Origin of the sequence: Mesorhizobium sp. M0998 (genome assembly GCF_040318885.1) — a bacterium.
GTDB lineage: Bacteria > Pseudomonadota > Alphaproteobacteria > Rhizobiales > Rhizobiaceae > Mesorhizobium.
The window spans coordinates 1-57671 of the sequence record NZ_JAMYND010000015.1 but is presented as its reverse complement, the minus strand read 5'-3'; the positions used below and the strand labels follow the sequence as shown (position 1 = coordinate 57671).

The window sequence follows — 57671 nt, the reverse complement described above, 5'->3', positions numbered from 1 at the left end:
GCGCGGTTTCTACCGCGGCAAGCACGTCCGTTGCGCTGACGCCTTTGCGGCTGCCGATGCCCGCGACCATCATGGCTTGACCCAACTCCATTGAGTGACCGGCATAGCCGGCCGCCAGGCCTGCATCGAACCAACCGGCGAAGCACGGGATACAGCGATGCGGGCGAGCTGGCCGCCGTGCGCGGCGTGACGGGAAAGCAGCAGCGCCTCCATCTCCAGGGTCACCGCATTGGCGACGAGGCGGCCGCCGGCAGGCAAGGCATCGATGGCTCCTTCCAGCACGCCGGCATCGCTGCCGCCGCCGCCGATGAAGATCGCCGCGGGCGTCTCCAGCCCGGCAAGAGCTTGCGGTGCCGAACCTTCGACGACGGTGAGACTGGGAACGCCGCAAGCCGCGGCGTTGCGTCGGATGCGCGCGGCGCGGGTCGGATCGGCCTCAACGGCAATGGCGCGCATGGAGGGATGCGCCAGCATCCATTCGATGCCAATGGAGCCCGATCCGGCGCCGATGTCCCACAGCAGTTCGCCGCGTCTTGGCGCGAGAGCGGACAGGGTGATGGCGCGCACTTCGCGTTTGGTGATCTGGCCGTTATGCTCGAACAAATGATCGGCAAGTCCCGGTGTCAGCGGCAGGATGCGTGCTTGCGAAGTCGATTCAACTTCGATCGCGAGCACGTTGAGCGGGTTGATCTTTTCGAGGTCGAAAGTGCCGGCGCTCGCCGAGCGCAGGCTTTCGTTCGGCCCACCCAGCGCCTCCAGCACCATCAACCGCGAAGCGCCGAAGCCAAGTTCGGTCATGAGACGGGCAATCGCTCCCGGTGCATCGCTGTCCGAGGTCAGCGCGAGAATGCGGGTGCAAGGATGCAGCGACGGCCGGATCAGGTCGAGCGAGCGGCCATGCAGCGAAATGGTCTCGACGTCCTGCAGCGCCCAGCCCAGGCGTGAGGCGGCCAGCGAAAAGGCCGAGGGCGCGGGGATCACCCGCATACCCTCTGCCGCGACCTTGCGGGCGAGGGTGACGCCGACACCGTGGTAGAGGGGATCGCCGGAGGCCAGCACGCAGACGCGTCTGCCGGAGAGCGCCAGCACGTCGCGCATCTCGGCATCGAAAGGTGTCGGCCAGGCGCGCGCTTCACCTTTGGCGAGCGACGCGACGAGGGCAAGGTGGCGCTTGCCGCCGAAGACGAATTCGGCCTCCGCGATCAACCGCTTGGCCTCGTCGCCGAGACCCGCTACACCGTCCTCGCCGATGCCGATGATCGTGAGCCACTTTGAGGTGAGCTTGGCGCCGCGCGGAGCTTCAGCAGGCATGACGACCCACCGCATTCTGATCCTCGGCGGAACCACGGAAGCCCGGCAAATGGCCGGAAAGCTGGCCGCGCGCGCGGATATTTCGGTCATGCTGTCGCTGGCCGGCCGCACCGAAAACCCGGCCGCGCAGGGGGTGCCGGTGCGGGTCGGCGGCTTCGGCGGTGCCGGCGGGCTGGCGGCGTATCTCCGCCAGAACAAGATCGACCTGCTGATCGACGCCACGCATCCCTATGCGGCGCGAATCTCTGCCAATGCGGCGGAAGCAGCGCGCATGACCGGCGTGCCTATCGTTGCGCTCAGGCGTCCCGGATGGGAGGCGGTCGAAGGTGATCGCTGGATGTTGGTCGACACCGTTGCCAGCGCGGTGACGGCTCTGGGATCGGTGCCGCGCCGCGTGTTCCTGGCGCTCGGGCGACAGGAGGTCGCTGCCTTCAAGGCCGCTCCCCAGCATCATTATCTCATCCGCAGTGTCGACCCGGTCGAGCCCAGGCTCGCTGTGCCCGATGCGACCTATCTCTTGGCGCGCGGGCCGTTTCGGGAAGTCGACGAACATGCACTGCTTCTGCAACACCACATCGAAGTCGTTGTTTCCAAAAACAGCGGCGGCGAGGCGACCTACGGCAAGATCGCGGCGGCGCGAGCGCTGGGAATCGAGGTGGTGATGATCCGCAGGCCGGCGCTGCCGGACGTCACGTCGGCTGAGACCGTCGAATCTCTTGCCGCGATGGTCGATCATTTTCTGGTCGGTCATGTTCTTGGGCCCGCTGCCGAACGCGGCGTGTAGACCAGCGCGGCCTTGTCACCCCGCTTGATGATTCTGGTTTCCGGCGAGCCGATGATGATGCAGGTCGACATGTCGGCCTTCGCGGCATCGGCGTCGGCCAGCAGAAAAACCTCGATGCGCTCGTCGGGACGGCCGGCGGCACGGCCGAAGATCACCGGCGTGGTGCCGGGCAGGATCGCAGCAAGGCATTCGAAGGCGCGGCCTAGCTGCCATGGGCGCGCCTTGCTGATCGGGTTGTAGAGCGCGATTACGAAGCCGGCGCCGGCTGCCGCCAGCAGGCGTAGCTCGATCAGGTCCCACGGCTTCAGATTGTCGGACAGGGAGATGGCGCAGAAATCATGGCCGAGCGGCGCGCCGATGCGGGCGGCGACGGCGAGCATGGCGGTGATACCGGGCACGATGGCGATGTCGACCGCGCGCCATTCGGGTGGGCCCGCCTCTATCGCCTCGCAGACGGCCGCGGCCATGGCGAAGACGCCGGGATCGCCGCCCGACACGACGGCGACATCGTGGCCTTCCACAGCCTTCAGCAGCGCGTCCCTGGAGCGCGCGAGTTCCTCGCGATTGTCGGAAGCGACGCGAATCTGGTCGGGGCGCAGATCGAGCCGGTCGAGATAGGGTTTATAGCCGTAGAAGAATTTTGCCTCGGCAACGGCGCGGCTTGCCTCCGGCGTCACCTGGTCGGCGTTGCCGGGCCCGAGGCCGATGACAGTGAGGCGGCCGCTCATGCTTCGGCTTTCAATGCGCTTGGTCGGCCCGACCAGCCGGCCACCAGCACGATGGCGAAATAAGGCGCCTGGTCGTCCTTTTTATCGGCCAGCCGCATCGAGACGCCGCCCGGCATGGTGCCGCGCTCGACATAGATGGCCCGCGCCAGCTTGTCGGTGGCCTCCAGCGCGCGCCTGATCTTGGGCAGGTTGCGGCCGACCTTCATGATCACCGCAGCGTCGGTATCGGCGAGGCGACGCGTCAGCTCGAATTCGCTCATGGTGCCCGGCAGCACCGTCAGCACGTCGTCGCCCTGGACGATCGGCAGGCCGGTCGCCGACCAGCAGCCGGACATGGCGGTGACGCCGGGAATGACTTCGCTCGGAAAGCGGTGCGCCAGCCGGACATGAAGATGCATGTAGGAGCCGTAGAAAAGCGGATCGCCCTCCGAGAGCACCGCGACCATCCTGCCGGCGCTGAGGTGCTCGGCGACCTTTTCGGCCGACTCTTCGTAGAAATCCGATATCTGCGAGCGGTAATCGCTGTGATCCTTGTCGATCTCGGTCGTCACCGGATAGAACAGCGGCAGTTCAATCAAATCGGGGCGAAAATGCGCGCCGACGATGGCCCGCGCGTTGCTGTTGTTGCCGCGCTTGGCGAAATGCGCAACGACTTCGGCCTCGGCCAACGCGCGCACTGCCTTCAGCGTCAAAAGTTCCGGGTCGCCAGGACCGGTGCCAACGCCGACCAGCCGACCTCTTGCGATCGCATTCATAGGCCCGGCCTCGCCAAAGCGTTGAGCGCGGCGGCGGTCATGGCGCTGCCGCCCAGCCGGCCGCGCGCGATGGCGTAAGGCACGCCATAGGAATTTTCGGCCAGCGCATCCTTCGATTCGGCGGCGCCGACAAACCCGACCGGCATGCCGATGATCGCCGCCGGCTTCGGGGCGCCGTCGCGCAGCTTTTCCAGCAGATAGAAAAGGGCTGTCGGCGCATTGCCGATGGCGACGACCGAACGGGCCATGCGCTCGCCCCACAGGTCGATCGCCGCGGCCGAGCGGGTATTGCCGATCTTTTTCGCGATGTCGGCTGTCCGTGGATCGCGCAGCGTACAGATCACCTCGTTGCCGGCCGGAAGCCGGGCGCGCGTGACGCCATGCGAGACCATCTGCGCGTCGCAGAAGATCGGCGCGCCGGCCCCCAACGCCGTGCGCGCGGCGGCGACGAAATCGCTCGAGAAAACGAAGTGTCGCGCAGCCTCGACCTGGCCGCAGGCGTGGATCATGCGGATGGCGATTTCGGCCTCGGCTTCGGAAAAGCGCGACAGGTCGGCTTCGGCGCGGATAATGGCGAAGGAGCGCTCGTAGATCGCCGTGCCGTCACGGATGTAGTCGTAGGCGTTCTGGGCGGGCATGCTCATTCCTGTCGATAGATTTCGGTGATGCCGGCCGCGCCGAGCCTCGCCAGGCAGGCGGCAGCGGTTTCGCCGGGATGTCGTGCGCTGCGGATCACCGCTGCAACGCGGCCGATGCCGTGCGCGGCGTCGTAGCCCGGCCTGTATCCGGCGGGCAATGCCTTTGCCGTCCCGTCCACGACAAGTCCGGCTCCGTTTTCGCCACCGACCAGGGTCAGCGCCGCCGGACCAGGATGGGCGCAACCCTTGGCGCAGCCGGAGATGTGCAGCGTTAAGGAGTAATCGAGGATGTCGCGGTTTTCTGTAGCGATGATCTCGGCGATGTCGCGGGTGGCGATCCGGCCCGAGGCACAGGCGGGAGCACCCGGGCAGGCGGCGATCCTGGTGCGCGGATCGGCTGCGTCGGTGACAAAGCCGAGGGCTGCGGCGGTTTTCTGGAGGGAAAGACATGCGGCTGGGGAGAGGCCAAGCCAAAGCAGCGCGCGACCCGGCGCCAGGCGGATTTCGGTAGTGCCGAGGGTGAGGGCGTGTTCGGTGAGATCGATAAGCTTTTGCGCTGGTATGCTGCCGAACGGCAGGCCGATGCCGAGGGAGGTACTGCCGGCTGCCAGATCGAAAATTCCGATGGGCCGGCGATCCTTCGCGCCCCCCTCTGTCCTGCCGGACATCTCCCCCTCTAGGGGGGAGATGGCGCCTTCGTCTCCGCTTTCGCCAATCGCCGAAGGTGCTGGGGGGAAGCCGCCGGCGAAGCTGCCGATCTCCCCCCTAGAGGGGGAGATGTCCGGCAGGACAGAGGGGGGCGCGACGGATCGCCAACTTGCGAGAGATCTCAGCTGCCTCGCCGTCAAATCCCGTGCATGAGCATCGCGGCCCTTTTCGGCAACCATCCTGAGAATGGCGACGGCGATGTCACAAGCCGCATCTTCCTCGGATATCGCCAGCGGCGTAGCACCCTGCACGTCTCCGGCGAGCGATACCCACCACTTAATTCCGTCGGCGGCCCGCACCGCGACCAGCCTGACATCGGCCGTAACCGCATCCATTGTCAGCTGCCCGCCGCCGTCAACAATCACCGAAACCTTCGGGCCAAGGCGTTGCGTAACACCGGCGTCCTCAATTGCCGCCCGAATCAGCTCCGCCATCGGGCGCGGGTCGGCTATCTCCTCCTGGTCGAGCCCGGCCAGCGGGCCGGTCTCGACCGGCACGCCGGTGCGCACAGCGATGCCGAGCGCATCGACCTCCATCGCCAGCAGCCGCGCGCTTGCCGGCGTCAGGCCGCGGATCTGCAGGCTGCCGCGGGCGGTCACTTCCATGATGCCGTTGCCATGGCGCAAGGCGGATTCGCAGGCTCCGATCAACGACTTCGGCAACAGTCCTCCAGCGACCGGATTGAGCCGCACCAGCAGCCCGTCACCGGTTTGCATCGGCGCCGACAAAGCGGGGCAGGCGCCACGGAGCGAGAAAGCGTTCATGCCGCCACTCCCAGCGCTTGCGCTTCGGCAATCAGTGCGGCGAGATCGCCATCGATCGAATTGCGCAGCGGATGCCAGAGCCCGCGCCGCCGTGCCGACAGCAAACGCTCGGCGATCACCTTCGCCGCCGCCGGGTTCTCGCGCAGGATGAAGGCGCGCACCACGGGGTCGCCAAGATAGGCGTCGTGCACCGCCTCGATCAGCGTGCCCGATATGGCATGGGTAGTCTCGGCAAAGCCGACCAGCCGGTCGACCGTCTCGGCGAATTCCGAGGCGCCGCGCGGCCCGTGCCGCAGCTGGCCGGCGATGAAGCGCGGGTTGACCGCGCGGGCGCGAACTACCCGGGATACGGCCTCACTGATCGAGCGCGGCTTCGGCTTTTGCGGGTCCGTGGTGTCGAGCACGATCACGTCGGCGTTCTTGCCGAGCGCGGCAAGCGCTGCCGAAAAGCCGCCGATGAAGGCGACGTCGGCCGAGCCTTCGAGGATGTCGCGGCCGGGGTCGTCGCCGGTATGAACCAGAAGGTCGGCCTCGGCGAGGCGATCCTCGAACGCGCCGGGCGCCGAAATGCCTTTGCCCTCGGAGCCGCCATAGGCGTGCGAGGTGGCGGCGAGATAGGTGCGGCCGATCTCTTCGCGCGCGGCCCAGTCGCCGCTCGACAACAAGTCCTCGACGCCCGCGCCGTAAGTGCCCGGCGAGGTGCCGAAAATGCGCGGGCTGATCTTGCCGTCGATGCGGGCCCTGGCGGCGAGCGGGTTTTCCGAATCGTCCTCGTCGCGGGTCGCCACCGCGTTGGCCGCGGCGTCGATCAGCGCGATCTGGGTCGGGAACATGTCGCGGAACAGGCCCGATATGCGCCAGGTGACATCAATGCGCGGACGGCCGAGTGTTGCCGGCGGCAGCACATCTATGCCGGTGATGCGGCCGGTGGCGGAATCCCATTGCGGCCGGCAGCCCATCAGCGCCAGGCCTTGCGCGATCTCCTCACCGCCGGTGCGCAGCGAGGCCGAGCCCCAGAGGTCGATGACCAGCGAGCGCGGCCAGTCGCCATGCGATTGCATGTAGCTGCGGACGACTTCCTCCGCTGCCACCTTGCCCAGATCATAGGCGGTCGGCGTCGGCATGGTGCGCGGGTCGGCGGTAAACAAATTGCGGCCGGTGGGCAGCACATCGCTCCGGCCACGCGCCGGCGCACCGGCCGGACCGGCAGCGACGTGGCGGCCGTCGAGGGCGGCAAGCAGCGCGGTTTTTTCAGCTGCCGCGCTTTGCCGCCGCAACGGATCAGCCTCGCCTTCCGGCGAGCGGCCGTAAATGTGCAGGCCGTCCTTGATGGCGAAATCCTTGAGATCGCAGAGCCAGGCGTCGATGCGGCGCAGCGCTTCGTCGGGGACGTCGGTTTGGGCAACCCCGGCTTCCGAGGCGAGGCCGGTCTTTTCCGCCGTCTCGACGATCAGCTTCGCCAGGCGGTCGCGGCGGCGGCGGTCGAGCCCGTCGGCCTGGGCATATTCGTCAACCAGTCGTTCAAGCCGGTGCTGGTTTTCGTCCAGCCCGGCGCCGGTCAGCGGCGGCGGCAGATGGCCGAGCGTGACGGCGGCAATGCGCCGCTTGGCCTGCGCTGCCTCTCCCGGGTTGGAGACGATGAAGGGATAGATGACGGGCAGGGGACCGGTGACTATCTCGGGAAAGCAGTTTTCGCTGAGCGCCACGGTCTTGCCGGGCAGCCACTCCAGCGTGCCGTGGGCGCCGACATGGACAATTGCATGGATGCCGAGCGACTTGCGCAGCCAGAGCCCAAAGGCGACCAGCGCATGGCGCGGCGGCAGCGTCGGGTCGTGATAGTCGGCGCGGCGGTCGGCTGAGCGCCCGCGGTCAGGGGCGAGTGCCACGGTGACGTTGCCGAAGGTGGCTGTGCGGAAGGCGAATTGTTTTTCGCTGACCAGCAGCGAAGGTTGGCGTTCTGTCGCGCCCCCCTCTGTCCTGCCGGACATCTCCCCCTCAAGGGGGGAGATTGCGCTGTTGTCTCTACTTTCGCCAATTACCGAGGGCCTTAAGGGAGAGCCGGTGGCGGAACTGCTAATCTCCCCCCTTGAGGGGGAGATATCCGGCAGGACAGAGGGGGGTGCCTCGCACAAACCTGTCTCATCTTCTGGATTTCCCCATGCGGCTTCCACCGCAGCGATGGCCGACGGCGGCAATTCCGTCGAGAAGGTCAAATACTCCTTCAATGCCAGCCCATGGCCGCCCTTTTCCAGCGTCTCCAGCAACTCGCGCGGTGTTTGCGGAATGCTTTCAACGGCGTAGCCCTGTTCGCTGAGGTCGTGCAGCATTGCCAGGACGCTGGACGGCACGTCGAGACCAACCGCGTAGCCGGTGCGACCGGGGGCGCTCGGATAGTCGGGGATCAGGATGGCGAGCTTGCGCTCCGCACGCGGCGACCGCTGCAGGCGCACGAAGGCCTCGACACGGTTCGCCACTTGCGCCACGCGGTCGGGCTCAGGCCGGTTGGCGAAGGCGCGGAAGGCCAGCGCCGGGTCGGTTTCGCTTTCGCCCTTGAATGAAATGGCGCCGGCCAGGATGCGGCCGTCGAGCTCGGGCAGGACGACATGCATGGCAAGGTCGGCGGGCGCCAGGCCGCGCTGATTGGTTTGCCAGATGTCGCGGCGGGTGGTTGCGACGATGACCTGGAACACGGGCACGCCGGCGCGGTCGAACAGGGTTTCAACGCCGGGCTCGGCACCCGAGGCGAAAGCTGTGGCGGTGATGATGGCGGCAGGCTTCAGGGTTGCGAGCGCGGTTGCGACAAAGGCGAGCGACGCCGGGTCCTTGAGGCTGGAGACGAACATAGGCACGGGAGCCATGCCGCGGTGGCGCAGGGCTTCGAAAAGCGCGTCGATGGGCGCGACATCGGCCGCGAGCAGCATCGAACGGTAGAAGAGAATTGGCACGACGTCCCCCTCCCCCTCGAGGGGACCCGCAGGGCCGGGTGGGGTCGTCACGGCAGTGCTCGACGTTTTGTGCAGGCGCGCTTCGGAGAGGACCCCACCCCCGGCCTGCGGCCGGGCCCTCCCCTCGAGGGGGAGGGGGACACCGCGTTCTACGACCCCCAGTCCCGGCTCGTAAAATCCCGCCTTTGGCACGCTAACAGGTTCGGCTACCGCCGCACCCGATCCAGCGAGACTTGCCAGCCTCTGCACCAGCGCCGTCATATTTGCCGGCCCGCCCTCGCGGAAGTAGCCAAGCAGGGCGTCCAACTCCTCGCGCGGCAGCGTCGAGCCTTCGATCAGTCGCAAATCCTCGTCGTGGCTCTCGCCCGGTAGGAGCGCCAGCTTGATACCGCGATTTCGCGCGATAGCGGCGAGCTGGTCGCAGCCATAGCGCCACCAGTCATAGCCGCCGAGGATGCGGACCAGAATGACCTTGGCGTGGCGGGCGACACTGTCGATCCACAGGTCGACGGACATCGGATGGCGCAGGTCGCGCAAGGCGGCGAGCCGCATCGACGGCAGGCGGTGCGCATCTGCCTTCCACGCCGCCGCCAGCCCGGCCAGGTCGCTGTCGGTGAAGGACAGCGCCACGACATCCGCAGGCGTTTGCCTGAGATCGACAGGCTCGGCGAGATCGTCGAGCGAGGCGGATGTGGTGGTGAGGATGTGCATCGCGGCTCGTACCTGGGGTCAGCCGGCGAGGATACGCTCGATGGCCGGGCGGTTCAGCCCTTTCAGGCCGATGACGACGAGGCGCGAGCGGCGGTCGTCTTCAGCGGTCCAGGCGCGGTCGTAATAGTGGTTGACGCGCGGACCGACGGCCTGCAGCAGGAGCCGCATCGGCTTGCCGCCGACTTCGACGAAACCCTTGACGCGCAACACGTTTTCTTCCTCCGCCGCCGTGGCGACGCGTTGTGCGAGCTCGTTCGGGTTGGACACAGATGCGATGTCGATGACGAACGAGTCAAAATCGTCATGTTCGTGGTCGAGCTCGTCGTCGTGGTGGGTCTTGCGGTTCTCGATGTCGTCCTCGACGGCGAGGCCGAGGCCGAGCAGCACCGAAGGGTCGACCTTGCCTTGCGAAGTCGGTACGATCTTCACCGCCCGCGCAACGTGCTTGCCGATGACGGCATTGGCACGGGCCGAGCCGGCTGCGTCCATCAGGTCGCTCTTCGACAGGATGATCAGGTCGGCGCAGGCGAGCTGGTCTTCGAACACTTCCTCGACCGGATCGTCATGGTCGAGCGTCTCGTCCTGCGCCCGCTGCGCCTGCAGGGCGTCCATGTCGTTGGCTACGCGGCCATCAGCCAGCGCCGGTCCGTCGACCACGGCAATGACGCCGTCCACCGTCACGCGGCTTTTCACCGACGGCCACTGGAAGGCCTGGACCAGCGGCTTGGGCAAAGCGAGGCCGGATGTCTCGATCAGGATGTGGTCGACCCTCGGCGTCAGCGACAGGATCTGGTCCAGCGCCGGGACGAAATCATCGGCGACGGTGCAGCAGATGCAACCATTGGCCAGCTCGACGATGTTTTCCTCGGGGCAGGTGTCGATGCCGCAGCCCTTCAGGATCTCGCCGTCGATGCCGATGTCGCCGAACTCGTTGACGATGATGGCCAGGCGCTTGCCTTTGGCGTTTTCGAGCAAATGGCGGATCAACGTCGTCTTGCCGGCGCCGAGAAAGCCGGTGACCACGGTGCAGGGAACGCGCGAAAGGGAGGCAGCGGTCATGTCAGGTCCTTCAACAGGTCAAGGGGAGGGATGCGGGCAACCAGGCCGCGCTTCAGGCAATCGGGACGGCCGCGCCATGGAATGAGCCCATCCGTCGAGGTGGCGAACAGCTTTGCCCCGGTGACGAGATCGGCGCCGCTGGTCGTGGTCAGATCACCGAAGACGTAACTCCAGCAGCCGTCGCGCAGCATGGCCGCGCTGAGCCGGCGCTTGCAATTGCCGAGGCATTCGACGGCGCGGATTTTGATGTTTTCGCTGGAAGCAGCGCGGCGCGTGTCCTCTGCGAGCAGTTCGCCGGCGCGCGGATGAGCGTCCGAACCGGTCTCGTCACGGCAGGACGAGCAGACGATGACGGTAACGCCGGCCGGGGAATCACCATGGCCGGACAATAAATCCGCTGTCTCAGCCGGAAAACTGCTGTCGCGTTCCAAATCAGGCTCCTTGCCCGGAAAACCCGCCAGGCCATCGGATTCTTAGGTCCTAGACGGCAGGTCTCCTGGCTCGCGGGTCATCGCCTGGGTGCCGCCTTCCCGGGAATATCCCAGTGGTTTTCGGCCTTGGCTCGTCGCTTACAGTTGCGGGGACAGCCGCGGATTTGAAATCGAGATTTCGCACCGCATTCCCTCTTGGCCCCTGCCGTTGCGGGCAGGGGACCGTCTGGAACCGATTTAGGCTTGTGGAGGCAGTCGTGTCAACGCACGTCTATGGCGCGGCGATGTCCGCGAGCGGCCGGCCCAAATCGCCGGCAGCGGTCACCTCGATGCGCTCAAGCCCGAGCCAGCCCTGCATCTGCTTCAATTCCTCGAAGAGTTCGGCAGCGGTTTGTGGCGGGGCGCCGGGCTCCGCATAGGCGGCATGGACGCGCAATACGCCGGCCGGACGGTCGGCCCTGAGGTCGACGCGCCCGACGATGCTGTCGCCGAGCAGGAATGGCAGCACATAATAGCCATACCGGCGCTTTTCGGCCGGCGTGTAGATCTCGATGCGGTAGTGGAAGTCGAACAAGCGCTCGGTGCGCGACCGCTCGAAGACGACGGGATCGAACGGCGCGAGCAAGGCGCGCGCCTCGATCCTGCGCGGCAAACGGGCGTCGTTGTGGAGATAGGCTGTTTTGCTCCAGCCTTCGACGCTCACCGGCAACAGGTCGCCGGCCTCGACCAACTCCTCGATGCGGCCCTTGATGTCGGCGGGCGAGAGGCGGAAATAGTCGCGCAGGTCGCCTGCCGTGGCGATGCCGTGGGCGCGGGCCGAGATGCGCAGCAATTCGCGGTGAGCATCCTCGGGACAGGGAACCGGTAGCGCGAGTACCGCCGGCGGCAGCACGCGCTCCGGCAGATCGTAGAACCGCTCGAAGCCGCGGCGATGCGCCGTGGTGATGCGGCCGGCCCAGAACAGCCACTCGAAGGCATGCTTGGCATGGCTCCAGCCCCACCAGCCGCCCGAACCCTTCTGGCCTTCGAAAGCCGACGCCGCGATCGGGCCTCGTTCGGCGACCTCGCGATAGATGTCTTCGATATAGGCGGCGTGCTCGCGGCCCCATTTGGCCAGTCCGCTGTACATTTCGTCGCCGCGTTCGGCCCGCTGCATGCGCCAGCGCATCAGCGGATAGGTCTCGACCGGCAAGAACGAGGCTTCATGCGCCCAATACTCGAAGACCATGCGCTTGCGCGTGACGGCGGCGTTGTCGAGCAACGCCAGCTTGTAAGGGCCAAGCCGCGAATAAAGCGGCATATAGTGGGCGCGCACCACGGCGCTGACGGAATCGATCTGCAGCAGGCCGGTACGGGCAAGCACGCGGGCCAGATGCCGGCGGTCAGGCGTGCCGGTGGGGCGCGGGTCATTGAATCCCTGTGCCGCCAGCGCAATGCGGCGGGCCATGGCAAGCGAGATTTTTTCCTTCATGAAGGCGGCATCCGGACGATTTTGGACAGAGAAAATGACCTGCGATTCCGTGCCATGCTAGCAGGGTTTTGGCGGCATCCATGTCAGGAGAGAAAAGTGGAGTAAAAAGTGAAGGAAATCAAACAGGAGCGGATCGGACCAGTTTTCCCGGATATGCCGTCCAGCACCGCGATTTGAACAAGGTTTGACTTGCTTCGCCGAAAGCGCTGCGCTAACCCTCGCCGCGTTGCAGCATAGAGCCCCCTTAAAACGGTTCAGTGGTTAAACTGTCACGCTTCCGCAAGTGGGTCCGGTGCTGTAATCAGAGTGGATTGGCCGCAACGGAAAGCTGCAGAATGAACGCATTGTTGAGTTCGTACCTGCCCATCGTCCTGTTCATCGGCGTGGCGCTGGTCGTCGGACTGGCGCTGCTCGCCGCACCCTTCCTGGTGGCCTATCGCAACCCCGATCCGGAAAAGCTTTCGGCCTATGAGTGCGGCTTCAACTCGTTCGACGACGCCCGCATGAAATTCGACATCCGCTTCTACCTGGTGTCGATCCTGTTCATCATCTTCGATCTGGAGGTGGCCTTCCTGTTTCCGTGGGCGGTGTCGTTCAGTCAGATCGGCATGCTCGGTTTCTGGTCGATGATGGTGTTTTTGGCGGTGCTGACCATCGGCTTTGCCTATGAATGGAAAAAAGGAGCGCTGGAATGGGATTGAACGACAGTTCCGGTACGCTCGTCGCGCCGAAGCCCAAGGGCCTCATCGACCCCAACACCGGCAGGCCGGTCGGGTCCGACGATCCATTCTTCCTGGAGATCAACAACGAGCTCGCCGACAAGGGCTTTCTCGTCACCTCGACCGAGGCGCTGATCACCTGGGCGCGCAGCGGCTCGCTGATGTTCATGACCTTTGGCCTCGCCTGCTGCGCCGTCGAGATGATCCATACTTCGATGCCGCGCTATGACTCGGAGAGGTTCGGTGTCGCGCCGCGCGCGTCCCCGCGCCAGTCCGACATCATGATCGTCGCCGGCACGCTGACCAACAAGATGGCGCCGGCGCTGCGCAAGGTCTACGATCAGATGCCGGAGCCGCGCTACGTCATCTCGATGGGCTCCTGCGCCAATGGCGGCGGCTATTATCATTATTCCTATTCGGTGGTGCGCGGCTGCGACCGCATCGTGCCGGTCGACATCTACGTGCCCGGCTGCCCGCCGAGCGCCGAAGCGCTGCTTTACGGCATCCTTCTGCTGCAGAAGAAGATCCGCCGCACCGGCACGATCGAGCGGTGAGCGGCATGACCCAGGCGTTGAATGACCTCTCGACCTATCTCGGCGAGAAGCTGATCGGCCGGATCGGCGCGGCGGGGTTCGCCTATGGCGAACTCACCATCTCGGTCGAGCCGCGCGACCTGATCGAGGTGGTGACCTTCCTGCGCGACGACCCGAAATGCCAGTTCATTTCGATCATTGACGTTTGCGGCGCCGATTATCCGTCGCGGGCAAAGCGCTTCGATGTGGTCTATCATCTGCTGTCGCCGAGGCAGAATATCCGCGTCCGCATAAAGGTCCAAGCCGACGAAGAGACGCTGGTGCCGTCGATCACCGGGATTTATCCCGGCGCCGACTGGTTCGAGCGCGAGACCTACGATCTTTACGGCGTGCTGTTTTCAGGCCATCCGGATCTGCGGCGGATTTTGACCGATTACGGCTTTGAAGGCCATCCGCTGCGCAAGGACTTTCCGCTGACCGGCTTCGTCGAGGTGCGTTACGACGACGAAGCCAAGCGCGTCATCTACGAGCCGGTGGAGCTCAAGCAGGAATTCCGCAATTTCGATTTTCTGTCTCCGTGGGAAGGTACGGATTACGTCCTTCCAGGCGACGAAAAGGCAAAGCAGTAAATGGCTGAAACCTCCGTTCGCAACTTCAACATCAATTTTGGCCCGCAACATCCAGCGGCGCACGGCGTTTTGCGCCTGGTGCTGGAGCTTGACGGCGAAGTCGTCGATCGCGTCGATCCGCATATCGGGCTGTTGCATCGCGGCACGGAAAAGCTGATCGAGGCCAAGACTTATCTGCAGGCCGTGCCCTATCTCGACCGGCTCGATTATTGCGCGCCGATGAACCAGGAGCACGCCTTTGCGCTCGCCGCCGAGCGGTTGCTCGGCATCGAGGTGCCGAAGCGGGGCCAGTTGATCCGAGTTCTCTATTCGGAAATCGGCCGCATCATGTCGCATATCCTCAACGTGACGACGCAGGCGATGGATGTCGGCGCGCTGACGCCGCCGCTGTGGGGCTTCGTCGAACGCGAAAAGCTGATGGTGTTCTATGAGCGTGCCAGCGGCTCGCGCATGCATGCCGCCTATTTCCGCCCCGGCGGCGTCCACCAGGACCTGCCGCAGAAGCTGATCGAGGACATCGGCAGCTGGATCGACCCGTTCCTGAAATCGGTCGACGACCTCGACTCACTCTTGACCGGCAACCGCATCTTCAAGCAGCGCAATGTCGACATCGCGACGGTGTCTCTGGCCGACGCCTGGGCCTGGGGTTTTTCCGGCGTCATGGTGCGCGGCTCGGGCGCGCCGTGGGACCTGCGCAAATCGCAGCCCTACGAATGCTATGCCGAGATGGATTTCGACATTCCGATCGGCAAGAACGGTGACTGTTTCGACCGTTATCTGGTGCGCATGGAAGAGATGCGACAGTCGGCCAAGATCATGCGCCAATGCGTCGACTTGTTGCTCGGCAAGGAAGGCAGCGGACCGGTGTCTAACCTCGACGGCAAGGTGGTGCCGCCGAAGCGCGCGGCGATGAAGCGCTCGATGGAAGCGCTGATCCATCACTTCAAACTCTATACCGAAGGCTACCGCGTGCCGGCCGGCGAGGTCTATGCGGCCGTCGAGGCGCCGAAAGGCGAGTTCGGCGTCTATCTCGTCTCCGACGGCACCAACAAACCCTATCGCTGCAAGCTGCGCGCGCCCGGCTTTGCGCATCTGCAAGCCATGGACTTTTTGTGCCGCGGCCACATGTTGGCCGACGTCACCGCTGTGCTTGGCTCCCTCGATATCGTCTTCGGGGAGGTGGATCGGTGAAGATGCGGAGCGCCCTGCATGTTGCTGCCGGTTTTGCTGCCGGAGTGGCAGGCATGGGTGCCGTTGCCGCCTGGGGCAGCTCGGCGGAAGCCTATTGGGTGTCCTGCCGCCTTGAGGGCGTGAAGACAGATGTCATGTGCAGGGTAACCACGACGGGCCGACTTTGGGATCTGGATTCCGGTTGGTATCTTTATGCCGATACGGCATATCCGGATTGGAATGTGGCCCTTGGCGCGGATTGCTCGGATCGGTATCGCGAATATCGCGACTATGTCGACACTACCCGGGGAAAGATCGGAAACGATGAGAGTACCGCGGTCTTGGCCAGGTCCGACCCTCGTTTTTATTTCGACTGCTACAACAGAGTTAAAAGCTAAATGTCAGTCCGCCGTCTCGCAGAAGCCAGCCTCCAGCCAGCCTCCTTCGCCTTCAATCGGGCGAATGCGGCGGCGGCGAAGCAGTGGATCAAGAAATATCCGAAGGGGCGCGAGCAATCCGCGATTATCCCCTTGCTCATGCTGGCGCAGGAGCAGGAAGGCTGGGTGACCAAGGCGGCGATCGAGACGATCTCCGACATGCTCGACATGCCCTATATCCGTGGGCTGGAAGTCGCCACCTTCTATACGCAGTACCAGCTCAATCCGGTCGGTACCCGCGCGCATATCCAGGTCTGCGGCACCACGCCCTGCATGCTGCGCGGCTCGGAAGCGCTGATGGATGTGTGCCGCTCGAAGATCCATCACGACCAGTTCCACACCAACGACAAGGGCACGCTGTCGTGGGAGGAGGTCGAGTGCCTCGGCGCCTGCGTCAACGCACCGATGGTGATGATATTCAAGGACACCTATGAGGATTTGACGCCGGAGCGGCTTGCCGAGATCATCGACCTCTATGACGCCGGCAAAGGTGCTTCGGTGACGCCAGGACCGCAAAACGGCCGCATCACCTCTGAGCCGGCCAGTGGCCTGACGACCCTCAAGAGCGAAAAGGCGATCCTCAAGGCGACCCGCGACCGGGAAACCAGGGCGGCGACCAAGGCGGCCAAGTATGCAGAGCCGGCGGCTGCCGCCGCAGCATCAGTTCCGCCAGCTGCTCCTGCCGCGCCGGCGCCGGTTGCGCCCTCGAATGCCAGCAAGCCGAAGACCGACGCGGTCGAGACCAACCCGGCGCTGAAATCGCCGTCGGCGACGAAAGTCGCGCCCGCGGCGGAAAGGGCGGCGAGCGTCGCAGCGCCTCTGCATTCGGCCGCCAATGCCAACAAGGCCGAACCGCAGGTCGAGGACGTCTCGAAACAGCGCAAGGGCCCCAAGAACAAGGCCGAGCCGGCGTCTGCTTTCAAAGCGCCGGAGGCCAAGGTCAAACCGGCGAAGGCTGCCGCCAAGGCGGCCAAGCCGTCGCCCGGAAACAAGAGCCGGCCGACCGGCAAGAAGCCGGTCTGAGGAACGAGCAATGCTTCAGGACAGAGACCGCATCTTCAACAACATCTACGGCCGCTTCGACAAGTCGCTGGCCGGCGCCATGGCGCGCGGCGCCTGGGACAACACGCCCGGCATCGTTGCCAAGGGGCGCGAGTGGATCGTCAACGAGATGAAGGCATCGGGCCTGCGCGGCCGCGGCGGCGCCGGTTTCCCGACCGGGCTCAAATGGTCGTTCATGCCCAAGCAAAGCGACGGCCGGCCGAGCTATCTCGTCGTCAATGCCGACGAATCCGAGCCCGGCACCTGCAAGGACCGCGACATACTGCGCCATGACCCGCACACGCTGGTCGAAGGCTGCCTGCTTGCCGGCTTCGCCATGGGCGCGGTCGCCGCCTACATCTATGTGCGCGGCGAGTTCATCCGCGAGCGCGAGGCGCTGCAACGCGCCATAGACGAGGCCTATGCGGCCAAGCTGATCGGCAAGAACAATACCTCCGGCTACGATTTCGACATCTACATGCACCATGGCGCCGGCGCCTATATCTGCGGCGAGGAAACGGCGCTGCTCGAAAGCCTCGAGGGCAAGAAGGGCCAGCCGCGGCTGAAGCCGCCATTTCCGGCCAATGTCGGCCTCTATGGCTGCCCGACGACGGTCAACAATGTCGAGTCCATCGCTGTCGCGCCGACCATCCTGCGCCGCGGTGCCGCCTGGTTCTCGTCCTTCGGCCGGCCCAACAATGTCGGCACCAAGCTGTTTTGCATCTCCGGCCACGTTAACAATCCGTGCACCGTCGAAGAGGCGATGTCGATCCCGTTCCGCGAACTGATCGATACGCATTGCGGCGGCATCCGCGGCGGCTGGGACAATCTGCTGGCGGTCATTCCGGGCGGCGCCTCGGTGCCGCTGGTGCCGGCCGAGCAGATCATCGACGCGCCGATGGATTTCGACGCGCTGCGCGACCTGAAATCGGGCCTCGGCACGGCGGCTGTCATCGTCATGGACAAATCGACCGATATCGTGAAAGCGATCGCGCGGCTGTCCTATTTCTACAAGCACGAGAGCTGCGGCCAGTGCACGCCCTGCCGTGAGGGCACCGGCTGGATGTGGCGGGTGATGGAACGGCTGGTGCGCGGTGAGGCGCAGAAGCGCGAGATCGACATGCTGCTCGACGTGACGAAGCAGGTCGAGGGCCACACGATCTGTGCGCTGGGCGATGCGGCAGCATGGCCGATCCAGGGCCTGATGCGGCATTTCCGCGGTGAGGTGGAGCGGCGCATCGACGAGTTTTCGCGCAACGCACACCGTGCCGAACCGGTGCTGGCGGCGGCGGAATAGAAGAATTCAAAATGCGGACGAATGTCCGACACGAGGAAACGAGCGCGGGGCAGACGGAAACGACCAGGAGACCACCTATGTCGCTGTTTTCGACACCCGACGATTTTACGCCCGATATGGACCCGTTGCTGAAGATGAACCAGGATCTGACCAGGATGATGCCGAAGGAGATGGCCAATGCCGTCAATCTCCTGGCGCATCCTGTCGCGGGCGCGGCGGCGATGACGGCACTCGGCATCGGCCTTGCCAACCACGCCTTTGGTATCTGGATGGGCGTGCTTTCAGGCGCGGCCGAGACCTCGCAGCGGCTTTGGCAGCCGGTCGCCGAGGATTTCGAGGCGCGAACGGAACGCGTTTCCGCGACCGGCAAAAGCTCCTCGACCAAGGCACGCGCGGCGACCAAAACCCTGATTGCCGAGGCGCAGTCCTTCGCCAACGATGTGACCGACATTGCGACGAGCACCGCTGCGCGGAGCTTGGCGAATGCCAGCACCGTTGCAGCGGATGCGTCGGCTGGACTGATGCCGGAGGATTTCAAGCAGCCCAAGCCGATGGATCGGCCCGCCGAGCCCGCCGACCTCAAGGCGATATCGGGCATCGGGCCGAAACTGGAAAAGGTGCTGAACGGCCTTGGCATCTGGACATACGCCCAGATCGCCGCGTGGACGCCGCAAGAGATCGCCTGGGTCGAAGATTACCTGTCGTTGAAGGGCCGCATCGGCCGTGACGGCTGGATCGGTCAGGCGGCCGCGTTGGCCGGGGCCAAAAAGTGAATTCAATATCGTGCGCGGTTTCGGCTGCGCCCGGAAGGAAAGATTGCGGAACGTCCGCAGGGGTTTGAGGCGAAATGGCAAAGCTCAAGGTCGACGGGAAAGAGATCACTGTACCCGACCATTACACGCTGCTGCAGGCGGCCGAGGACGCCGGCGCGGAAGTGCCGCGCTTCTGCTTCCATGAGCGGCTGTCGATCGCCGGCAATTGCCGCATGTGCCTGATCGAAGTAAAGGGCGGCCCGCCCAAGCCGCAGGCGTCCTGCGCCATGGGCGTGCGCGACCTGCGCCCCGGTCCGAATGGCGAGCCGCCGGAAATCTTCACCAACACGCCGATGGTCAAGAAGGCGCGCGAAGGCGTGATGGAATTCCTGCTGATCAACCATCCGCTGGACTGCCCGATCTGCGACCAGGGCGGCGAGTGCGACCTGCAGGACCAGGCGATGGCGTTCGGAGTCGATTCCTCGCGCTACCATGAGAACAAGCGGGCGGTCGAAGACAAGTATATCGGGCCGCTCGTCAAGACGATCATGAACCGCTGCATCCATTGCACGCGCTGCGTCCGCTTCACCACCGAGATTGCGGGCATATCCGAGCTCGGCCTGATCGGCCGCGGCGAGGATGCCGAGATCACCACCTATCTCGAAAGCGCGATGACTTCGGAACTGCAAGGCAATGTCATCGACCTTTGCCCGGTCGGTGCGCTGACCTCCAAACCCTACGCCTTCCAGGCACGGCCGTGGGAACTGACCAAGACCGAATCCATCGACGTGATGGACGCCGTCGGCTCGGCGATCCGCGTCGATAGCCGGGGCCGCGAAGTGATGCGCATCCTGCCGCGTACCAACGAGGCGGTGAACGAGGAATGGATTTCCGACAAGACCCGCTTCATCTGGGACGGTTTGCGCACGCAGCGCCTCGACCGCCCCTATGTGCGCAAGGACGGCAGACTGGCCCCGGCAAGCTGGGCCGAGGCTTTTGCCGCGATCAAGGAAGCGGTGTCGAATGCGGCACCCGAAAAGATCGGTGCCATTGCCGGCGATCTTGCCGCCGTCGAGGAGATCTACGCGCTGAAGCTTCTGATGGCTTCGCTCGGCTCAAAGAACACCGACTGCCGCCAGGACGGCGCCGCACTCGATCCGTCGCTCGGCCGGGCGAGCTATGTGTTCAACCCGACCATCGAAGGCATCGAACAGGCCGATGCGGTGCTGATCATCGGCGCCAATCCGCGCTTCGAGGCATCCTTGCTCAACGCCCGCATCCGCAAGCGCTGGCGGGCCGGCAATCTGCCGGTCGGCGTCATCGGCGATGTCGGCGATACGCGCTATGATTACGAGCAGCTCGGCGCCGGGCCGGAATCGCTGAAGGATCTGGCCGACGGCAACGGCAAGTTCTTCCAACTGCTGAAGAAGGCGACGCATCCGCTGATCATCGTCGGACAGGGTGCGCTGGCGCGTCCGGACGGGGCGGCCGTGCTCGGCCAGGCGGCGAAGCTCGCCGTCGCCGTCAACGCCGCCAGGGCCGATTGGAACGGCTTTGCCGTGCTACACACCGCGGCGGCGCGCGTCGGCGGCCTCGATGTCGGCTTCGTGCCGGGCGAGGGCGGCAGGAACGTCGCCGGCATGCTCGGCGAGACCGACGTGCTGTTCCTGCTCGGCGCCGACGAAATCGACATGGCCAAGACCGGCGGCGCGTTCGTCGTCTATATCGGCACGCATGGCGACAAGGGCGCGCATCGCGCCAACGTCATCCTGCCGGGGGCCGCCTATACCGAGAAGTCGGGCACCTTCGTCAACACCGAGGGGCGCGTGCAGCAGACCAACCGTGCCGGCTTCGCGCCCGGCGAGGCACGCGAGGACTGGGCGATCCTTCGGGCACTGTCGGATGTGCTTGGCAAGAAGCTGCCGTTCGATTCGCTGCCGCAGCTGCGCGCTAAGCTCTATGCGGAATACCCGCATCTTGCCCGCATCGACCATGTCGCGGCCGGCGACCCGGCCGACATCGCCAGGGTTGCCAAGCTCGGCGGGCGGCTGAACAAGGGCACCTTCACCTCGCCGGTCAAGGATTTCTACCTGACCAACCCGATCGCGCGGGCTTCCGCGGTGATGGCCGAGTGCTCGGCTTTGGCGAAGAACGGCTTCAGGCAGGCGGCGGAGTAGACATGGACACCTTCTTCTCCTTCTACGTGCTGCCGGCGCTGCTGATCCTTTTGAAGTCGGTCGTGCTGATCGTCGTTCTGTTGATCTTCGTCGCCTATGTGCTTTACGCCGACCGCAAGATCTGGGCGGCGGTGCAATTGCGCCGCGGACCGAACGTCGTCGGCCCGTGGGGCACGCTGCAGGCCTTCGCCGATCTGCTGAAATTCGTCTTCAAGGAGCCGGTGATCCCGTCCGGCGCCAACAAGGGCGTTTTCCTGCTGGCGCCCTTGGTGTCGGCGGTGCTGGCGATCTCTGCCTGGGCGGTCATACCGGTCAATGAAGGCTGGGCGATCGCCAACGTCAATGTCGGCATCCTCTATGTCTTCGCCATCTCCTCGCTCGAGGTCTATGGCGTCATCATGGGCGGCTGGGCGTCCAATTCGAAATACCCGTTCCTCGGCGCGCTGCGCTCGGCGGCGCAGATGGTGTCCTACGAAGTCTCCATCGGTTTCGTCATCGTGACCGTGCTGCTTTGCGTCGGCTCGCTCAACCTGTCCGACATCGTCTTGTCGCAGCAGGACGGGCTGGGCACGCGGCTCGGCCTGCCCAACACCTTCCTCGACTGGCATTGGCTGTCGCTGTTCCCGATGTTCATCGTCTTCTTCATCTCGGCGTTGGCCGAGACCAACCGGCCGCCCTTCGACCTTGTGGAAGCCGAATCGGAACTTGTCGCCGGCCATATGGTCGAATATTCCTCGACGCCGTTCCTGTTGTTCTTCCTCGGCGAATATGTCGCCGTCGTCCTGATGTGCGCGCTGGCCACCATCCTGTTCCTTGGCGGCTGGCTGCCGCCCTTCAACTTCGCGCCGTTCACCTGGGTGCCGGGGCTGATCTGGTTCGTGCTCAAGGTCTGCCTGGTGTTCTTCATGTTCTCCATGGTGAAGGCGTTCGTGCCGCGCTACCGCTACGACCAGCTGATGCGGCTCGGCTGGAAGGTGTTCCTGCCGATCTCGCTGTTCATGGTGGTCGCCACCGCCGCCTTCCTCAAACTCACGGGGTTTGCGTGATGTCAGCATTATCCCAGGCCGCCAAGTCACTGCTTTTGCAGGATTTCGTCAGCGCTTTCTTCCTGTCGATGCGCCAGTTCTTCGCGCCGAAGGAGACGATCAACTATCCGCATGAGAAGGGGCCGGTCAGCCCGCGCTTCCGCGGCGAGCATGCGCTGCGCCGCTATCCGAACGGCGAGGAACGCTGCATCGCCTGCAAATTGTGCGAGGCGATCTGCCCGGCGCAGGCCATCACCATCGAGGCCGGCCCGCGCCGCAATGACGGCACGCGGCGCACCGTGCGCTACGACATCGATATGGTGAAATGCATTTATTGCGGCTTCTGCCAGGAAGCCTGCCCGGTCGACGCCATCGTCGAGGGGCCGAATTTCGAGTTCGCGACGGAGACGCGCGAGGAACTTTATTACGACAAGGACAGGCTCCTGGCCAATGGCGACCGCTGGGAGCGTGAACTGGCGCGCAACATCTCGCTGGATGCGCCTTACCGCTGATATTTGACGCATGGACGGGGCGAGGGGCCTCGTTTAAGGAACACGCAACTTGCCGACCGGAGGCGGTGGCAAAAAACAGGACGAACGTCCTGTTCTGACAGGAAACCCGGGGGAACCCATGCTGAGTGGACTAGAGGCGGCCTTTTTCTACCTCTTCGCCTTTGTCGCGGTGGCATCGGCGTTCATGGTCATATCGGCGCGCAATCCCGTGCATTCGGTGCTGTTCCTGATCCTGACCTTCTTCAACGCCGCCGGCCTGTTCATGCTGACCGGCGCCGAGTTCCTGGCGATGATCCTGCTCGTCGTCTATGTCGGCGCGGTGCTGGTGCTGTTCCTGTTCGTCGTCATGATGCTCGACGTCGACTTCGCCGAAATGAAGGAAGGCGCCCTGCAATATGCACCGATCGGCGCGCTGGTCGGGCTGATCCTGGCGGCGGAGCTGATCGTGGTGCTCGGCGGCTATACATTCGTGCCGAAACTGGCGGCGACGGTCGCCAAGCCCATTCCGGACCTGGCCGCGCGCTCGAACACGGCAGCGCTCGGCGACATCCTCTATACGGATTACCTCTATTACTTCCAGGTGGCGGGGCTGGTGCTGCTGGTCGCCATGATCGGCGCCATCGTGCTGACGCTGCGCCACAAGCCGGGCGTCAAGCGGCAGTCGATCGCCGCCCAGGTCGGCCGCACGGCGGCAACCGGAGTGGAAATCCGCAAGGTCAAGACGGGCGAAGGAGTCTGAGATGGTCGTCGGCATCGCGCACTACCTGACCGTATCGGCGATCCTGTTCACGCTCGGCGTATTCGGCATCTTCCTGAACCGCAGGAACGTCATCGTCATCCTGATGTCGATCGAGCTTATCCTGCTTGCGGTCAACATCAATTTCGTCGCCTTTTCGGCGGCGCTCGGCGACCTGGTCGGCCAGGTGTTCGCACTGTTCGTGCTGACGGTCGCGGCGGCCGAAGCGGCGATCGGCCTTGCCATTCTCGTCGTCTTCTTCCGCAACCGCGGCTCGATCGCGGTCGAAGACGTGAACATGATGAAGGGTTGACGGAACCACCATGTATCAGGCCATCGTCTTCCTTCCGCTGCTCGGCTTCTTGATCGTCGGCCTGTTCGGCAGTTCGCTCGGCGCCAAGGCTTCAGAATACATCACCTCCGGCTTCCTGGTGATCGCGGCTGTGCTGTCGTGGGTCGCCTTCTTCTCGGTCGGCTTCGGCGGCGGCGAGGTGTTCACCGTGCCGGTGATGCGCTGGATCCAGTCGGGCGGGCTGGAGGCGTCCTGGGCGCTCAGGATCGACACGCTGACGGTGGTCATGCTGGTCGTCGTCAACACGGTGTCGTCGCTGGTCCATATCTACTCGATCGGCTACATGCATCACGATCCGGACCGGCCGCGCTTCTTCGCCTATCTGTCGCTGTTTACCTTCGCCATGCTGATGCTGGTGACGGCCGACAACCTCGTGCAGATGTTCTTCGGCTGGGAAGGCGTCGGCCTTGCCTCCTATCTGCTGATCGGCTTCTGGTACAAGAAGCCTTCGGCCAATGCGGCTGCAATCAAGGCCTTCGTCGTCAACCGCGTCGGCGATTTCGGCTTTGCGCTCGGCATCTTCGGCGTGTTCGTGCTGTTCGGCTCGGTCAATCTCGGCACCATCTTCGCCAATGCGGCGACGTTCATTCCGGCGGAAGGCGCGCCGCAAGGTGCGGCCGTGCTGACCTTCCTCGGCTATGCACTCGACAGGCAGGCTGCGATGACGGTCGTCTGCCTGCTTCTGTTCATGGGCGCCATGGGCAAGTCGGCGCAGGTGCCGCTGCACACCTGGCTGCCGGATGCCATGGAGGGCCCGACGCCGGTCTCGGCACTGATCCATGCCGCCACCATGGTGACGGCAGGCGTGTTCATGCTGGCGCGGTTGTCGCCGGTGTTCGAGCTGTCGCATTCGGCCCTGACGGTGGTCACCTTCATCGGCGCTTTCACCGCCTTCTTCGCGGCGACCGTCGGTCTCGTCCAGAACGACATCAAGCGCGTCATCGCCTATTCGACCTGTTCGCAGCTCGGCTACATGTTCGTGGCGCTCGGCGTCGGCGCCTATGGCGCAGCGATTTTCCATCTGTTCACCCACGCCTTCTTCAAGGCGCTGCTATTCCTCGGCTCGGGCTCGGTCATCCACGCCGTCTCCGACGAGCAGGACATGCGCAAAATGGGCGGCCTGAGGACGCTGATCCCGACGACTTACTGGATGATGGTGATCGGCACGCTGGCGCTGACCGGTGTCGGCATTCCGGTAACGATCATCGGCACGGCCGGCTTCTTTTCCAAGGACGCCATCATCGAAGCGGCCTTCGCCGGCCACAATGCGGTAGCCGCGTTTGCCTTCATATTGCTGGTCATTGCTGCCTGCTTCACCTCCTTCTACTCCTGGCGGCTGATCTTCATGACCTTCCACGGCGAGCCGCGGGCCAGCCACGAGGTCATGCACCATGTCCATGAATCGCCACCGGTCATGCTGGTACCGCTGTTCATCCTGGCGGCGGGCGCGCTGTTCGCCGGCGTGATCTTCCACGGCGCCTTCATTGGCGAGGGCTATGCCGAATTCTGGAAGGCGTCGCTGTTCACGCTGCCGGACAACCACATCCTGCACGAAATCCACGAAGTGCCGTTGTGGGTCGAGCTGTCACCGTTCATCGCCATGCTGATCGGCTTTGCGATTGCCTGGCAGTTCTATATTCGCGCGCCGGAAATGCCTCGGAGCGTCGCCGCCAACCATCGCCTGCTCTACGCCTTCCTGCTCAACAAATGGTATTTCGACGAGCTCTACGACTTCCTGTTCGTGCGGCCGGCAAAGCGCCTCGGCAGCTTCCTGTGGAAGACCGGCGACGGCACCGTCATCGACGGGCTCGGGCCGGACGGCATTTCGGCGCGCGTCGTCGACGTCACCAACCGGGTCGTCAAGCTGCAGACCGGCTACCTCTATCACTATGCCTTCGCCATGCTGATCGGCGTTGCCGCACTCGTCACCTGGATGATGCTCTGATGACCGCCTGGCCGATCCTATCGCTGGTCACCTTCCTGCCGCTGGTTGGTGTGCTTCTCATCCTTTTCGTGCGTGACGACAGCGAGAACGCGCGCCGCAACATCCGCGCCATCGCGCTGTTCACGACTGCGTTCACCTTCGTGGTTTCGCTGTTTATCTGGACCGGCTTCGACAATTCGCAGCCCGGCTTCCAGTTCGTCGAGAAGTTTGCCTGGCTGGATTCCGGCATCTCCTACCATATGGGCGTAGACGGCATCTCCATGCTGTTCGTCATCCTGACCACCTTCCTGATGCCGCTCTGCATCCTCGCCTCGTGGGAATCGATCGAGAAGCGCGTCAAGGCCTATATGATCGCCTTCCTGCTGCTCGAGACGCTGATGATCGGCGTGTTCTGCGCGCTCGACATCGTCTTGTTCTACGTCTTCTTCGAAGCCGGCCTGATCCCGATGTTCATCATCATCGGCGTGTGGGGCGGCAAGCGGCGCGTCTATGCCTCGTTCAAGTTCTTCCTCTATACGCTGGCCGGCTCGGTGCTGATGCTGCTCGCCATCATGGCGATGTTCTTCCAGTCCGGCACCACCGATATCCCGACGCTTCTGACGCATAACTTCCCAGCCAATATGCAGACCTGGCTATGGCTTGCCTTCTTCGCGTCCTTCGCGGTGAAGATGCCGATGTGGCCGGTGCATACCTGGCTGCCGGACGCACATGTCGAGGCGCCGACGGCCGGCTCGGTGATCCTGGCCGCCATCCTGCTCAAGATGGGCGGGTACGGCTTCCTGCGTTTTTCGCTGCCGATGTTTCCGATCGCATCCGAAATGTTCGCGCCGCTGATCTTCACGCTTTCCGTCGTCGCCATCATCTACACCTCGCTGGTGGCGCTGATGCAGGAGGACATGAAGAAGCTGATCGCCTATTCGTCGGTCGCTCACATGGGCTTCGTCACCATGGGAATCTTCGCGATGAACCAGGAAGGCGTCCAGGGTTCGATCTTCCAGATGCTGTCGCACGGCCTGGTCTCCGGCGCGCTGTTCCTCTGCGTCGGCGTCGTCTACGACCGCATGCACACGCGTGACATCGACGCCTATGGCGGGTTGGTCAACAACATGCCGAAATATGCAACCGTGTTCATGATCTTCACCATGGCCAATGTCGGCCTGCCCGGCACCAGCGGCTTCGTCGGCGAGTTCCTGACCATGCTCGGCGTGTTCCGGGTCAACACCTGGGTGGCGTTCTTCGCCGCCACCGGCGTCGTCCTTTCGGCGGCCTATGCGCTCTGGCTCTACCGCAAGGTGATCTTCGGCGCGCTGACCAAGGAAAGCCTGAAAGGCCTGCTCGACCTGTCGACGCGCGAGAAGGTGATCATCTATCCGCTGGTCGCGCTGGTCATCTTCTTCGGCGTCTATCCGGCGCCGATCTTCGACGCGACCGCCGAATCGGTCAAGGCGCTCGTTACCAATGTCACCGCATCGATCGGCGCCGCGCAGACCGCGGCGGCGAACTGACTGGGGGTTTGCGAACCATGACGCCGGACCTTCTCTCAAGCCTGTCGCTCTCGACGCCAGAGCTGATCCTCGCCATCGGCGCCTTGGCGCTGTTGATGCTCGGCGCCTATTCGCGCGCCAACACCACTGTCACGGTGAGCGGCCTTGCTGTTGCCGTGCTGGTGATCGCCGGCGCCTGGCTGATCTTTTCCCCAGGGCAGGGCAATGCCTATGGCGAAGCCTTCATCCAGGACCCATTCGCCCGCTTCATGAAGGTGCTGGCGCTGATCGGCTCGGCGGTGACGCTGGTCATGTCGGTCCGCTTTGCCCAGGCGGAGCGTTTCGACAAGTTCGAATATCCGGTGCTGATCCTGCTCTGCACGCTCGGCATGATGCTGATGATCTCGGCCAACGGCATGATCGGGCTCTATCTCGGCCTCGAGCTGCAATCGCTGGCGATCTACGTGCTGGCGGCGATCAACCGCGACAATCTGCGCTCGACCGAGGCTGGGCTGAAGTACTTCGTCCTTGGCGCGTTGTCGTCGGGCATGCTGCTTTACGGCATCTCGCTGGTCTACGGCTACACCGGCAACACCGGCTTCCAGGAGATCGCCGCGGCGCTGAGCGGCGGCGAGCGCCAGCTCGGCCTCGTCTTCGGCCTGGTTTTTGTGCTGGCCGGCCTTGCCTTCAAGATCTCGGCGGTGCCGTTCCATATGTGGACGCCCGACGTCTATGAGGGCGCGCCGACGCCGGTGACGGCTTTTCTGGCGGCGGCACCGAAGATGGCGGCAATGGCGCTGATGGTGCGCGTCACCATGGGCGCCTTCAAGCCGATCGCCGCCGACTGGCAGCAGATCATCGTCTTCATCTCGATCGCCTCGATGGCGCTTGGTGCCTTTGCGGCCATCGGCCAGACCAACATCAAACGGCTGATGGCCTATTCCTCCATCGGTCATATGGGTTATGCGCTGGTCGGCCTTGCCGCGAACAGCCAGGACGGCGTGCGCGGCGTCGCCATCTACATGCTGATCTATCTGGTGATGACGCTCGGCACCTTCGCCTTCATCCTCGCCATGCGGCGCAAGGAGGGCAATGTCGAGCAGATCAGCGATCTCGCCGGACTGTCGGCAACCAATCCGATCATGGCGACGATCCTCACCATCCTGATGTTCTCGCTGGCCGGTATCCCGCCACTCGCCGGCTTCTGGGGGAAATGGTACGTGTTCCTCGCCGCCATCAATGCCAACCTCTACGCGCTGGCGATCATCGGCGTGCTGGCGTCTGTGGTGGGCGCCTATTATTATCTGCGCATCATCAAGATCATGTGGTTCGACGAACCGGTCGGCGGCTTCGTGCCGATGGCGACCGAACTGCGCGTCGTACTCGGCGCCTGCGGCGCTTTCGTGCTGTTCTACGTGCTGATCGGCGGCCCGATCGGAACCTACGCCGCTGCCGCAGCCAAGACCTTCTTCTGACGGAATGACGTTCAGGCTGGCTCCAACCGCGGCTTCGGACGGGTTCCGGCTCGAGGCGCACGACACGGTCGGCTCCACCAATGCGCTGGCGCTGGAGCACGCGCGGGCCGGCGATCCGGGCAAACTCTGGGTCGTCTCAAAAAAGCAGGAAGCCGGGCGTGGCCGCCGTGGCCGCGCCTGGGCGACGCCCGAGGGCAATCTGGCAGCGACGCTGCTGGTGATCACCAACACCGAGCTTCGGCTTGCCGCGACGCTCGGCTTCGTTGCCGGACTGGCGCTGGCCGACGCGCTCGACGCTGTCGTGCCGAAGGGCAGGATCGGGATCGGCCTCGATGGTGCGAGCCAAGGCAAGAACCGTTTCGAACTGAAATGGCCGAACGATGTGCTTGCCTCGGGCGCCAAGCTCGCCGGCATCCTGCTGGAATCGGCGATGCTGGATGGCGACCGTTCGGCGGTGGCTGTCGGTATCGGCGTCAACGTGGTGGCTTATCCCAAGGATTTGCCTTATCCAGCGACGTCGCTCAGCGCGCTGGGGTCTGCTTGCGATGCCGAGACGCTGTTTCTGGCGCTGTCGGATGCCTGGAGCGAGAATGCGCGGCTGTGGAACGAAGGGCGTGGGCTTGCCGCCGTCAGGCGGCGGTGGCTGGCGCGTGCGGCGGGGCTTGGCGGGCAGGTTGCTGTCAGAATTGACGGTAATGTGGTGCGCGGCACCTTCGAGACCATTGACGAGGACTGCCGTTTCGTGATCCGCGACGATGAAGGTTCGGTTCTGACGATCGCCGCCGGCGACGTGCATTTCGGCGCGGTTGCCTCGGCCGGCGTTTGACCGGCCAATACGTTTGACTGGCCAGGTATTTGACCAGCTTGAATTTGACCGGCCGACAATTTTGACCGGCCGACAATTTTGACCGGCCCGCAATTTTGACCGGCAAGGAAGGAAAGACCATGGCGACAGCGGAAAACGCCGAACTTGTCTTCGTGCCGCTCGGCGGTGTCGGCGAGATCGGCATGAACTTTGCCCTCTACGGCTATGGACCGGCCAATGCGCGCGAATGGATCGTGGTCGACGTCGGCGTCACCTTTCCCGATGCAACCCTGCCCGGCGTCGACCTGGTTCTGCCCGACACACGCTTCATCGAGGAGAATGTCGCCAATCTGCGCGGCATCGTCATCACCCATGCGCATGAGGACCATTACGGCGCGCTCCACGACATCTGGCCGAAGCTCAAGGCGCCGGTGTGGATGACGCCGTTCAGCGCCGGCCTGCTGGAAGCCAAGCGGCAGGGCGAGCAAGGGGCGCCGAAGATCCCGGTGACGATCTACCGGGCCGGCGAGAAATTCACCGTTGGCCCGTTCGAGATCGAGGCCATCCCTGTTGCGCACTCCATTCCCGAACCGATGTCGCTGGCGATCACGACGCCGGCCGGTGTCGTCATCCATACCGGCGACTGGAAGATCGATCCGGCGCCGACGGTCGGGCCGATGACCGACGAGGCGCGCTTCCGAGCCTATGGCGACAAGGGCGTGCTGGCGCTGGTCTGCGATTCCACCAATGCGATGCGGGAAGGGGAATCGCCGTCCGAAGTGGCGGTGGGCGAGGGCCTCAAGAGCGTCATCCAGAACGCCAAGGGCCGGGTCGCCGTCACCAGCTTCTCCTCCAATGTCGGGCGTATCGTCTCCATCGCCAAGGCGGCGCGGGATGCCGGCCGCCAGTGCCTGGTGATTGGCCGCTCGATGAAGCGAGTCATCGATGTGGCTGATGAACTCGGCTATATGGACGGGTTGCCGGAATTCATCGCCGAGGAGGATTACGGCTTCATCCCGCGCGAAAACCTCGTCATCATCTGCACCGGCAGCCAGGGCGAGCCGCTTGCCGCACTTGCCAAGCTGTCGCGCGACGAGATGAAGTCGGTGGCGCTGACGGCCGGCGACACGGTGGTGTTTTCCTCGCGCACCATTCCCGGCAACGAGAAGGCGATCCTCGAAATCAAGAACCGCCTGATCGATCTCGGCATCAAGATCATCGAGGACGGCGATGCGCTGGTGCATGTCTCCGGCCATCCACGCCGCAGCGAATTGCGCAAGATGTATGAATGGGTGCGGCCGCAGATCGGCGTTCCCGTGCATGGCGAAGCGGCGCATCTGGTGGCGCAGGGCTCGCTGATGTCGACGTCCGGTATCGGCCAGGTCGCGCAGGTGCGCGACGGCGACATGCTCAGGCTGTATCCGGGTGCCGCCGCCATCATCGACCAGGTGCCGTTCGGCCGCATCTACAAGGATGGAAGGCTGATCGGCACCGACCAGGCGATGGGCATTCGCGACCGCCGCAAGCTGTCCTTTGCCGGCCATGTCGCCGTCAATGTCGTGCTCGACGACAAATACGAGCTTGCCGGCGATCCCGATCTGGTCGCCATCGGCGTCGCCGAGGCCGACGGCAGCGGTGAGAGCCTGGAAGACCTGATGATCGATGCGGCAATCGGCGCCGTGGACTCCATCCCCCGCCAGCGCCGAAAAGACCTCGACCTGGTCCAGGAGGCGGTGCGGCGCGCGGTGCGCGGCGCGGCCAACGAAGCCTGGGGCAAGAAGCCGCTGGTGACGGTGTTCGTCACAAGATGAGGGAGTAGGGGAGTATGGCAGTAGGGGAGTAGGGAAGAACAGATAGTTTGCACTCTCCAAACTTGTTTTTCGTACTCCCGTACTCCCCTATTCCCCTACTCCCCTAACCGGGAGCACTCTATGCTCGGACGCCTCAACCATGTCGCGCTTGCGGTGCCGGATCTGGCCGCGGCTGCGGCGGTCTATCGCGATACGCTTGGCGCGCGCGTGACCGCGCCGCAGGCGCTGCCGGAGCATGGCGTTACGGTGGTGTTCGTCGATGTCGGCAACACCAGGATCGAGTTGCTCGAGCCGCTCGGCGAAGCCTCGCCGATCGCCGCATTCCTCGCGAAGAATCCGTCCGGCGGCATGCACCATGTCTGCTATGAGGTGGATGACATTGTTGCGGCGCGCGACCGTCTCAAGGCCAGCGGCGCGTGCGTGCTCGGCGACGGCAATCCGAAGATCGGCGCACATGGCAAGCCGGTATTGTTTCTGCACCCCAAGGATTTCTTCGGCACGCTGGTCGAACTGGAGCAAGCATGAGTTGGGTTTCGTTTATCGCCCTGTTCTTCGCCACGTGGTGGGTGGTGTTGTTCGCCGTCCTGCCGTTCAGCATGCGGACGCAGGACGAGGATCGGGACGTGACGCTTGGCACGGTTCCGAGCGCACCGCGCGGACCGCACATGCTGCGCGCCGCGCTGCGCACGACGATCGCCACGCTGGTCCTCATGGGTATCTTCTACGGCATCACGAGAGGGCTTGGCCTCGGTATCGACGACATCCCGCACATCGTGCCGGATTTTAACCAGAGCCCAGCGCATTAGCCGGCTACCGATCGTGTCCGACTATCCCAGCCTAGCCGAGGCTCTGAAATCAAGCTGAGCCAGCAAGGTCAACCCAAAGTAAAGGCCGGGGCGGGTTTGGGCTGACGCAACGTCATGTAGTTTGGTAATCCGTCGTGCTAACCAGATGATTGCACAAAAAAAATGCAAGGCGCGAGGCCTTGCAATTTAAACGCGTCCGATCTGTTTCCGGTGTCCGGCGGCAGCGAGTTACCGCGCCTAGATCGCATCCTCCCAAGACTTTGACCGCGTAGGAGGGCAGATTTTTCTCTACCCTCTCGGTTATGGGGGCACACTAGCCTAAGGCGGGTGAAAATGTCACGAAGAATTTTGCCCAGAAACAGGCAATCTCGTGCTGCAGTGCACAATAGTACGGCAGGCGTTGCTTGCGAAACGCCCAGCAAGCCGCGTGCGGCAATTGCGGCGCCTGTGCAGCGCCTGGGCCGGGTTTCCATTCCGCCATGAAATGGCTATGAAGCCGGGGCAAGCAAGCCTGCGCTGCGCCGATTCCGGCGCCGCCATCCTCTCTCACGGACCAGTTCATGCGTTTGTCGCGCTATTTCCTGCCCATCCTCAAAGAAAATCCGCGCGAGGCCGAGATCGTCTCGCATCGGCTGATGCTGCGCGCCGGCATGATCCGCCAGCAGGGGCAGGGCAGCTTTTCCTGGCTGCCGCTCGGCAAGCGGGTGCTGGACAAGGTCTGCCGGATCATTCGCGAGGAGCAGAATCGCGCCGGCGCACTCGAAATCCTGATGCCGACCATCCAATCGGCCGAGCTGTGGCGCGAAAGCGGCCGCTATGAAGACTACGGCAAGGAGATGCTGCGCATCAAGGACCGGCAAGACCGCGATATGCTCTACGGGCCGACCAACGAGGAGATGGTCACCGAGATCTTCCGCTCCTATGTCAAGTCCTACAAGGACCTGCCGCTCAACCTCTATCACATCCAGTGGAAGTTTCGCGACGAGGTGCGCCCGCGCTTCGGCGTCATGCGTTCGCGCGAGTTCCTGATGAAGGACGCCTATTCCTTCGACCTCGATTATGAAGGCGCCAAGGCCGCCTATAACCGCATGTTCGTTTCCTATCTCAGGACGTTTACGCGCATGGGGCTGCAGGCCATCCCGATGCGCGCCGACACCGGGCCGATCGGCGGCGACCTCAGCCATGAGTTCATCATCCTGGCCGACACCGGCGAGAGCCAGGTGTTCTGCCATCGCGATTATCTTTCGCTGGCAGTGCCCGGCGCAGACACTGATTTTTCGAACGACGCCGAGATCGGCGGCATCGTCACGACGTGGACGACGCCCTATGCCGCCACCGACGAGATGCATGACGAGGCGGCGTGGGAGAAGGTGCCCGCGAGCGACCGGGTCTCGGCGCGCGGCATCGAGGTTGGGCATATCTTCCATTTCGGCGACAAATATTCCAAGCCGATGGGCGCCAAGGTGACCGGGCCGGACGGCAAGGATCATTTCGTTTCTGGCGGTTCCTACGGAATCGGCCCGTCCAGGCTGGTCGCGGCGATCATCGAGGCCAGCCATGACGATAACGGCATCATCTGGCCGGAGGCGGTGGCACCGTTCGATGTCGGCCTGATCAACATGAAGGCTGGCGATGCCGAATGCGACCGCGTCTGCGGCGAGCTGAATGCCGCCTTTGCCGCCGCCGGCAAGGAGGTGCTCTACGACGACACCGACCAGCGGCCGGGCGGCAAGTTCGCCACCGCCGACCTGATCGGGCTCCCGTGGCAGGTGATCGTCGGGCCGCGTGGTGTCGCCGCCGGCGAGGTCGAGATCAAGAACCGCAGGACCGGCGAGCGCGAGACGCTGCCGATCGGCGACGTGAAAAAGCGTTTCGGTGCCGCCGCATGAACGAAGCGGCGGCAGCAAGACCACCGGGCGCCGGGCCTTTTTCCGGCTTCGAACGCTTGGTGGCGTGGCGCTATCTGCGCTCGCGTCGCAAGGAGACGGTGATCTCGGTGATCGCCTCGATCTCCTTCCTCGGCATCATGCTGGGCGTCGCCACGCTGATCGTCGTCATGGCAGTCATGAACGGCTTTCGCGCCGAACTGCTGACGCGCATCCTAGGCGTCAACGGGCACCTGATCGTGCAGCCGCTCGACATGCCGCTGGAGGACTATGCCCAGGTCGCTGGCCGCATCAACGGCGTGCCCGGCGTCAAATACGCCATCCCGCTGATCGACGGGCAGGTGCTGGCGCAAGGCAATGTCGGCGGCGGCACCGGCGCGCTGGTGCGCGGCATACGCGGCGAGGATCTCGGCAAGATCACCATCGTCGCCAACAACATCAAGGAGGGCTCGATCGTCGGCTTCGACACCGGCGAAGGCGTCGCCATCGGCAGCCGCATGGCCGAAAATCTCGGCCTTGTGCTCGGCGATACCATCACGCTGATCTCGCCCGAGGGCGACATCACGCCGCTCGGCACGACGCCGCGTATGAAAGGCTATCCGATAACCGCGATCTTCGAGGTCGGCATGTCGGAATATGACAGTTCCATCGTCTACATGCCGTTTTCCGAAGCGCAGCTTTACTTCAACATGGACGGAAGGGCGCAGACGATCGAGATCTACGCCGACAATCCCGACAATATCGACGCGCTGAAGCCGAAGGTCGAAGAGGCGGCGCAGCGGCCGATCAGCCTTGTCGATTGGCGGGAGCGTAACAAGACGTTCTTCGACGCGCTGCAGGTCGAGCGCAACGTCATGTTCATGATCCTGACGCTGATCGTGCTGGTGGCGGCGCTCAACATCATTTCGGGCCTGATCATGCTGGTGAAGGACAAGGGCCACGACATCGCCATCCTGCGCACCATGGGCGCCACGCGCGGCGCGATCCTGCGCATCTTCCTGATGACCGGGGCTGCGATCGGCGTTGTCGGCACTATCGCCGGCGTGCTGCTCGGCATCGTGATCTGCCTCAACGTCGAGCGCATCCGCCAGTTCTTCTCCTGGCTGGCCAACGAGCGGCTGTTCAATCCCGAGCTTTATTTCCTGAGCCAGCTGCCGGCCCGCATGGATGCCAGCGAGACGATCTCGGTCGTTCTCATGGCTTTGGCGCTGTCATTCCTGGCGACACTGTTTCCGGCATGGCGCGCTGCCAGGCTCGATCCGGTCGAAGCGCTGAGGTACGAATGATGGCCGAGGCCATTATCGAGCTGAAGAGCGTCGAACGCCACTATGTACAGGGGCCGCGCAAGCTGACCATCCTGAACGGCGCCGATTTTTCGCTGAAGCGTGGCGAGATGGTGGCGCTTGTGGCGCCGTCGGGCACCGGCAAGTCGACGCTGCTCCACACTGCCGGGCTGCTGGAGCGACCGGACGCCGGCGACGTGATCCTGGCGGGGCGCGCCTGCGGCCGGCTTTCCGACGACGAACGCACGGCGATCCGCCGCAACGATGTCGGCTTCGTCTACCAGTTCCATCATTTGTTGCCTGAGTTTTCTGCGCTGGAAAACATCATGATGCCGCAGCTGATAAAAGGGCTGCCGCGCAAGGAGGCGGCCGAGCGGGCGGCGCAATTGCTCGACTATATGCAGATCGGCAAGCGCGCGCAGCATCGTCCTTCCGAGCTCTCCGGCGGCGAGCAGCAGCGCGTCGCCATTGCGCGTGCCGTCGCCAATGCGCCGCTGGTGCTTTTGGCCGACGAGCCGACCGGCAATCTCGACCCGGTGACCGCTTCCTATGTGTTCGAGGCGCTGGCAGCGCTGGTCCGGCAATCGGGCCTGGCGGCGCTCATCGCCACCCACAATCACGAGCTCGCCTCGCGCATGGACCGCCGCGTGACGCTCGCCGACGGCAAGGTCGTGCCGCTTTAGGGTGCGCTGCAATTGAGGCGATGACGGCCTGCGAGCTGCCGTGCGCCGTCCCGCCGCCTTTCGCGCGCCTGTCGGCCGCGAAACGCTCGGCATTTCCCTCTCAACCCTTTCTTAACCCTGTCGAATTGACCGGGCGCAAATTCCGGTGACGTCCGGACTGCGATCGTTGACATTCGAACAAAATTAGAACAAAATACGAACATACTAACAACAGGAGAGAGTTATGACCGATCTTGTTCAGGATGTCGTCTCGCTGGTGTGCATGAGCACGTTCCTCATTTCCATGGCAATCTGGATCGGCGCGATGTGAGGATTGAGCTCAAGGGCGGGCTCGATGCTGATGAGCGAGGGCCGCCTTCGCATATTGGCGCAGGCATTGGGCGAGTGTTTCAGCCGGCCTTGCGGGATACTTCGACAGGCGACACCGCGGCGGGCCCGAACACGTCCTCGAAAGCGGATTTCAGCGCCAGGTCGAGGTCGGCCATGGTTACGGGAAGGCCGAGGTCGACAAGGCTGGTGACGCCGTGATCCTGGACGCCGCACGGCACGATGCCGCTGAAATGGCTAAGGTCCGGCTCGACATTGATGGCGATGCCGTGAAAGCTCACCCAGCGCCTCAGCCTGATGCCGATGGCGGCGATCTTGTCCTCGGCCGCCGAGCCGTCGGGCAAAGCGGGGCGGTCCGGCCGAACCACCCAGACGCCGACGCGGTCCTCGCGGCGTTCGCCGCGTACGTTGAAGGCGGCCAGCGAGCCGATGATCCATTGTTCGAGTGCGGCGACGAAGGCGCGGACATCCTCGCGCCGCCGCTTCAGGTCGAGCATGACGTAGGCGACGCGCTGGCCCGGCCCATGATAGGTGTATTCGCCGCCACGCCCGGCGGCAAAGACCGGGAAACGGTCCGGCTCGATCAGGTCCTCGATGCGGGCGCTGGTGCCGGCGGTGTAGAGCGGCGGGTGCTCGACCAGCCAGACCATCTCGCCGGCGCCGCCGCTGCGGATTGCCTCGGCGCGCGCCTCCATTACGGCGAGCGCATCGGGATAGGCGGTGAGCCCGGGCTCGATGCGCCATTCGACCGGCGCCGAGCCGGGCAAGGGCAGGAACGACGTGGCGATCTGGCTGCGCTCTGTCATGATATCTCGTCTCGCCACTCATATGGCGGCAATCGGTACAAACGTCCAGTTCCGGCACGTTCGGCCCTTGAAGAGTTATGCCGATGTCCGGCCGATTATTGCTGGCCGCGCACTTGTTTCACCGGAAACGATTTGCTACACGCCGCGGGCCGGTTGGTTCCGGCTCCTACCACGTGCGGTCGTGGCGGAATTGGTAGACGCGCAGCGTTGAGGTCGCTGTGGGGCAACCCGTGGAAGTTCGAGTCTTCTCGACCGCACCATTAAATTCGTGAACTGGCTCTCCTAACTCGTTGAAATGTCATTCCGACAAATCCCCCTCGCTCGGGGACGCTTGGAATTCCTGCTGTACTGCGATACAGTCTGCGATACAAAATGAGATACATCGCGAGATTGGCCCATGCGAAAAGAGGCCGTCGCAGAGCCCGCCAGGGACCCGGATCGCTACCTCATCCAACGCGACGGGATTTTCTATTATCATCGGCGAGTGCCCGCCAAGCTGGCTGGCATCGACGATCGAGGCAGCTTCATTCGCAAGTCTTTGGGAACGGACGAGCGCCGCCTCGCACGTGCAATGCGCGACAGGCTCGAAGACGCGGATAAAACCCTGTGGGCCGTGCTTCTTTGCGGCGGCGAGATAAGATCAGCACTTGATCAGTATCGTGACGCCGTTCGCCGAGCTGAAGCCATGGGCGTTTCCTACCTTTCAAACGGACAAGTGGCAGGCTTTCAGAATGTTGACGAGATCTTGAAGCGTGTCGAGGCGCTAGAGCGCGTTCAAGCGGCCCCCGCCGTGGCCGACGCTCTCCTTGGCGGTGTGCCAGTGCCGCCGGTCAAAATCTCAGACGCTTTTGATCTCTATGCCGATGAGATTATGGCACATGAAGTTGTAGGCAAGAGCCAGTCTCAGCGCCGAATGTGGAGGAAAGTAAAGCAGAGGGCCGTCAGCAATTTTATCGCCCTGGTCGGCGACAAGCCCATCGGTGAAATCACGCGCGAGGATGGACTGGCCTTCTACCGATTTTGGCTCAAGCGTGTTGCGCCGTTGACCGACGTCGGACCCGCAACACATTCCGCGTCGGCCGGCAATCGAGATCTCGGCAACATGCGGGACCTCTACAGGCGCTATTTCGCTCATCTGGGCGAAGAACAAAAAGGCACCCCATTTGATGACCTCCGCTTTTCGGAGCGTGGCAAGCGCCGTCGTAAACGGCCGTCATTCGACCCCAAATGGATATCCGATCAGATCATGAGGCCTGGCGCTTTAGCATCCCTGGATGCTCAAGCGCGCCGATGCGTTCTGGCGCTGGTCGAGACAGGCGCACGGCCAAGCGAGATATGCAATCTCGACGAGACCGTGATCTTCCTTGACACGCCGGTCCCTTACATTCGCATCACCCCACGAGAGGACGCCGATGATCCGCGCGAAATCAAGACCGAATGGTCCGTGCGAGATGTGCCGTTGGTAGGTGTCGCCTTGGAAGTCTTTAAGAGAAATCCGCAGGGATTTCCGCGCTACCGCAATCGTGAAGAGGCACTTTCTGCAAACCTGAATAAGTTTTTCAAAACACACAAACTTTTCCCGACACCGAAGCACAAGATTTACTCGCTCCGGCACAGTTTCGAGGATCGTATGAAGGAGGCAGGAATCGATAGCGAGCTTCGCAAAATCTTGATGGGCCATACAATAGAGCGGGTAGAGTATGGTACGGGCGGTTCACTGCAATGGCGGCGCGACGAACTCAAAAAAATTGCTTTGCCTTTCGATCCCGCGATCGTTTGAGCCGTTCCTGGACGCGCAGCATTGTGCCCTTCTCTGCAATAAGTTTCTTCTTTTCGCGTTCAAGACGCTCGTAAATCGGAAGATACGCTCGTCCTTTGTTGCCAGCCTTGTGGATAGCTAGGGCGAGCGTATCCAGAGCGCGGTCAAGTCTCTCTAAGGTCACGGGCTCACGAACCGTGCTGACCTGTGGTAGAACACAGGTCATCCTCTGTCCCGTCTGCTTCCTGTTCGGCGATGACACAGACGAGATAATGGCTACAGGCGCAGGTGAAAAAAGCGGTTTGCCTCTGGTATCGTGCAGCGGCGGTACTTCGACGTAGAAATCGGAAAACACGGTCGCGGCAACTGTGTACTGCGCAAGGTAATCACTTACCTCGAACACTATGAAAGTGCCCCTTTCTCGTCCTAGTCTATTCGCGAAGGATTGCGAGGAAGGACAAAATCGCAAGCAGCGAGGTCGCGAAGATCACGAATTTGCTCACTCAGTTGTCAAAGGCCGAGTCTCTGATCCTACGGGATGATTTCAGCAACGGATGGATGGATGTGGAGCACGAATTTGCCCATCGGGTTGCGCTTTGGCACGCCCATGACGTGGTCCACAATCTGATAAACAGCCCGCCACTCTGCCGCGCTGCTAGGGCCGTTCATTTCGGTGTCGTCGATGAAGTTGACAAGGATGAGCCAGGCATTGACGCCGTTTGTACGCAAGAAATTCAGGTGCGCATAGCGATTGGCGAGTTGGTAGAATATCTCGATCCAGGGCGCCTTCGGTTTCGCGCCCATGCCGTCGGCCGTGGCTTCCAACGACCGTTCGATTATCAAACGAGTCAACGCACTGGCGCTGGACCCAGGCGAACAGATTTCACCGATATGCGCCTTGGCCTCAACAAGTAGGATGCTACCGGATGATGTCTTGCCGAGTGCGTCCCATTGAGGTCCACGCCGGGGCCAAAATTCTGCGAGCCGATCTTGGAGTTCTCTATGCCCTATCAGGTCGAGAAACGCGTCATCGCGGTATTCAGCGTAGTCGTCATCACTCCGAGGCGACAGCCATGTGATCTGCCCTGTGTCGCCCAGCAGGGAAGTGATCTGACTGTCGAGAATCTTTGGATGCCGGTTTACGGCGTGCTGTATCCATTTCAGGCTACCTCGTTTGCCAATGGGCTGCCGCACTCGCGTCATATGCTTTCCTCCAAATTGTTCGCCCGATTGATAAGAGTACGCCAGCAATGTGATCGGTTCGTTTACGGATCGCGTTGAATACTGCCAGCCACGTTGTTCGACTGGAGGCGCAGTAGTGGATTATCAAGTCATCGGCCGATTGGAACGTGTAGCGCTTCGCGAAGTCTGGAAACACGAAGCGTATGACTTCACACAATGGCTTCAGCAAAACATCGATGTGCTCAACGATGCCATGGACCTCAATCTTGTTTCTTTGGAGCGAGAGCGGGCGGCCGGATCGTTCAGTATCGATCTCGTGGGCGAAGACGAGTTCGGCGCGACAATCATCATTGAGAACCAATTAGAGAAGAGCAATCACGACCATCTCGGCAAGGTGATCACGTACCTGACGGCTATGGCGGCTAAGACAGCCGTGTGGATTGTGTCGGAGCCGAGACCGGAACACGTCGCCGCGATTACATGGCTTAATGAGGCAAGCAGCGCCAATTTCTATTTGGTGAAGGTCGAGGCTGTTCGCATAGGAGCCTCACCAGCCGCGCCCTTGCTCACCGTTATCGTCGGCCCTTCCGAAGAGACAAAGGACATAGGCCGTACCAAGAAAGAAATCGCCGAGCGACACAACATTCGACATGATTGGTGGAGTCGTTTGCTGGCGCTCCCTGAGGCAAAGTTGCACGCGCATCTCACGCCAAACCAATCGACATGGATCGCGGCGTCATCTGGCGTCCGCGGCCTAAGTTTGAATTACGTGGTGACCCAGGACAACGCCGGAGCCGAACTCTTCATCTATCGTGGCAAGGGTTCAGAGGCTGCCAACAAAGCTATTTTTGATCAGCTTGCCGCACGGAAATCTGAGATCGAAACGTCCTTTGGTGGTCCCCTCAATTGGGAGCGTCTGGACGGGAAACACGGCAGCCGTATCCGCGCCAACATCGTTGGTGGCTACCGCTCTCCTGACGAAGATTGGCAGAGCATTCAGAAAGCGCAAGCTGATGCCATGAACCGGCTGAATACGGCGCTACAGCCGTATATCAAAAAACTCAATGTCGGCACGTAAATCCCCACCATACGAGCCACGTTCGAAAAAAGGCTTCGAAGCCCCCGTGCCATAGGCGTGCGGCATAGATAAGACAAATCTACGAGCGCGCTGCTCAGGCGCCAGGAGCGATGATCGGCTGGAATGGCCCGTCTTTCCAGACCGAACTCGGCCTGCTTCGGTGTTCCGATGCCAACCCCTGTTCAGCCGCTACCAAACAAGTCGCGGAAGTCATGCTCCTTTGCGCATGAAGTCAAGTTGTGAAAGAGCTATCGAAGGGAATTGTGCAAGGCAGCTCAGCTCTGCGCACCCCACAGTTGAACAGCATTCAATCTCGCAGAGGGCACGATGTACTACGCGCATTCGACGGCCGGACCCGTTCGCTCCAATTGGCAACCGTTGAATAGCCATCTCATCGCGGTCGCCGAAGTTGCGCAGCAGTTTGGCGCGCGGATCGGCATTGGACGTGCAACTCGACTAGCCGGCTTGCTTCACGATCTCGGGAAATACACGCCACAATTCCAGGCGCGATTGTCCGGCGCGCAGGAACGGGTCGACCACTCCACTGCGGGCGCAGCCATCGTCGTGCAACTGGCGCGAGCTGTTAAAGCGGACGACAGGATCGTTGCCGAACTGATTGCCTATTGCATTGCCGGTCACCATGCTGGTCTGCCGGACAAGCAGGGAGAGACTTTTTCCACATTGTCCGAACGTCTCGATGGCTTTTCGGCTGCGGGGCTCGATCCTATCTGGAAGTCCGAAATCGCGCCCGAGGTTGCCGATCTCCTGCCGTCGTTCCCCAACTGGGAGAAGACGGACAGGACAAGGGCCGCCTTCCAACTCGGTTTCCTCGGGCGGATGATTTTTTCCTGCCTTGTCGACGCCGATTTCAAGGATACCGAACAATTCTATGCGTGCACGGAGGGGCGGCAGATCGACCGCACCTGGCCGGAGCTGCAATCAATCCTGCCCGGCCTGATCAAGGCCTTCGACACCCATATGGGCGAGAAGCGCAGGTCGGACTCACTGGTGAACGTCTTGCGAACGAACATTCTCGACCATGTGCGTTCACATAGTTCCGAAAAGCCAGGCCTTTTCACGCTGACTGTGCCGACCGGCGGAGGCAAGACGCTTGCGTCGCTCGGCTTCGCGCTCGATCACGCCAAAGCTCACGGACTTGATCGCATCATATACGCCATCCCTTTCACCTCAATCATCGACCAGACGGCGGCGATCTTTCGCGAAGTACTTGGCGACGATGTCGTGCTGGAACACCATTCGGCCATCGAGGACGAAGAACGTCACCCACGTGAACCACGGGATGCCGACAGCACGAAGGCCGACAAAGACAAGCTCAAACTTGCGATGGAAGACTGGGCAGCACCCATCGTGGTGACGACCAACGTGCAACTGTTCGAAAGCCTATTTGCCGCGCGGACCTCGCGCTGCCGTAAACTGCACAATACCGCCAACAGCGTCATCATTCTCGACGAGGCGCAGACCTTACCGCGTCAGCTTCTCATCCCAGCCGTTTGGGCGCTGCGCGAACTTGCCGAGAATTACAACTGCAGCATCGTGCTATGCACCGCCACCCAGCCGGCGCTCGACCAGCAGAAATTTCCCGCAAGGCATCCGGCGGCGCTGCCGCTGGAAGGTCGCGAATTGGCGCCGGATCCCGACCATTTGGCGGAGAGGCTGGAACGTGTCAGGCTGGAGCATCACGGAGTGATGGACGACGTGGCCCTGGTGGCTGAGCTCGGTAAGACCGATCAGGGCCTCGTTGTCGTCAACAGCCGCAAGCATGCGCTGGCGCTCTATCGGCTGGCGAAGGAAGAGAGACTCGATGGCCTCGTCCATCTGACCACGCGCCAATATGCAGCGCACCGGCGCGAGATTCTGGCTGTGGTCAGGCAAAAACTGACGACGGGCGAACCCTGTCGCGTGATCGCGACCTCGCTGGTGGAGGCCGGCGTCGATCTCGATTTCCCGAAGGTGTGGCGCGCGGAAGCAGGGTTGGATCAGATAGCGCAGGCGGCTGGGCGCTGCAATCGCGAGGGGCGGCGACCGGTGGCCGACAGCATTGTCGCTGTCTTCAAGGCGCCGGAAAACCCGCCACCGCCGGAAATCGCGGGATTATCGGCCGACATGTCCCGGATGATGGCAAGGCATGAAAAGCTTTTGTCGCCTGCGGCGATCGAGGATTTCTTCGGCGAAGTATATTGGCGGGTCGGCGCCGAAGGGCTGGATCGTGGGCGCAACGACAGACTGCCCATCGTGGATAAGTTCCGGATCGGCAGCGGCGGTACGAACTTTTCCTATCGCTCGGTCGCCGAGAATTTTCGCATGATCGAGAGCGGCATGGTTCCAGTGATTGTCGCCCGAGACGAACAAGCGAAAGCAGCGATTGCAAAGCTGAGGATCGAGACGGTTCCGTCCGGTGCGATTGCCCGTGACTTGCAGACCTATGTCGTACAAGTGCCGCCGAAGGCACTCGCACGGCTTATCGCCTGCGGCCATGTGAAATTTGCTGAGGAGAGGCTGCGGACTGCCCAGTTTGCGGTGCTCATTTCGCTTAGCCTCTATGACCCGGAAGTCGGCCTCGTTTGGGAGGACGCCGAATATTTATCGCAAGAGGCTATTGTCATTTAGTTCTTGATATGTTCCTTGCGTATTAAATGTCTCTGGGGAGGGGCGAATGTCGTTTGGCGTCAGGCTGAAGGTTTCCGGAAATTACGCGTGCTTCACGCGACCCGAGATGAAGGTTGAGCGTGTCTCCTACGACGTGATGCCCCCCTCCGCTGGCCGGGGAATATTGGAGGCCGTTCACTGGAAGCCGGCTATCAAATGGGTGGTGGACAGCATTCATGTCCTTACTCCTATTCGTTTCCAATCGATCCGCCGCAACGAGGTTGGCAGCAAGATCTCCGCCCGCAACGTCAAGACGGCGATGAACCGCGGCAGTCTCGAAGGGTTGCGCCTCCTCGTCGATGAGGACCGCCAACAGCGTGCGGCTACCGTGCTCGTCGATGTCGCCTATGTCATCGAAGCGCATTTCGAAATGACCGACAAGGCCGGCCCCGACGACAATGAGGGCAAGCATCTCGACACTTTCAACCGCCGCGCCGCGCGCGGGCAATGCTTCCATCAGCCCTGCTTAGGCACACGCGAATTCGCGGCGGCCTTCGAACTGCTACCCCCTGATGCGCCATTGCCGGAAGCGATCAAGGAAACGAGGGACCTCGGCTTCATGTTGTGGGACATCGACCACGCGGCGCCGGACAAGCCTTCCCTGTTTTTCCGTGCTGGCCTCAACAACGGCGTGATGCGTGTTCCGGCTCCCAATTCTTCGGAGATCCGGAGATGAGCATTTTGGCTTCGCTTGCCAAAGCCTACGACCGTCTGCCAGACGCGCCCCTTTTCGGCTATTCCACGGAAAAGATCGGTTTCGTTATCTCGCTCAACCAAGATGGAACATTGGCCAGCGTTACCGATCTGCGAGATGGCACGGGCAAGAAGAAACTGGCGCGCATGATGCAGGTGCCGCAGCCGACCAAACGCACCGCAGGCATCGCGCCGAATTTCCTCTGGGACAAGACTTCCTATGTGCTTGGCGTCACGGCAGGAGCAGGCAAGCGTGCAGCCGGCGAGCATGCCGCTTTCGTAAAGCGCCACCGCGAGGCCCTTGAAGACACGGATGACCCGGGCCTGCGGGCGTTGTCTCTGTTCCTCGAAGGCTGGAAGCCCGAACAATTCGTGGAACCAACGTGGCTTGACGAGATGAAAGACCAGAACGTGGTCTTCGCGCTCGACAGTGAAAGGCGCCAAGGCGCATATCTTCACGATCGGCCAGCCGCCAAGGCTTTGTGGGCGGACCGAAGCAGTGGTGGCGCTGATGCCTTGTCGATCTGCCTCGTCACCGGCTCGAATGGAGCGGTCGCGCGCCTTCATCCGGCAATCAGAGGCGTGTGGGGTGCGCAATCCTCCGGCGCTTCCATCGTATCGTTCAATCTCGATGCCTTCACGTCCTATGAGCACGAGCAGGGCGACAATGCTCCTGTCTCGGAAGCTGCCGCCTTCAAATATTCCACCGCGCTCAACACATTCCTTGCTGGCAAGACCAACCGCATCCAGGTCGGCGACACCTCCACCGTTTTCTGGGCTGATGCGTGCGACGCCGAAGTGGCGCGCACCGCCGAAGGCACCTTTGGTGCGATGTTTTCGGACGTCGACGAAGTCACCCAAGCCGGCAAGGTCGGCGATATCCTCGCTCGTATTCGCAACGGTCTGCCGCTCAAGGAGATAGCCCCCGAACTTGAAAACGGCGTCCGCTTCTATGTCCTTGGTCTTGCTCCAAATGCCGCGCGCCTTTCGATCCGGTTCTGGTTCGAGAACGATTTCGGCGTGCTGGCGAAAAACTACCAGCGCTTCGTTGCCGAAATGGACATCGATTCGCCGCCGCGCGACGCGCGCCCAGCGCTATGGAAATATCTCGCCGAAACCGCGGTGCTGGGCAAGCACGAAAACGTGCCGCCGAATCTCGCCGGCGAATGGATGCGGTCGATCCTGACCGGCACCCGATATCCGCTGACGTTGCTCTCGACCGTGCTGATGCGCATTCGAGCGGACGGAGAGGTAAGCGCTCTCAGGGTTGGCATCCTGAAAGCACTCCTCGTTCGAAATTTCAACAAAGCAAATGGGGAGGCTCCCGTGTCGTTCGAACCGGAGAATAGGAACAAGGGCTATCTGCTCGGGCGGCTGTTTGCTGCCTATGAACAAATACAAACGGCCGCGCTCGGTCGCAACGTCAACGCCACGATCAAGGACAAATTCTACGGTTCGGCGTCCGCCCAACCGCGCAAGGTATTCGCCCTGCTCGACCGGGGATCAGCCAATCATATTTCGAAGGTCGGCAAGCAAAGGCCTGGACATAGGGTCAATCTCGAAAGGACTGTCGGCGCGATACTCGAATGCATGTCGCCCAACAGCGATCCCTTCCCGGCCTTCCTTTCCGCCGAAGAGCAGGCACTGTTCGGCCTCGGCTACTACCATCAGCGCGGCGAATTCTTCCGCAAACCCGAAACCGTCGACACACAGGATGCCACATCATGAACGCCATTTCCAACCGCTATGAATTCGTCCTGTTGTTTGATGTATCCAAAGGCAACCCGAACGGCGACCCGGATGCCGGCAACATGCCGCGACTCGATCCCGAAACCAATCATGGTCTGGTTTCAGACGTCAGCCTCAAGCGCAAGGTGCGCAACTACGTCGAGTTCGCCAAAGGCGAACATCAGAGCTACAACATCTACGTCAAGGAAGGCGCGATCCTGAACGAGCAGCATCGCAAGGCGTACGTTGCGCTGCGCCCAGATGACGGGAAAGTCGCGAAGGACGCCAAGCTCAATCCTAAGAGCGACGATGAAGCGCGTGCGCTCACAAAGTTCATGTGTGCGAACTTCTTCGACATTCGTACCTTCGGCGCGGTCATGTCGACCGGCATCAATGCGGGTCAGGTGCGCGGGCCGGTGCAGATGACCTTCGCTGGCTCCGTCGAGCCGATCGTGCCCCAAGAAATCTCCATCACCCGCATGGCGGCAACCAACGAAGCCGAGAAGAAGCAGCGGGTAGAAGGCAGTGAGGAAGGCAACGAGCGCGTCGACAACCGCACCATGGGCCGCAAGCACATCGTGCCCTATGGTCTTTACCGCGCCCATGGTTTCGTCTCGGCCAAACTCGCCGAACGCACGGGCTTTTCCGATACGGACCTGGACTTACTCTTCGAGGCCTTGTCAACGATGTTCGAGCACGACCGGTCCGCCGCGCGCGGAGAAATGGCAAGCCGCAAGCTCGTCGTCTTCAAACACGCCAATACGCTCGGCAACGCTCCGGCCCATGCGCTCTTCGATCGCGTAAGAGTTGGCCGCAACATTGATGGTGCGTTCCGCGATGTCGACGATTCGGGCATCGACAACTATCCACCGGCCCGGAAATTCAGCGATTATAAAATCGAGATCGATCGTGACGGCCTGCCGGATGGCGTGGAGATTATCGAGCGTCTGTGAACATGGCGTCGGGCGCGGGCGAAACTCCGGTCACCCAACCCGACGAACGGGATGCGGACCCCATTCCGCTCTCGGCGTTGCAGCACGCTATATATTGTCTGCGGCAGGCCGCACTCATCCACATCGAGCGAATGTGGGAAGAAAACCGGCTCACGGCGGAAGGCCATGTCATGCACATCGCCGCCGACAGGCCGAGCATGCGGCGCGTGCGCGGCGTGCGTCGCGAATCTGCGCTACCGATTGCATCGAAACGTCTCGGCATTGCCGGCGTCGCAGACGTGGTGGAATTTCATACGGGCATCAATGGCGAAACGCCTTACCCCGTCGAGTTCAAGCGTGGAAAGCCGAAGCTGCACCGCGCCGACGAAGTGCAGCTCTGCGCTCAAGGGCTCTGCCTCGAGGAGATGACCGGAAGGCCGGTGCCGGAGGGTGCGCTGTTCTATGGCGAGACAAAGCGCAGGGTCACGGTGCCGTTTGATGTGGAACTGCGTCTGCTCACTGAGGAAACAGTCGCCCGGTTGCACGAAATCTTCACGACGCGCCAGACGCCGAAGGCGATCTACCGTGCCGACCGCTGCCGAGCCTGCTCACTCATCGATCTCTGCCGTCCAAAGACCATGGCGAAGGCGGCGCGTGACTGGCGCAACCGAACGCTGGCTTTGCTTTTGGAGGAACACACCGCGTCGTGAAAAAATTTCTCAACACGGTGTATGTCACTACGGAAGGCGCCAGCCTGAAGAAGGACGGCGAGAATCTGGTGGCCGAGATCGAGGGTGTCGAACGCGCCCGCGTTCCGTTGCACATGCTCGGCTCCGTCGTTGTTTTCGGGGCGATCTACGTCTCGCCGGCGCTCATTGGCGCCTGTGCCGGCGCTGGCATCACATTGGTGATGCTCGACCGTGCCGGCCGGTTTCAAGCCAGGATCGAGGACCTGTGGCCGGCAATGTGCTATTGCGGCGGGCGCAGTATCGCGCGTCTGAGGCGCCGGAAGATATTGTGCGCGGCCTGGTCGCCGGCAAGATATCCAACCAGCGGGCGGTGCTGATGCGCGGGCTTCGCGATTACGGCGAGGAACTAGCACCTGGAGAGCGCGACCGTGCCGCTGATGCAACGAGGCGTCAGGTGCATATTTTGCGCAGGGTAAGCCTCGCCGGGCTCGACCTGGATCAGTTGCGCGGTGCCGAAGGCGAAGCTGCCGCGTACTATTTCAGCGTTTTCGATACTCTGATCCGTTCGCCTGATGCGCAAATGCGTTTTCGCGGCCGCTCGCGCCGACCGCCGCTCGATCCAGTCAATGCGCTGCTGTCATTCCTTTATACGCTTCTGATCCACGACTGCCGTAGTGCGGCGGAAGGTGTCGGCCTCGACCCTGCGGTCGGGTTCTTACACCGTGATAGGCCAGGGCGGCCGAGCCTGGCACTCGATCTGATGGAAGAATTGCGCCCGGTCCTGGCTGATCGTCTTGCCTTGTCGTTGATCAACCGGCGCCAGCTACGCGCCGCCGACTTCGAGGTCCGCGACGGCGGCGCGGTCTGGCTTACCGACGATGGCCGCAAGACCGTGCTTGCTGCCTGGCAGGAACGCAAGAAACAGGAACGCCATCATCCATTCATCGAGGAAAATGCTCCGCTTGGCCTGGTGCCCCATCTTCAGGCGCAGCTTCTGGCCCGTCATCTACGCGGTGACCTTGACGCCTATCCGCCTTGGTTTTGGAAGTAGTTCGTACGATGATGGTACTAGTGACCTATGATGTGAAAACTATGGAAGGCGACGGTGCCCGCAGGCTCCGCAGAGTAGCCAAAGCGTGCCAGGATTTCAGAGAGTTCAGTTCTCAGTGTTCGAGATCGAGGTCGACCCTGCCCAGTGGACCAAGGTGAAGGCCAGGCTGGAGCGAATTATCGATTGTCAGCACGACAGCCTGCGCTACTATTATCTGGGCGCCAGTTGGCAGCGGCGGGTGGAGCATGTCGGCGCTAAGCCTGCGGTCGACCTCGGCGGTGCCCTCATCGTCTGAATCCATTGTATGACAGCGTGATACAGCGCGAACATAAAGCGTGCCGGAAAATCCCGACGGGTTCGCACCGGCGCTAGTTCTTTGAAATCGTGAAACTATCTACGCCAAGCTGGGTTGTGGGTCGACCTTCCGTTCGGCTGAAGGATTATGTTCGCCTTTTAACTCGTCTTTCCTCAATTTTCGCAGTCTGTTAGCTGATGCACTGTCGCCCCTCTCGCGGGGGCGTGGATCGAAACCATCATTTCGAAGGTGAAGCGGAGACGCCCCGAGGTCGCCCCTCTCGCGGGGGCGTGGATCGAAACTTTTTCCGATAGCGATCAACCTTGAGCAGGTAGAGTCGCCCCTCTCGCGGGGGCGTGGATCGAAACCTTTCATCTAGCTTTCGTGCGACTTTCGGTCGCATGTCGCCCCTCTCGCGGGGGCGTGGATCGAAACTTTTTGAAGGTCCGTTGCCTCTCCTTTGGAGACTGTCGCCCCTCTCGCGGGGGCGTGGATCGAAACTGAAACGGGCGCTGAAGCGGCGCGCGACATCGCCGTCGCCCCTCTCGCGGGGGCGTGGATCGAAACTTGTTCTCTCCGCCGGTGACGGCAGGAGATGATTGTCGCCCCTCTCGCGGGGGCGTGGATCGAAACTTCTTAAGCCGGATGGTCAGATCGTAGCCGGACGTCGCCCCTCTCGCGGGGGCGTGGATCGAAACGTTGGCTTTGGATCGGTATTGATGATATGCCACAGTCGCCCCTCTCGCGGGGGCGTGGATCGAAACCGGCTCCTCGAAATAGGCCGCGCCATGGAAGGTGTCGCCCCTCTCGCGGGGGCGTGGATCGAAACTTCAGGAACCCCTCACCGAGGGCAGGGATGGTGTCGCCCCTCTCGCGGGGGCGTGGATCGAAACCTTTCCAGAGAGGCGATCCTGGCGGGGAAGGAGAGTCGCCCCTCTCGCGGGGGCGTGGATCGAAACAACCGGGCTGGATTTGGTGAGAGTGGCGAGATCGGTCGCCCCTCTCGCGGGGGCGTGGATCGAAACTATGACGCCTTCCAGCGCCAGCTACGCTCGCTCGGGTCGCCCCTCTCGCGGGGGCGTGGATCGAAACCACTTCAGGCGCTTGCGCAGCGCCTTCATATCGAGTCGCCCCTCTCGCGGGGGCGTGGATCGAAACACCGAAGCCGCCGTCAATGGCGGCGTCGAGGCCGGTCGCCCCTCTCGCGGGGGCGTGGATCGAAACTATGTGCAGGAGTTGCAGCACCATCGCGGCGGGCGTCGCCCCTCTCGCGGGGGCGTGGATCGAAACCCTCTGGTGGGGAGAAATCGCCATGAGCGAAGCAGTCGCCCCTCTCGCGGGGGCGTGGATCGAAACCCTACATCTATCGCTGGGATCGCCACGGCCGCAAAGTCGCCCCTCTCGCGGGGGCGTGGATCGAAACGACAATGGCCAGCTGCTGATCTCCGGTCGCGGAGTCGCCCCTCTCGCGGGGGCGTGGATCGAAACATCTTCTCCGAGCTGAAGGCCTGGCTGGCAGCGGTCGCTCCTCTCGCGGGGGCGTGGATCGAAACCTCTACGCCGGCGAGCAGAACGAAGCGCCCTGCGGTCGCCCCTCTCGCAGGGGCGTGGATCGAAACCCTCTGGTGGGGAGAAATCGCCATGAGCGAAGCAGTCGCCCCTCTCGCGGGGGCGTGGATCGAAACCCTCGGCCGGCCATTGCGCCATCAACAAGGATGCGTCGCCCCTCTCGCGGGGGCGTGGATCGAAACAAGCAGGACGTTGCCAACAAGCCGATGCTGACCGTCGCCCCTCTCGCGGGGGCGTGGATCGAAACAAGAACGGTGTTGGTCTGGGCTCCCGAGCTGCGGTGTCGCTCCTCTCGCGGGGGCGTGGATCGAAACTTCGTCACGCTGTTGACGCCGAGCGCCGAGATCGGTCGCCCCTCTCGCGGGGGCGTGGATCGAAACTTCAGCTCGCCGCCATCGACGGCGGTGGCCAGGGAGTCGCCCCTCTCGCGGGGGCGTGGATCGAAACTATTCCCGCGTTTACTGGACCATGGACCTGACAGGTCGCCCCTCTCGCGGGGGCGTGGATCGAAACACCTATGTGGTGAAGCGACCGCGCGAAGGCGTCAGTCGCCCCTCTCGCGGGGGCGTGGATCGAAACCATGTCTCGGGTTCGAACGCGACCGTCCCGCCATGTCGCCCCTCTCGCGGGGGCGTGGATCGAAACCTCTAGATATCGAACGGCTCAGGCCGGAACGGCAGGGGAACAGTCGCCCCTCTCGCGGGCGTGGATCGAAACGTGTTGACGATGATCAGGCCGGCAGCCGGGCACGGGTCGCCCCTCTCGCGGGGCGTGGATCGAAACATTGTGCAGATATTGTGTGCCGGTCAGGAACTCGGTCGCCCCTCTCGCGGGGACGTGGATCGAAACTGCAGGACGTTGCAGGTGTAGGTGAAGCGCCTGTCGCCCTCTCGCGGGGGCGTGGATCGAAACGGCAACTTTTCCGACATGGTGCGCAAGGCCGAGGGTCGGCCCTCTCGCGGGGGCGTGGATCGAAACAATGTAGGGCTATTCGAGACAAAGGTGGAGAGCAATCCAGAGCGCGCTCCAATCCGCACTGAAGGGCTACGTGGAGCGCGCTCAGTGCATCGGCATCGACGCGCGACACGCAGCGGCAATGCTCCAGGCAGGGGCTGCGAAATAAATCGGGTCGCAATGATGCGCGTGGCATCGCACACTTGATGCCATGAAGGCATATCGGCCAGTCTGGTGAAGTCGGAATATGCGCAGCGCCTTGGTGCACTGTTTGCGGCTCGAAACACCCTGCAGGATCAGCTTATCCGGATCGAGAATGTCATCCGTTGACTGCTATGCTGCGACGGCATATCGCTGCCCCTTGGGGGCGATTATTCGAGAAGGAGGTGCGTGAACAGGTTGGCGACCATGCTACGGTCATGCTGACGATGGCGACGCTGCTGGTTGCACGCGCTGAGCTCTTGCGCCAGCGAAGCGTATTCGATCGCCGCATCATATCACTGGCGCGACGGGACGAAGTTTGCAAGCTGCTGATGACAATTCCGCGTGTGGGACCACACGTTGCGCTGTCGTTCAGGGCGAGCGTCGATGATCCTGCTCGGTTCCGTCGTTCCCGCAATGTCGGTGCGCATTTCGGTCTCACGCCGCCGTTGCAGCTCGGGCGAAATCGACCGGTCGGGAAGATCAGCAAAGATGGGTGATCGTCATACACGCCATATGCTCTACGTTGCTGCGCAGATTACGTTGAGACGTGGCCAGGGTCTTTGGTCGTAGATGAAGGCGTGAGCCATGAGTGTCACGAAAACAGGTGGTATTGGCAAAGCACGTGTTGCGCTTGCGCGCCGCATTGCGGTTACACTGCACAAAATGTGGCTGACCGGTGAGCCGTTCCGATGGCAGAAGAACGTGCTTGCCCAAGTGTAGTCCATCAAGCAGATCACCCATATCCGCAACAGCCGAGGTCCCGGCAAGGGACGGGTGAGGGTGAGAGCGACCGTCGGTTTGGTGTGCCGTCAGCCGATCAAGGAACGCCGTGAATAAGATGGCTGCGCCGCTACCCAGATGAACGCCATCCTGTGCCGGCCAAGCGCCGAGCACGAAGAGAAGGCTGTTCCATTGCCGGATCAACCAACGCCAAGGCGACAATGGACGGAGGAGGAAAATGAAAACAGCTTGACGAACGCCGGGAGAGAGAAGACCGACAAGAACGATGCGCGCGGCATTGCGCAAATGATGAGATGGGTGGTTTCGCGCCGTTTATGTCAAAGGCCTTGAGAAGAATCAGCGGCTTCGCACGATGCTGGCCAATCGCAAGCTGCTCAAGCGCAAGCTGGTGGATCTGGAGAACCAAATTCGCGGTTCGCTGCGGGTTCATGGCTTGAAGGTTGGCGCGATCGGTCGGGGTGAGTTCGAGGCTCGTGTGCGCGAACTGCTGGACGGCGCGGATTTTGTCTCGAACGAATGATCGACAGCTTGCTGGCGGTCCGTAGCGCGGTCCTTGAAGGCTACGAACGGCTGCACACGATGCCGCTCGATGCTGTCGCCGCCGATCCTGTCTGCCGCGCTTCCTGACCGTGCCTGGCGTAGGACCGGTTGCGGCTTTGACCTTCAAGGTAGCGATCGATGATCTGCATCGGTTCACACGTTCTCGAAACGTCGGCGTTCATTTTGGCCCGACCCCGAGACGACATCAGACCGGCAGCTCGATCGACTTCACTGGGCGCATCACCAAGCAGGGCGACATGACTGCACGCGAGTCGCTGTGCGAGGCGGCGGCGGCCATGTTGCTGCGCTCGCGCCGCGGCTCGGCGCTCAAGGCGTGGAGGCTCAAGATAGCCTAGGAGCGCTCGATGCAGTGCGCGATCACACGCCCGCAAGCTTGCCGCCATCCGGCACCGCATGTGGCTTGACGGCAGTGTGTTCGATCCAGGCGCCGGGACGGTTGTCACGCCGACGATTCGCGCGACGCTGAAGGCACAGAACGGCTTGACGATGGGCGCGTCTCGACAGTTTCGAGGAGGTTATGAGATCTGAGTTCGAAGAGTTCCCGTGCGCACGGGCGGCGCCCTGGCAGGGCGTTGGATGAGACTGAGTCCGCTATATTGCCGGCATCCGCCCGCCACCGGGATGAGCGCGCCGTGATCGCTAGGACCGTCTCGTCATGAGGCCATCAATACGGCCCCAGGAGAGCATGCGACGGCTGATTTGAGCCGAGCGCGTAATAACGCAGGGACCCTGCCGAGGGACGCGTGGTTGCAAGAAGTGCGCACGAACTTGCAGTGACTATGAAGCAGAATTGGAGATGTCATGCAGCCGGAAAGTCATTGTTGTAGTTGACATTAGGCGCCCGATTAGTAAGGCAAGATAAAGCGAGCTGGCGCTCGCCCTCGCTTCGCTCGTAAGTGTCTGTCTGCACATTGTTTTTTCCGACGGATGCTAACGCCAGGCTGAATGACGCGAGGTGCGGATGGTGCCGGCTGGTTCGCTATCCTGTTGATCTGAAAAGCAAAGATGCGGTGTCGCAGCGATGTGCGATCCGCCGTTTTACGCCGCAGCAAGTCTTTGCAGGCCATAGCACGCTCGGCTCTTCGGCCATCTTGAAGCACCAAATGCGACTCCCGATGCTGTCGGCATGGCAGATCGTGACAGCGACAGGTTCCAGGTTCGCACCGGCCGGATGCGGCATGGCGGCGCGCCGGTCAATTCGCGCACGCTGCCCTTCGTGCGCCAGGTCGAGATCGCCATTCGCAAGCAAGGCGGCAACCCCAATCGCATCGGCGCAAGCAGGAGCGCCGGAAAGGAGAGTGGCCGCTTCAATGCCCGCGGCCGCGGCGGCAAGGTGGCGGCAGCGTTGCCAAAGGATGGTGGCGGGTGGAAGCAGGACTCCAATGGCGTGCGCTTTCGCTCCCGCCGCGTCGTGGTGAAGGCGCGCGTCGTCAAGCTGCCGGGGCGAGTGAAGCGGACCGCTGGGCGCGCCCAAAAGTTCATGACGACGAGCAAGGCCGTCGATGCGCATCTGCGTTATCTTCAGCGCGACGGCGTGACCAGGGAGGGCGAGAAGGGCAGGGTGTACTCGGCCGTCGACGACGAGGCCGACAGCAAGGCCTTCGTCGAGCGCGGCCGCGGTGACCGACATCAGTTCCGCTTTATCGTCGCGCCGGAGGATGCCGCCGAGATGGAAGACCTGCGCTCCTTCACCCGCGATCTCATGCGACAGATGGAGACCGACCTCAGCACGCGCCTCGACTGGATCGCCGTCGACCATCACAACACCGGTCATCCGCATACCCATGTGCTGGTGCGCGGCGTCACCGATGACGGCAAGATCCTGAACATCGCCGGCGACTACATCGCCCATGGCATCCGCCACAGGGCAGGCGAGCTGGTGGAACGGGAACTCGGGCTGCAAAGCGAGATCGAGGTCGCCCGCAAGCTGGCCAACGAGGTGGACGCCGAACGGCTGACCCGGCTCGACCACATGCTGATCGAGGAACAGCAGGAGCATGATCTTGTCGACCTCCGTCCCAATGCCAGCGACAGCTACACCATTTCCAGCAATCGCTATCTGCTGATCGATCGGGCGAAGAGGTTGCGACACTTCGGCCTGGCGCGCGAGATCGAACCCGGCCGGTGGGTGGTTTCCGACAGGGCCGCAAGTACTTTGCGAGCGCTTGGTGAGCGCAACGACATCATCAAGACCATGCACCGGGCGCTCGAGGAGCACGGCCTCGCCGAAGAGCGGGGTGCTGCGCAATACGTCATGCACCGGCGGACCATCACCGAGCCGGTCGTCGGCCGCGTGCTCGCCAAGGGTCTTGCCGGCGACGAGATGAGCGATCGGCTGTCGCTCGTCATCGATGGCGTCGACGGTCGCACCCATTATGTCGAGACCGCGGATGCGGCAAAGCTCGACGACATCCAGCGCGGCCATATCGTGGTGCTCGATCCGATCCCGCCGAAGGAGGAGCCGCGTGCGGCCGACCGCAACATCAGTGTCGTGGCGGGCGAGGAAGGTATCTATCGTCCGAGCAGACACCTGGAGGCGATCCGCGAGACATTTCTGAAGCAGGGCAAGGACCCGGACGCCTTTGTCCGTTTCCATGTCCGCCGTCTCGAAGCGCTGCGTCGGGCCGGCCATGTCGAGCGCATCGACGACGACCACTGGCGCGTTCCAAATGACCTGTCCGAGCGCGGCATCGCCTACGATGCCCGCAGCCGCGGAAAGGACTTCTCCGTCCGCCTGCTCTCGACGCTTGACCTCGACTCGCAGATCGGCAGCGACGGCGCCACCTGGCTCGATCGGGAGCTTGCGGCCAGAAACCCTGTGCCGATGGTCCGGTCAGGCTTCGCCCTTGACGTGGACAACGCGCTCGACAAACGGGCTGCCCAGCTCGTCGGGATGGGCCTTGCCGAACGCGATGCGACTACCGGGACGATCACCTTCTCGCGCGACCTTGTTGCCACGCTGGAGCGTCAGGAGGTCACGCGCGTCGGCAAGGAAATGGCCGCTGCGCGCGGCCTTACCTTCGCGCCCGTGCAGCTTGGCGATAATGTCGGCGGCACGCTCCTGGGCTCGGTCCGTCTGGCCAGCGGGCGCTTCGCCATGCTGGACGATGGTCTCGGCTTTCGGCTCGTGCCTTGGCAGCCGATGCTGGAAGGGCGCATCGACCAGCACATCACCGGTCTCGTGCAAAACAGCGGCGGCATCGACTGGAGCTTCGGCAAAAAGCGCGGGCTGGGGCTGTGAGAGCGCTCATCGGCGCGGCACTTTTGGCTCGTAACTATCGCCGCAACGATTAGCCAAGCCTATTAGCAGACAGTTGTCAGATGCGGGGTCTTAAACGGATACCATTCTCGGATAAGAACTCGATTCCGGCCCTCTCAAGCGTATGCCTTATACTTATGAGGTTGTTGGCGATCGGAATGCGCGCCCCACGCTCAAAATCCGCAATCGTCTGTCGAGCCACATTTGCGGCTCTAGCTAATTCGTCTTGGCTCCACCCAAGCATAGCCCGAGCGCCGCGACACTGCTCTATCGTTAGCGCATTTTCCACGACCACAATCCGATTGACGTCAATCAATTTGTATGATGAGATTCCTTAAAACGGCCGAGCTGAGCGCTGACACGCTTAGCCCGACCTAACCACAACCAAGCTGATAGGAGCTCGGATCATGGCTGATTCCGACAATACCACGACTCTGCCTTTCGTCACCCGTAGGCAACTGCTTGCGGGAGGAATGATCACGCCCACGGCTTTAGTGCTTGAGAAAAGTACTCTGACCGGCAACGCTACCGCGACGAACATGTCCCTCTCCGACCCAGCGCTGGCGCTTTGGCGGGAATGGCAGACCGCCCACGACTTGACTGAACAGCTTTGCCGCAAGCAACAGCGCCTGGAGACCAGACTTGTCGAGAGCGTCAGCTTTCCTCGGGCGACCGTCCGCCTGCCCGAGGGTGAGGATGTGACGATCCACTCAATCGAGGCTCTCAATGAAGTGCTCGGCAAAGGGTCGGATATTGCGGCTCTCCGCCAGAAGGCCGAATCTGATCTGGCGGCACATCAGGCAGGCTGGGATTCCGCTGCCGAGGAGAGCGGCTACGCCGCAGCGCTCACGGCGGAGCGCGAGGCCAGCGACCGGGCACAGGGCCTGCTCCAAGCGTTCTCGATGACGCCGGCCACGACGCTCGCCGGTGTGGCGGCCAAGCTCAATGCCATATTGCGGGAAGGCGAAGCGTGGGCAGAAGGCTCCGAGTTCCCCTGGCCACAAATCCGCTCGGCGCTCAGCGATCTGGTGGGCATCGGGAAGCTCGAAAAGGTCCTTCACGGCGAGCGGTGCTCTTAGGCTGCAGGTGGGCTGCTACTGCTGCCACGCCTGAAACGGGGGCCTGGGCAGCTGTAAATTCACAGCCGTTCGCAGGCAGCTATCGCAAAGTTTTGGTTCACGCTGCCTAACTCAGCTGAGCAGCCGACGGTGGACGAGTGCCGCTGCGCCTCCTAAAAATTTCCCTGTGGATATTGCCTCTGTGACGACTTGGTGTCGTATTCGTTTGGCTGGGGCTGAGTAGAAGTAAGCAAC

Annotated in this window: 53 protein-coding genes, 1 tRNA gene, 1 pseudogene, 1 CRISPR repeat array and 1 riboswitch (1 of these 57 running past the window's edge); of the genes and pseudogenes, 41 read left to right on the top strand and 14 right to left on the bottom strand. The window is 62.7% G+C overall.

Features of this window, described 5'->3' with window-relative positions:
- Positions 1-73, bottom strand: the 5' portion of a protein-coding gene (locus NKH59_RS16370) for a cobalamin biosynthesis protein (protein ID WP_352539604.1). 308 nt of this gene lie to the left of the window's left edge; only the first 73 of its 381 coding nucleotides appear in the window; the start codon lies at positions 71-73; its stop codon lies beyond the left edge, outside the window.
- Positions 70-1311, bottom strand: a complete 1242-nt coding sequence (gene cbiE / locus NKH59_RS16365; protein WP_352539605.1) for a precorrin-6y C5,15-methyltransferase (decarboxylating) subunit CbiE — start codon at positions 1309-1311, stop codon at positions 70-72. Before cbiE ends, NKH59_RS16370 begins: the two co-directional genes overlap by 4 nt.
- Between cbiE and NKH59_RS16360 the strand changes: the two genes are divergently transcribed.
- The gene (locus NKH59_RS16360) at positions 1310-2095 is read left to right on the top strand and encodes a cobalt-precorrin-6A reductase (RefSeq protein WP_353022381.1); all 786 of its coding nucleotides are present in this window, start codon (positions 1310-1312) and stop codon (positions 2093-2095) included. The genes cbiE and NKH59_RS16360 overlap by 2 nt on opposite strands.
- On the opposite strand, the gene NKH59_RS16355 is transcribed toward NKH59_RS16360, so the two are convergent.
- The 8 genes from NKH59_RS16355 to NKH59_RS16320 all read right to left on the bottom strand — a co-directional run bounded on the left by NKH59_RS16355 (position 2059) and on the right by NKH59_RS16320 (position 12305).
- Positions 2059-2823: a precorrin-3B C(17)-methyltransferase gene (locus tag NKH59_RS16355; protein WP_352539607.1), complete on the bottom strand. Its 765-nt coding sequence runs from the start codon at positions 2821-2823 to the stop codon at positions 2059-2061. The genes NKH59_RS16360 and NKH59_RS16355 overlap by 37 nt on opposite strands.
- Positions 2820-3578, bottom strand: coding sequence for a precorrin-2 C(20)-methyltransferase (locus NKH59_RS16350; RefSeq protein WP_352539608.1), 759 nt, complete (start codon positions 3576-3578; stop codon positions 2820-2822). The genes NKH59_RS16355 and NKH59_RS16350 overlap by 4 nt, the downstream gene beginning before the upstream one ends.
- Positions 3575-4222 (bottom strand): precorrin-8X methylmutase, encoded by a 648-nt coding sequence (locus tag NKH59_RS16345; protein WP_353022379.1) that lies wholly within the window; start codon positions 4220-4222, stop codon positions 3575-3577. Before NKH59_RS16345 ends, NKH59_RS16350 begins: the two co-directional genes overlap by 4 nt.
- Positions 4219-5688: a precorrin-3B synthase gene (gene cobG, locus NKH59_RS16340; protein WP_352539610.1), complete on the bottom strand. Its 1470-nt coding sequence runs from the start codon at positions 5686-5688 to the stop codon at positions 4219-4221. Before cobG ends, NKH59_RS16345 begins: the two co-directional genes overlap by 4 nt.
- Positions 5685-9344, bottom strand: a complete 3660-nt coding sequence (locus NKH59_RS16335) for a cobaltochelatase subunit CobN (protein WP_352539611.1) — start codon at positions 9342-9344, stop codon at positions 5685-5687. The genes cobG and NKH59_RS16335 overlap by 4 nt, the downstream gene beginning before the upstream one ends.
- 18 nt (positions 9345-9362) lie before the next feature.
- The gene (gene cobW / locus NKH59_RS16330) at positions 9363-10403 is read right to left on the bottom strand and encodes a cobalamin biosynthesis protein CobW (protein WP_352539612.1); all 1041 of its coding nucleotides are present in this window, start codon (positions 10401-10403) and stop codon (positions 9363-9365) included.
- Complete coding sequence (locus NKH59_RS16325) at positions 10400-10834, bottom strand: DUF1636 family protein (protein ID WP_352539613.1); 435 nt, start codon at positions 10832-10834, stop codon at positions 10400-10402. The genes cobW and NKH59_RS16325 overlap by 4 nt, the downstream gene beginning before the upstream one ends.
- Before the next feature lie 38 nt (positions 10835-10872).
- Positions 10873-11076: riboswitch (cobalamin riboswitch) on the bottom strand.
- A 29-nt stretch (positions 11077-11105) separates the two neighbouring features.
- The gene (locus NKH59_RS16320) at positions 11106-12305 is read right to left on the bottom strand and encodes a winged helix-turn-helix domain-containing protein (RefSeq protein ID WP_352539614.1); all 1200 of its coding nucleotides are present in this window, start codon (positions 12303-12305) and stop codon (positions 11106-11108) included.
- Positions 12306-12640: 335 nt separating this feature from the next.
- On the opposite strand from NKH59_RS16320, the gene NKH59_RS16315 reads away from it, so the two are divergent.
- The 23 genes from NKH59_RS16315 to NKH59_RS16205 all read left to right on the top strand — a co-directional run bounded on the left by NKH59_RS16315 (position 12641) and on the right by NKH59_RS16205 (position 35863).
- Entirely contained in the window at positions 12641-13006 is a 366-nt protein-coding gene (locus NKH59_RS16315) for an NADH-quinone oxidoreductase subunit A (protein WP_023798850.1), read from the top strand.
- Positions 12997-13578 (top strand): NuoB/complex I 20 kDa subunit family protein, encoded by a 582-nt coding sequence (locus NKH59_RS16310; protein ID WP_023670824.1) that lies wholly within the window; start codon positions 12997-12999, stop codon positions 13576-13578. The genes NKH59_RS16315 and NKH59_RS16310 overlap by 10 nt, the downstream gene beginning before the upstream one ends.
- Positions 13579-13583: 5 nt before the next feature.
- Positions 13584-14186 (top strand): NADH-quinone oxidoreductase subunit C, encoded by a 603-nt coding sequence (locus NKH59_RS16305; RefSeq protein ID WP_353022376.1) that lies wholly within the window; start codon positions 13584-13586, stop codon positions 14184-14186.
- Positions 14187-15377 carry an NADH-quinone oxidoreductase subunit D gene (locus tag NKH59_RS16300; RefSeq protein WP_352539616.1) on the top strand — a complete coding sequence of 397 codons (1191 nt, stop codon included), beginning with the start codon at positions 14187-14189 and terminating at the stop codon, positions 15375-15377.
- Positions 15374-15754 (top strand): hypothetical protein, encoded by a 381-nt coding sequence (locus NKH59_RS16295; protein ID WP_352539617.1) that lies wholly within the window; start codon positions 15374-15376, stop codon positions 15752-15754. The genes NKH59_RS16300 and NKH59_RS16295 overlap by 4 nt, the downstream gene beginning before the upstream one ends.
- The gene (nuoE, locus tag NKH59_RS16290; protein WP_352539618.1) at positions 15755-16816 is read left to right on the top strand and encodes an NADH-quinone oxidoreductase subunit NuoE; all 1062 of its coding nucleotides are present in this window, start codon (positions 15755-15757) and stop codon (positions 16814-16816) included.
- A gap of 10 nt (positions 16817-16826) precedes the next feature.
- Complete coding sequence (gene nuoF, locus NKH59_RS16285; RefSeq protein ID WP_352539619.1) at positions 16827-18131, top strand: NADH-quinone oxidoreductase subunit NuoF; 1305 nt, start codon at positions 16827-16829, stop codon at positions 18129-18131.
- Positions 18132-18208: 77 nt separating this feature from the next.
- Entirely contained in the window at positions 18209-18904 is a 696-nt protein-coding gene (locus NKH59_RS16280) for a helix-hairpin-helix domain-containing protein (RefSeq protein ID WP_352539620.1), read from the top strand.
- A gap of 74 nt (positions 18905-18978) precedes the next feature.
- Positions 18979-21060: an NADH-quinone oxidoreductase subunit NuoG gene (nuoG, locus tag NKH59_RS16275; protein ID WP_023676624.1), complete on the top strand. Its 2082-nt coding sequence runs from the start codon at positions 18979-18981 to the stop codon at positions 21058-21060.
- A 2-nt stretch (positions 21061-21062) separates the two neighbouring features.
- Complete coding sequence (nuoH, locus tag NKH59_RS16270; protein ID WP_352450011.1) at positions 21063-22106, top strand: NADH-quinone oxidoreductase subunit NuoH; 1044 nt, start codon at positions 21063-21065, stop codon at positions 22104-22106.
- Positions 22106-22597: an NADH-quinone oxidoreductase subunit NuoI gene (gene nuoI / locus NKH59_RS16265; RefSeq protein WP_023676622.1), complete on the top strand. Its 492-nt coding sequence runs from the start codon at positions 22106-22108 to the stop codon at positions 22595-22597. Before nuoH ends, nuoI begins: the two co-directional genes overlap by 1 nt.
- Positions 22598-22715: 118 nt before the next feature.
- Entirely contained in the window at positions 22716-23336 is a 621-nt protein-coding gene (locus NKH59_RS16260) for an NADH-quinone oxidoreductase subunit J (RefSeq protein WP_352539621.1), read from the top strand.
- Position 23337: 1 nt separating this feature from the next.
- Positions 23338-23646 (top strand): NADH-quinone oxidoreductase subunit NuoK, encoded by a 309-nt coding sequence (gene nuoK, locus NKH59_RS16255; RefSeq protein WP_023676620.1) that lies wholly within the window; start codon positions 23338-23340, stop codon positions 23644-23646.
- Positions 23647-23656: 10 nt separating this feature from the next.
- Positions 23657-25630 (top strand): NADH-quinone oxidoreductase subunit L, encoded by a 1974-nt coding sequence (gene nuoL / locus NKH59_RS16250; RefSeq protein WP_352539622.1) that lies wholly within the window; start codon positions 23657-23659, stop codon positions 25628-25630.
- Positions 25630-27135 (top strand): NADH-quinone oxidoreductase subunit M, encoded by a 1506-nt coding sequence (locus NKH59_RS16245; RefSeq protein ID WP_352681670.1) that lies wholly within the window; start codon positions 25630-25632, stop codon positions 27133-27135. Before nuoL ends, NKH59_RS16245 begins: the two co-directional genes overlap by 1 nt.
- A gap of 17 nt (positions 27136-27152) precedes the next feature.
- Positions 27153-28589 (top strand): NADH-quinone oxidoreductase subunit NuoN, encoded by a 1437-nt coding sequence (gene nuoN / locus NKH59_RS16240; RefSeq protein ID WP_352539624.1) that lies wholly within the window; start codon positions 27153-27155, stop codon positions 28587-28589.
- Positions 28590-28593: 4 nt separating this feature from the next.
- The gene (locus NKH59_RS16235) at positions 28594-29415 is read left to right on the top strand and encodes a biotin--[acetyl-CoA-carboxylase] ligase (protein ID WP_352470240.1); all 822 of its coding nucleotides are present in this window, start codon (positions 28594-28596) and stop codon (positions 29413-29415) included.
- Between the two features lie 119 nt (positions 29416-29534).
- The gene (locus NKH59_RS16230; RefSeq protein ID WP_352450006.1) at positions 29535-31205 is read left to right on the top strand and encodes a ribonuclease J; all 1671 of its coding nucleotides are present in this window, start codon (positions 29535-29537) and stop codon (positions 31203-31205) included.
- A gap of 120 nt (positions 31206-31325) precedes the next feature.
- On the top strand, positions 31326-31730 hold the full coding sequence (gene mce / locus NKH59_RS16225; RefSeq protein ID WP_352539625.1) for a methylmalonyl-CoA epimerase: 405 nt from the start codon (positions 31326-31328) through the stop codon (positions 31728-31730).
- Positions 31727-32011 (top strand): DUF1467 family protein, encoded by a 285-nt coding sequence (locus NKH59_RS16220; protein WP_352470241.1) that lies wholly within the window; start codon positions 31727-31729, stop codon positions 32009-32011. The genes mce and NKH59_RS16220 overlap by 4 nt, the downstream gene beginning before the upstream one ends.
- 560 nt (positions 32012-32571) lie before the next feature.
- Positions 32572-33900 carry a proline--tRNA ligase gene (gene proS / locus NKH59_RS16215; protein ID WP_352539626.1) on the top strand — a complete coding sequence of 443 codons (1329 nt, stop codon included), beginning with the start codon at positions 32572-32574 and terminating at the stop codon, positions 33898-33900.
- Positions 33897-35183, top strand: coding sequence for a lipoprotein-releasing ABC transporter permease subunit (locus NKH59_RS16210; RefSeq protein ID WP_352539627.1), 1287 nt, complete (start codon positions 33897-33899; stop codon positions 35181-35183). Before proS ends, NKH59_RS16210 begins: the two co-directional genes overlap by 4 nt.
- Complete coding sequence (locus tag NKH59_RS16205) at positions 35180-35863, top strand: ABC transporter ATP-binding protein (protein WP_254818120.1); 684 nt, start codon at positions 35180-35182, stop codon at positions 35861-35863. Before NKH59_RS16210 ends, NKH59_RS16205 begins: the two co-directional genes overlap by 4 nt.
- 389 nt (positions 35864-36252) lie before the next feature.
- On the opposite strand, the gene lipB is transcribed toward NKH59_RS16205, so the two are convergent.
- Positions 36253-36996, bottom strand: coding sequence for a lipoyl(octanoyl) transferase LipB (gene lipB, locus NKH59_RS16200; protein WP_352539628.1), 744 nt, complete (start codon positions 36994-36996; stop codon positions 36253-36255).
- A 175-nt stretch (positions 36997-37171) separates the two neighbouring features.
- On the opposite strand from lipB, the gene NKH59_RS16195 reads away from it, so the two are divergent.
- Together NKH59_RS16195 and NKH59_RS16190 are read left to right on the top strand one after the other, a co-directional pair.
- Positions 37172-37256 (top strand) — tRNA-Leu (locus NKH59_RS16195).
- 137 nt (positions 37257-37393) lie between these two features.
- Positions 37394-38776 (top strand): DUF6538 domain-containing protein, encoded by a 1383-nt coding sequence (locus NKH59_RS16190; protein WP_353022373.1) that lies wholly within the window; start codon positions 37394-37396, stop codon positions 38774-38776.
- On the opposite strand, the gene NKH59_RS16185 is transcribed toward NKH59_RS16190, so the two are convergent.
- A complete protein-coding gene (locus NKH59_RS16185; protein WP_353022371.1) occupies positions 38736-39158 on the bottom strand; it encodes a hypothetical protein in 423 nt (140 codons plus the stop codon). The two genes, NKH59_RS16190 and NKH59_RS16185, sit on opposite strands and share 41 nt — an antisense overlap.
- Before the next feature lie 128 nt (positions 39159-39286).
- On the bottom strand, positions 39287-39958 hold the full coding sequence (locus NKH59_RS16180; RefSeq protein ID WP_353022369.1) for a hypothetical protein: 672 nt from the start codon (positions 39956-39958) through the stop codon (positions 39287-39289).
- 115 nt (positions 39959-40073) lie between these two features.
- Between NKH59_RS16180 and NKH59_RS16175 the strand changes: the two genes are divergently transcribed.
- The 14 genes and pseudogenes from NKH59_RS16175 to NKH59_RS16115 all read left to right on the top strand — a co-directional run bounded on the left by NKH59_RS16175 (position 40074) and on the right by NKH59_RS16115 (position 56340).
- Positions 40074-41015, top strand: coding sequence for a DUF4268 domain-containing protein (locus tag NKH59_RS16175; protein ID WP_353022368.1), 942 nt, complete (start codon positions 40074-40076; stop codon positions 41013-41015).
- 378 nt (positions 41016-41393) lie between these two features.
- Positions 41394-43643 (top strand): CRISPR-associated helicase Cas3', encoded by a 2250-nt coding sequence (gene cas3 / locus NKH59_RS16170; RefSeq protein ID WP_353022367.1) that lies wholly within the window; start codon positions 41394-41396, stop codon positions 43641-43643.
- A 46-nt stretch (positions 43644-43689) separates the two neighbouring features.
- The gene (gene cas5c, locus NKH59_RS16165; protein WP_353022366.1) at positions 43690-44358 is read left to right on the top strand and encodes a type I-C CRISPR-associated protein Cas5c; all 669 of its coding nucleotides are present in this window, start codon (positions 43690-43692) and stop codon (positions 44356-44358) included.
- Positions 44355-46103 (top strand): type I-C CRISPR-associated protein Cas8c/Csd1, encoded by a 1749-nt coding sequence (gene cas8c / locus NKH59_RS16160; protein WP_353022364.1) that lies wholly within the window; start codon positions 44355-44357, stop codon positions 46101-46103. Before cas5c ends, cas8c begins: the two co-directional genes overlap by 4 nt.
- Positions 46100-47056 (top strand): type I-C CRISPR-associated protein Cas7/Csd2, encoded by a 957-nt coding sequence (gene cas7c / locus NKH59_RS16155; RefSeq protein WP_353022362.1) that lies wholly within the window; start codon positions 46100-46102, stop codon positions 47054-47056. Before cas8c ends, cas7c begins: the two co-directional genes overlap by 4 nt.
- 2 nt (positions 47057-47058) lie before the next feature.
- The gene (gene cas4, locus NKH59_RS16150; RefSeq protein WP_353022405.1) at positions 47059-47745 is read left to right on the top strand and encodes a CRISPR-associated protein Cas4; all 687 of its coding nucleotides are present in this window, start codon (positions 47059-47061) and stop codon (positions 47743-47745) included.
- The gene (locus NKH59_RS33535; protein WP_502908705.1) at positions 47742-48101 is read left to right on the top strand and encodes a CRISPR-associated endonuclease Cas1; all 360 of its coding nucleotides are present in this window, start codon (positions 47742-47744) and stop codon (positions 48099-48101) included. The genes cas4 and NKH59_RS33535 overlap by 4 nt, the downstream gene beginning before the upstream one ends.
- Positions 47990-48775 (top strand): type I-C CRISPR-associated endonuclease Cas1c, encoded by a 786-nt coding sequence (gene cas1c / locus NKH59_RS16145; RefSeq protein ID WP_502908704.1) that lies wholly within the window; start codon positions 47990-47992, stop codon positions 48773-48775. Before NKH59_RS33535 ends, cas1c begins: the two co-directional genes overlap by 112 nt.
- 8 nt (positions 48776-48783) lie before the next feature.
- A pseudogene (gene cas2, locus NKH59_RS16140) lies at positions 48784-49070 on the top strand (CRISPR-associated endonuclease Cas2).
- A 204-nt stretch (positions 49071-49274) separates the two neighbouring features.
- A CRISPR array of direct repeats spans positions 49275-51284; the repeat unit is 32 nt; unit sequence GTCGCCCCTCTCGCGGGGGCGTGGATCGAAAC.
- A gap of 695 nt (positions 51285-51979) precedes the next feature.
- A complete protein-coding gene (locus NKH59_RS16135) occupies positions 51980-52294 on the top strand; it encodes a transposase (protein WP_353022360.1) in 315 nt (104 codons plus the stop codon).
- Positions 52295-52382: 88 nt separating this feature from the next.
- Positions 52383-52517, top strand: coding sequence for a hypothetical protein (locus NKH59_RS16130; RefSeq protein ID WP_353022358.1), 135 nt, complete (start codon positions 52383-52385; stop codon positions 52515-52517).
- A 373-nt stretch (positions 52518-52890) separates the two neighbouring features.
- Positions 52891-53058, top strand: coding sequence for a hypothetical protein (locus NKH59_RS16125; RefSeq protein WP_353022357.1), 168 nt, complete (start codon positions 52891-52893; stop codon positions 53056-53058).
- A 109-nt stretch (positions 53059-53167) separates the two neighbouring features.
- Positions 53168-53434, top strand: a complete 267-nt coding sequence (locus NKH59_RS16120; protein WP_353022355.1) for a transposase — start codon at positions 53168-53170, stop codon at positions 53432-53434.
- A 791-nt stretch (positions 53435-54225) separates the two neighbouring features.
- Positions 54226-56340: a DUF3363 domain-containing protein gene (locus NKH59_RS16115; protein WP_353022353.1), complete on the top strand. Its 2115-nt coding sequence runs from the start codon at positions 54226-54228 to the stop codon at positions 56338-56340.
- 76 nt (positions 56341-56416) lie between these two features.
- On the opposite strand, the gene NKH59_RS16110 is transcribed toward NKH59_RS16115, so the two are convergent.
- Complete coding sequence (locus tag NKH59_RS16110; protein WP_353022403.1) at positions 56417-56602, bottom strand: helix-turn-helix transcriptional regulator; 186 nt, start codon at positions 56600-56602, stop codon at positions 56417-56419.
- Positions 56603-56765: 163 nt separating this feature from the next.
- Here NKH59_RS16110 and NKH59_RS16105 point away from each other — a divergent pair, with 163 nt between their 5' ends.
- Complete coding sequence (locus tag NKH59_RS16105) at positions 56766-57437, top strand: hypothetical protein (RefSeq protein WP_353022351.1); 672 nt, start codon at positions 56766-56768, stop codon at positions 57435-57437.
- The last annotated feature ends 234 nt before the right edge of the window (positions 57438-57671 follow it).

Coding starts and splice junctions, on each gene's coding strand:
- NKH59_RS16360 (WP_353022381.1), top strand. CDS start 1,310: ATGACGACCCACCGCATTCTGATCCTCGGCGGAACCACGGAAGCCCGG.
- cbiE (WP_352539605.1), bottom strand. CDS start 1,311: ATGCCTGCTGAAGCTCCGCGCGGCGCCAAGCTCACCTCAAAGTGGCTC.
- NKH59_RS16355 (WP_352539607.1), bottom strand. CDS start 2,823: ATGAGCGGCCGCCTCACTGTCATCGGCCTCGGGCCCGGCAACGCCGAC.
- NKH59_RS16350 (WP_352539608.1), bottom strand. CDS start 3,578: ATGAATGCGATCGCAAGAGGTCGGCTGGTCGGCGTTGGCACCGGTCCT.
- NKH59_RS16345 (WP_353022379.1), bottom strand. CDS start 4,222: ATGAGCATGCCCGCCCAGAACGCCTACGACTACATCCGTGACGGCACG.
- cobG (WP_352539610.1), bottom strand. CDS start 5,688: ATGAACGCTTTCTCGCTCCGTGGCGCCTGCCCCGCTTTGTCGGCGCCG.
- NKH59_RS16335 (WP_352539611.1), bottom strand. CDS start 9,344: ATGCACATCCTCACCACCACATCCGCCTCGCTCGACGATCTCGCCGAG.
- cobW (WP_352539612.1), bottom strand. CDS start 10,403: ATGACCGCTGCCTCCCTTTCGCGCGTTCCCTGCACCGTGGTCACCGGC.
- NKH59_RS16320 (WP_352539614.1), bottom strand. CDS start 12,305: ATGAAGGAAAAAATCTCGCTTGCCATGGCCCGCCGCATTGCGCTGGCG.
- NKH59_RS16315 (WP_023798850.1), top strand. CDS start 12,641: ATGAACGCATTGTTGAGTTCGTACCTGCCCATCGTCCTGTTCATCGGC.
- NKH59_RS16310 (WP_023670824.1), top strand. CDS start 12,997: ATGGGATTGAACGACAGTTCCGGTACGCTCGTCGCGCCGAAGCCCAAG.
- NKH59_RS16305 (WP_353022376.1), top strand. CDS start 13,584: ATGACCCAGGCGTTGAATGACCTCTCGACCTATCTCGGCGAGAAGCTG.
- NKH59_RS16300 (WP_352539616.1), top strand. CDS start 14,187: ATGGCTGAAACCTCCGTTCGCAACTTCAACATCAATTTTGGCCCGCAA.
- nuoE (WP_352539618.1), top strand. CDS start 15,755: ATGTCAGTCCGCCGTCTCGCAGAAGCCAGCCTCCAGCCAGCCTCCTTC.
- nuoF (WP_352539619.1), top strand. CDS start 16,827: ATGCTTCAGGACAGAGACCGCATCTTCAACAACATCTACGGCCGCTTC.
- NKH59_RS16280 (WP_352539620.1), top strand. CDS start 18,209: ATGTCGCTGTTTTCGACACCCGACGATTTTACGCCCGATATGGACCCG.
- nuoG (WP_023676624.1), top strand. CDS start 18,979: ATGGCAAAGCTCAAGGTCGACGGGAAAGAGATCACTGTACCCGACCAT.
- nuoH (WP_352450011.1), top strand. CDS start 21,063: ATGGACACCTTCTTCTCCTTCTACGTGCTGCCGGCGCTGCTGATCCTT.
- nuoI (WP_023676622.1), top strand. CDS start 22,106: ATGTCAGCATTATCCCAGGCCGCCAAGTCACTGCTTTTGCAGGATTTC.
- NKH59_RS16260 (WP_352539621.1), top strand. CDS start 22,716: ATGCTGAGTGGACTAGAGGCGGCCTTTTTCTACCTCTTCGCCTTTGTC.
- nuoK (WP_023676620.1), top strand. CDS start 23,338: ATGGTCGTCGGCATCGCGCACTACCTGACCGTATCGGCGATCCTGTTC.
- nuoL (WP_352539622.1), top strand. CDS start 23,657: ATGTATCAGGCCATCGTCTTCCTTCCGCTGCTCGGCTTCTTGATCGTC.
- NKH59_RS16245 (WP_352681670.1), top strand. CDS start 25,630: ATGACCGCCTGGCCGATCCTATCGCTGGTCACCTTCCTGCCGCTGGTT.
- nuoN (WP_352539624.1), top strand. CDS start 27,153: ATGACGCCGGACCTTCTCTCAAGCCTGTCGCTCTCGACGCCAGAGCTG.
- NKH59_RS16235 (WP_352470240.1), top strand. CDS start 28,594: ATGACGTTCAGGCTGGCTCCAACCGCGGCTTCGGACGGGTTCCGGCTC.
- NKH59_RS16230 (WP_352450006.1), top strand. CDS start 29,535: ATGGCGACAGCGGAAAACGCCGAACTTGTCTTCGTGCCGCTCGGCGGT.
- mce (WP_352539625.1), top strand. CDS start 31,326: ATGCTCGGACGCCTCAACCATGTCGCGCTTGCGGTGCCGGATCTGGCC.
- NKH59_RS16220 (WP_352470241.1), top strand. CDS start 31,727: ATGAGTTGGGTTTCGTTTATCGCCCTGTTCTTCGCCACGTGGTGGGTG.
- proS (WP_352539626.1), top strand. CDS start 32,572: ATGCGTTTGTCGCGCTATTTCCTGCCCATCCTCAAAGAAAATCCGCGC.
- NKH59_RS16210 (WP_352539627.1), top strand. CDS start 33,897: ATGAACGAAGCGGCGGCAGCAAGACCACCGGGCGCCGGGCCTTTTTCC.
- NKH59_RS16205 (WP_254818120.1), top strand. CDS start 35,180: ATGATGGCCGAGGCCATTATCGAGCTGAAGAGCGTCGAACGCCACTAT.
- lipB (WP_352539628.1), bottom strand. CDS start 36,996: ATGACAGAGCGCAGCCAGATCGCCACGTCGTTCCTGCCCTTGCCCGGC.
- NKH59_RS16190 (WP_353022373.1), top strand. CDS start 37,394: ATGCGAAAAGAGGCCGTCGCAGAGCCCGCCAGGGACCCGGATCGCTAC.
- NKH59_RS16180 (WP_353022369.1), bottom strand. CDS start 39,958: ATGACGCGAGTGCGGCAGCCCATTGGCAAACGAGGTAGCCTGAAATGG.
- cas5c (WP_353022366.1), top strand. CDS start 43,690: ATGTCGTTTGGCGTCAGGCTGAAGGTTTCCGGAAATTACGCGTGCTTC.
- cas8c (WP_353022364.1), top strand. CDS start 44,355: ATGAGCATTTTGGCTTCGCTTGCCAAAGCCTACGACCGTCTGCCAGAC.
- cas7c (WP_353022362.1), top strand. CDS start 46,100: ATGAACGCCATTTCCAACCGCTATGAATTCGTCCTGTTGTTTGATGTA.
- cas4 (WP_353022405.1), top strand. CDS start 47,059: ATGGCGTCGGGCGCGGGCGAAACTCCGGTCACCCAACCCGACGAACGG.
- NKH59_RS16130 (WP_353022358.1), top strand. CDS start 52,383: ATGAGTGTCACGAAAACAGGTGGTATTGGCAAAGCACGTGTTGCGCTT.
- NKH59_RS16125 (WP_353022357.1), top strand. CDS start 52,891: ATGCTGGCCAATCGCAAGCTGCTCAAGCGCAAGCTGGTGGATCTGGAG.
- NKH59_RS16115 (WP_353022353.1), top strand. CDS start 54,226: ATGGCAGATCGTGACAGCGACAGGTTCCAGGTTCGCACCGGCCGGATG.
- NKH59_RS16110 (WP_353022403.1), bottom strand. CDS start 56,602: ATGCTTGGGTGGAGCCAAGACGAATTAGCTAGAGCCGCAAATGTGGCT.
- NKH59_RS16105 (WP_353022351.1), top strand. CDS start 56,766: ATGGCTGATTCCGACAATACCACGACTCTGCCTTTCGTCACCCGTAGG.